General features: G+C 70.5%; 56 protein-coding genes and 1 tRNA gene (2 of these 57 only partly in view). 22 read left to right on the top strand and 35 right to left on the bottom strand.

Annotated elements, in window-relative coordinates; translation table 11 throughout:
- From ku to ACXN5W_RS02385, 3 genes are all read left to right on the top strand, one after another.
- Positions 1-541 carry the 3' portion of a non-homologous end joining protein Ku gene (gene ku / locus ACXN5W_RS02395; RefSeq protein WP_473156453.1) on the top strand. The gene continues 563 nt to the left of window position 1, outside the view, so only the last 541 of its 1104 coding nucleotides appear in the window; the start codon falls outside the window, past its left edge; its stop codon occupies positions 539-541.
- Positions 542-744: 203 nt separating this feature from the next.
- Positions 745-1446: a GrpB family protein gene (locus ACXN5W_RS02390; protein WP_473156452.1), complete on the top strand. Its 702-nt coding sequence runs from the start codon at positions 745-747 to the stop codon at positions 1444-1446.
- Entirely contained in the window at positions 1334-2434 is a 1101-nt protein-coding gene (locus ACXN5W_RS02385; protein ID WP_473156451.1) for a GNAT family N-acetyltransferase, read from the top strand. Before ACXN5W_RS02390 ends, ACXN5W_RS02385 begins: the two co-directional genes overlap by 113 nt.
- A 70-nt stretch (positions 2435-2504) precedes the next feature.
- On the opposite strand, the gene ACXN5W_RS02380 is transcribed toward ACXN5W_RS02385, so the two are convergent.
- On the bottom strand, positions 2505-2744 hold the full coding sequence (locus ACXN5W_RS02380; protein WP_473156450.1) for an SCO4848 family membrane protein: 240 nt from the start codon (positions 2742-2744) through the stop codon (positions 2505-2507).
- A 69-nt stretch (positions 2745-2813) separates the two neighbouring features.
- On the opposite strand from ACXN5W_RS02380, the gene ACXN5W_RS02375 reads away from it, so the two are divergent.
- The 6 genes from ACXN5W_RS02375 to ACXN5W_RS02350 all read left to right on the top strand — a co-directional run bounded on the left by ACXN5W_RS02375 (position 2814) and on the right by ACXN5W_RS02350 (position 7319).
- A complete protein-coding gene (locus tag ACXN5W_RS02375) occupies positions 2814-3140 on the top strand; it encodes an ArsR/SmtB family transcription factor (RefSeq protein WP_473156449.1) in 327 nt (108 codons plus the stop codon).
- Positions 3133-3600, top strand: coding sequence for an SRPBCC domain-containing protein (locus ACXN5W_RS02370; RefSeq protein WP_473156448.1), 468 nt, complete (start codon positions 3133-3135; stop codon positions 3598-3600). Before ACXN5W_RS02375 ends, ACXN5W_RS02370 begins: the two co-directional genes overlap by 8 nt.
- Positions 3601-3756: 156 nt before the next feature.
- Positions 3757-4407, top strand: a complete 651-nt coding sequence (locus ACXN5W_RS02365) for an HAD family hydrolase (RefSeq protein WP_473156447.1) — start codon at positions 3757-3759, stop codon at positions 4405-4407.
- Between the two features lie 342 nt (positions 4408-4749).
- Complete coding sequence (locus ACXN5W_RS02360; RefSeq protein WP_473156446.1) at positions 4750-5109, top strand: hypothetical protein; 360 nt, start codon at positions 4750-4752, stop codon at positions 5107-5109.
- Positions 5096-6190, top strand: a complete 1095-nt coding sequence (locus ACXN5W_RS02355; protein WP_473156445.1) for a T3SS (YopN, CesT) and YbjN peptide-binding chaperone 1 — start codon at positions 5096-5098, stop codon at positions 6188-6190. Before ACXN5W_RS02360 ends, ACXN5W_RS02355 begins: the two co-directional genes overlap by 14 nt.
- Positions 6191-6287: 97 nt before the next feature.
- Positions 6288-7319 carry an NADPH:quinone reductase gene (locus tag ACXN5W_RS02350; RefSeq protein ID WP_473156444.1) on the top strand — a complete coding sequence of 344 codons (1032 nt, stop codon included), beginning with the start codon at positions 6288-6290 and terminating at the stop codon, positions 7317-7319.
- Between the two features lie 14 nt (positions 7320-7333).
- On the opposite strand, the gene ACXN5W_RS02345 is transcribed toward ACXN5W_RS02350, so the two are convergent.
- Together ACXN5W_RS02345 and ACXN5W_RS02340 are read right to left on the bottom strand one after the other, a co-directional pair.
- Complete coding sequence (locus ACXN5W_RS02345) at positions 7334-8545, bottom strand: low temperature requirement protein A (protein ID WP_473156443.1); 1212 nt, start codon at positions 8543-8545, stop codon at positions 7334-7336.
- Positions 8546-8727: 182 nt separating this feature from the next.
- The gene (locus ACXN5W_RS02340; RefSeq protein WP_473156442.1) at positions 8728-10371 is read right to left on the bottom strand and encodes a fatty acid--CoA ligase; all 1644 of its coding nucleotides are present in this window, start codon (positions 10369-10371) and stop codon (positions 8728-8730) included.
- A gap of 150 nt (positions 10372-10521) precedes the next feature.
- On the opposite strand from ACXN5W_RS02340, the gene ACXN5W_RS02335 reads away from it, so the two are divergent.
- Positions 10522-11019 carry an NUDIX domain-containing protein gene (locus ACXN5W_RS02335; RefSeq protein WP_473156441.1) on the top strand — a complete coding sequence of 166 codons (498 nt, stop codon included), beginning with the start codon at positions 10522-10524 and terminating at the stop codon, positions 11017-11019.
- Positions 11020-11057: 38 nt separating this feature from the next.
- Here the strand turns inward: ACXN5W_RS02335 and ACXN5W_RS02330 are convergent, their stop codons facing one another.
- Positions 11058-12734: an MDR family MFS transporter gene (locus ACXN5W_RS02330; RefSeq protein WP_473156440.1), complete on the bottom strand. Its 1677-nt coding sequence runs from the start codon at positions 12732-12734 to the stop codon at positions 11058-11060.
- A 121-nt stretch (positions 12735-12855) separates the two neighbouring features.
- Between ACXN5W_RS02330 and ACXN5W_RS02325 the strand changes: the two genes are divergently transcribed.
- A complete protein-coding gene (locus ACXN5W_RS02325; RefSeq protein ID WP_473156439.1) occupies positions 12856-14148 on the top strand; it encodes an MFS transporter in 1293 nt (430 codons plus the stop codon).
- Positions 14149-14326: 178 nt separating this feature from the next.
- On the opposite strand, the gene ACXN5W_RS02320 is transcribed toward ACXN5W_RS02325, so the two are convergent.
- Positions 14327-14875, bottom strand: a complete 549-nt coding sequence (locus tag ACXN5W_RS02320) for a type 1 glutamine amidotransferase domain-containing protein (RefSeq protein WP_473156438.1) — start codon at positions 14873-14875, stop codon at positions 14327-14329.
- 263 nt (positions 14876-15138) lie between these two features.
- On the opposite strand from ACXN5W_RS02320, the gene rfaE2 reads away from it, so the two are divergent.
- Positions 15139-16884, top strand: a complete 1746-nt coding sequence (gene rfaE2 / locus ACXN5W_RS02315; RefSeq protein WP_473156437.1) for a D-glycero-beta-D-manno-heptose 1-phosphate adenylyltransferase — start codon at positions 15139-15141, stop codon at positions 16882-16884.
- Entirely contained in the window at positions 16881-17735 is an 855-nt protein-coding gene (locus tag ACXN5W_RS02310; protein WP_473156436.1) for a glycosyltransferase family 2 protein, read from the top strand. Before rfaE2 ends, ACXN5W_RS02310 begins: the two co-directional genes overlap by 4 nt.
- A gap of 69 nt (positions 17736-17804) precedes the next feature.
- Here the strand turns inward: ACXN5W_RS02310 and ACXN5W_RS02305 are convergent, their stop codons facing one another.
- The 3 genes from ACXN5W_RS02305 to ACXN5W_RS02295 form a co-directional block, all read right to left on the bottom strand.
- On the bottom strand, positions 17805-18923 hold the full coding sequence (locus tag ACXN5W_RS02305; RefSeq protein WP_473156508.1) for a glycosyltransferase family 9 protein: 1119 nt from the start codon (positions 18921-18923) through the stop codon (positions 17805-17807).
- Between the two features lie 168 nt (positions 18924-19091).
- Positions 19092-19640: an Hsp20/alpha crystallin family protein gene (locus tag ACXN5W_RS02300; RefSeq protein ID WP_473156435.1), complete on the bottom strand. Its 549-nt coding sequence runs from the start codon at positions 19638-19640 to the stop codon at positions 19092-19094.
- Positions 19637-20155 (bottom strand): DUF2231 domain-containing protein, encoded by a 519-nt coding sequence (locus ACXN5W_RS02295; RefSeq protein WP_473156434.1) that lies wholly within the window; start codon positions 20153-20155, stop codon positions 19637-19639. The genes ACXN5W_RS02300 and ACXN5W_RS02295 overlap by 4 nt, the downstream gene beginning before the upstream one ends.
- A gap of 274 nt (positions 20156-20429) precedes the next feature.
- Between ACXN5W_RS02295 and ACXN5W_RS02290 the strand changes: the two genes are divergently transcribed.
- From ACXN5W_RS02290 to ACXN5W_RS02280, 3 genes are all read left to right on the top strand, one after another.
- Positions 20430-20594 (top strand): hypothetical protein, encoded by a 165-nt coding sequence (locus ACXN5W_RS02290; protein ID WP_473156433.1) that lies wholly within the window; start codon positions 20430-20432, stop codon positions 20592-20594.
- Positions 20595-20731: 137 nt separating this feature from the next.
- Complete coding sequence (locus tag ACXN5W_RS02285; protein WP_473156432.1) at positions 20732-21091, top strand: VOC family protein; 360 nt, start codon at positions 20732-20734, stop codon at positions 21089-21091.
- Positions 21092-21201: 110 nt separating this feature from the next.
- A complete protein-coding gene (locus ACXN5W_RS02280) occupies positions 21202-21960 on the top strand; it encodes an aminoglycoside adenylyltransferase family protein (protein ID WP_473156431.1) in 759 nt (252 codons plus the stop codon).
- A 15-nt stretch (positions 21961-21975) separates the two neighbouring features.
- Here ACXN5W_RS02280 and ACXN5W_RS02275 read toward each other — a convergent pair whose 3' ends face one another.
- From ACXN5W_RS02275 to ACXN5W_RS02225, 11 genes are all read right to left on the bottom strand, one after another.
- A complete protein-coding gene (locus tag ACXN5W_RS02275) occupies positions 21976-22755 on the bottom strand; it encodes a carboxymuconolactone decarboxylase family protein (RefSeq protein WP_473156430.1) in 780 nt (259 codons plus the stop codon).
- Positions 22756-22792: 37 nt separating this feature from the next.
- Positions 22793-23296, bottom strand: a complete 504-nt coding sequence (locus ACXN5W_RS02270) for a CinA family protein (RefSeq protein ID WP_473156429.1) — start codon at positions 23294-23296, stop codon at positions 22793-22795.
- Positions 23293-23925 (bottom strand): helix-turn-helix transcriptional regulator, encoded by a 633-nt coding sequence (locus ACXN5W_RS02265; protein WP_473156428.1) that lies wholly within the window; start codon positions 23923-23925, stop codon positions 23293-23295. Before ACXN5W_RS02265 ends, ACXN5W_RS02270 begins: the two co-directional genes overlap by 4 nt.
- Positions 23926-24250: 325 nt before the next feature.
- Complete coding sequence (locus ACXN5W_RS02260; protein WP_473156427.1) at positions 24251-24844, bottom strand: LuxR C-terminal-related transcriptional regulator; 594 nt, start codon at positions 24842-24844, stop codon at positions 24251-24253.
- 347 nt (positions 24845-25191) lie between these two features.
- A complete protein-coding gene (locus tag ACXN5W_RS02255; protein ID WP_473156426.1) occupies positions 25192-25902 on the bottom strand; it encodes an AAA family ATPase in 711 nt (236 codons plus the stop codon).
- 27 nt (positions 25903-25929) lie between these two features.
- Positions 25930-26952 (bottom strand): AvrD family protein, encoded by a 1023-nt coding sequence (locus ACXN5W_RS02250; protein WP_473156425.1) that lies wholly within the window; start codon positions 26950-26952, stop codon positions 25930-25932.
- On the bottom strand, positions 26949-27236 hold the full coding sequence (locus ACXN5W_RS02245; protein ID WP_473156424.1) for an acyl carrier protein: 288 nt from the start codon (positions 27234-27236) through the stop codon (positions 26949-26951). Before ACXN5W_RS02245 ends, ACXN5W_RS02250 begins: the two co-directional genes overlap by 4 nt.
- Complete coding sequence (locus tag ACXN5W_RS02240; protein ID WP_473156423.1) at positions 27230-27970, bottom strand: SDR family NAD(P)-dependent oxidoreductase; 741 nt, start codon at positions 27968-27970, stop codon at positions 27230-27232. The genes ACXN5W_RS02245 and ACXN5W_RS02240 overlap by 7 nt, the downstream gene beginning before the upstream one ends.
- Positions 27967-29313 carry a class I adenylate-forming enzyme family protein gene (locus tag ACXN5W_RS02235; protein ID WP_473156422.1) on the bottom strand — a complete coding sequence of 449 codons (1347 nt, stop codon included), beginning with the start codon at positions 29311-29313 and terminating at the stop codon, positions 27967-27969. The genes ACXN5W_RS02240 and ACXN5W_RS02235 overlap by 4 nt, the downstream gene beginning before the upstream one ends.
- Before the next feature lie 213 nt (positions 29314-29526).
- Positions 29527-30501: an aldo/keto reductase gene (locus ACXN5W_RS02230; RefSeq protein WP_473156421.1), complete on the bottom strand. Its 975-nt coding sequence runs from the start codon at positions 30499-30501 to the stop codon at positions 29527-29529.
- A 43-nt stretch (positions 30502-30544) separates the two neighbouring features.
- A complete protein-coding gene (locus ACXN5W_RS02225; protein WP_473156420.1) occupies positions 30545-32212 on the bottom strand; it encodes a vanadium-dependent haloperoxidase in 1668 nt (555 codons plus the stop codon).
- 173 nt (positions 32213-32385) lie between these two features.
- Here ACXN5W_RS02225 and ACXN5W_RS02220 point away from each other — a divergent pair, with 173 nt between their 5' ends.
- A complete protein-coding gene (locus tag ACXN5W_RS02220) occupies positions 32386-32991 on the top strand; it encodes a TetR/AcrR family transcriptional regulator (RefSeq protein WP_473156419.1) in 606 nt (201 codons plus the stop codon).
- 152 nt (positions 32992-33143) lie between these two features.
- Here the strand turns inward: ACXN5W_RS02220 and ACXN5W_RS02215 are convergent, their stop codons facing one another.
- From ACXN5W_RS02215 to ACXN5W_RS02205, 3 genes are read right to left on the bottom strand one after another with little or no spacing between them, the layout of a single operon-like run.
- Positions 33144-33470 (bottom strand): YciI family protein, encoded by a 327-nt coding sequence (locus ACXN5W_RS02215; protein ID WP_473156418.1) that lies wholly within the window; start codon positions 33468-33470, stop codon positions 33144-33146.
- 4 nt (positions 33471-33474) lie between these two features.
- Entirely contained in the window at positions 33475-34788 is a 1314-nt protein-coding gene (gene rfbH / locus ACXN5W_RS02210) for a lipopolysaccharide biosynthesis protein RfbH (protein WP_473156417.1), read from the bottom strand.
- A gap of 26 nt (positions 34789-34814) precedes the next feature.
- Positions 34815-35906, bottom strand: a complete 1092-nt coding sequence (locus ACXN5W_RS02205; protein ID WP_473156416.1) for a nucleotide disphospho-sugar-binding domain-containing protein — start codon at positions 35904-35906, stop codon at positions 34815-34817.
- A 281-nt stretch (positions 35907-36187) separates the two neighbouring features.
- Here ACXN5W_RS02205 and ACXN5W_RS02200 point away from each other — a divergent pair, with 281 nt between their 5' ends.
- Entirely contained in the window at positions 36188-36646 is a 459-nt protein-coding gene (locus tag ACXN5W_RS02200; RefSeq protein WP_473156415.1) for a hypothetical protein, read from the top strand.
- 102 nt (positions 36647-36748) lie between these two features.
- Here the strand turns inward: ACXN5W_RS02200 and ACXN5W_RS02195 are convergent, their stop codons facing one another.
- Together ACXN5W_RS02195 and rfbA are read right to left on the bottom strand one after the other, a co-directional pair.
- A complete protein-coding gene (locus ACXN5W_RS02195; protein ID WP_473156414.1) occupies positions 36749-37342 on the bottom strand; it encodes a dTDP-4-dehydrorhamnose 3,5-epimerase family protein in 594 nt (197 codons plus the stop codon).
- On the bottom strand, positions 37339-38226 hold the full coding sequence (rfbA, locus tag ACXN5W_RS02190) for a glucose-1-phosphate thymidylyltransferase RfbA (RefSeq protein WP_473156413.1): 888 nt from the start codon (positions 38224-38226) through the stop codon (positions 37339-37341). Before rfbA ends, ACXN5W_RS02195 begins: the two co-directional genes overlap by 4 nt.
- 43 nt (positions 38227-38269) lie before the next feature.
- On the opposite strand from rfbA, the gene rfbB reads away from it, so the two are divergent.
- Entirely contained in the window at positions 38270-39256 is a 987-nt protein-coding gene (rfbB, locus tag ACXN5W_RS02185; RefSeq protein WP_473156412.1) for a dTDP-glucose 4,6-dehydratase, read from the top strand.
- Positions 39257-39452: 196 nt separating this feature from the next.
- Here the strand turns inward: rfbB and ACXN5W_RS02180 are convergent, their stop codons facing one another.
- Both ACXN5W_RS02180 and ACXN5W_RS02175 read right to left on the bottom strand, forming a co-directional pair.
- Positions 39453-40406 (bottom strand): NADP-dependent oxidoreductase, encoded by a 954-nt coding sequence (locus ACXN5W_RS02180; RefSeq protein ID WP_473156411.1) that lies wholly within the window; start codon positions 40404-40406, stop codon positions 39453-39455.
- Positions 40407-41007: 601 nt separating this feature from the next.
- Positions 41008-41081 (bottom strand) — tRNA-Thr (locus ACXN5W_RS02175).
- Positions 41082-41275: 194 nt separating this feature from the next.
- On the opposite strand from ACXN5W_RS02175, the gene ACXN5W_RS02170 reads away from it, so the two are divergent.
- Positions 41276-43114: a metallophosphoesterase family protein gene (locus ACXN5W_RS02170; protein ID WP_473156410.1), complete on the top strand. Its 1839-nt coding sequence runs from the start codon at positions 41276-41278 to the stop codon at positions 43112-43114.
- Between the two features lie 719 nt (positions 43115-43833).
- Here ACXN5W_RS02170 and ACXN5W_RS02165 read toward each other — a convergent pair.
- The 6 genes from ACXN5W_RS02165 to tmk all read right to left on the bottom strand — a co-directional run bounded on the left by ACXN5W_RS02165 (position 43834) and on the right by tmk (position 49859).
- The gene (locus ACXN5W_RS02165; protein ID WP_473156409.1) at positions 43834-44673 is read right to left on the bottom strand and encodes a PSP1 domain-containing protein; all 840 of its coding nucleotides are present in this window, start codon (positions 44671-44673) and stop codon (positions 43834-43836) included.
- 332 nt (positions 44674-45005) lie between these two features.
- Positions 45006-45668: a hypothetical protein gene (locus ACXN5W_RS02160; protein WP_473156408.1), complete on the bottom strand. Its 663-nt coding sequence runs from the start codon at positions 45666-45668 to the stop codon at positions 45006-45008.
- Complete coding sequence (locus ACXN5W_RS02155) at positions 45668-45976, bottom strand: hypothetical protein (protein ID WP_473156407.1); 309 nt, start codon at positions 45974-45976, stop codon at positions 45668-45670. The genes ACXN5W_RS02160 and ACXN5W_RS02155 overlap by 1 nt, the downstream gene beginning before the upstream one ends.
- Positions 45977-46303 (bottom strand): YbaB/EbfC family nucleoid-associated protein, encoded by a 327-nt coding sequence (locus ACXN5W_RS02150; protein WP_473156406.1) that lies wholly within the window; start codon positions 46301-46303, stop codon positions 45977-45979. It lies immediately after the preceding gene.
- 140 nt (positions 46304-46443) lie between these two features.
- On the bottom strand, positions 46444-47748 hold the full coding sequence (locus ACXN5W_RS02145) for a DNA polymerase III subunit delta' (protein ID WP_473156405.1): 1305 nt from the start codon (positions 47746-47748) through the stop codon (positions 46444-46446).
- Positions 47748-49859 (bottom strand): dTMP kinase, encoded by a 2112-nt coding sequence (tmk, locus tag ACXN5W_RS02140; protein WP_473156507.1) that lies wholly within the window; start codon positions 49857-49859, stop codon positions 47748-47750. Before tmk ends, ACXN5W_RS02145 begins: the two co-directional genes overlap by 1 nt.
- A gap of 326 nt (positions 49860-50185) precedes the next feature.
- Here tmk and ACXN5W_RS02135 point away from each other — a divergent pair, with 326 nt between their 5' ends.
- Positions 50186-51436, top strand: coding sequence for an amino acid deaminase/aldolase (locus ACXN5W_RS02135; protein WP_473156404.1), 1251 nt, complete (start codon positions 50186-50188; stop codon positions 51434-51436).
- A 78-nt stretch (positions 51437-51514) separates the two neighbouring features.
- Here ACXN5W_RS02135 and ACXN5W_RS02130 read toward each other — a convergent pair whose 3' ends face one another.
- Together ACXN5W_RS02130 and ACXN5W_RS02125 are read right to left on the bottom strand one after the other, a co-directional pair.
- Positions 51515-52261 (bottom strand): L,D-transpeptidase family protein, encoded by a 747-nt coding sequence (locus ACXN5W_RS02130; RefSeq protein ID WP_473156403.1) that lies wholly within the window; start codon positions 52259-52261, stop codon positions 51515-51517.
- 53 nt (positions 52262-52314) lie between these two features.
- Positions 52315-53019 carry a TetR/AcrR family transcriptional regulator gene (locus tag ACXN5W_RS02125; RefSeq protein ID WP_473156402.1) on the bottom strand — a complete coding sequence of 235 codons (705 nt, stop codon included), beginning with the start codon at positions 53017-53019 and terminating at the stop codon, positions 52315-52317.
- Between the two features lie 167 nt (positions 53020-53186).
- On the opposite strand from ACXN5W_RS02125, the gene ACXN5W_RS02120 reads away from it, so the two are divergent.
- A complete protein-coding gene (locus ACXN5W_RS02120) occupies positions 53187-54515 on the top strand; it encodes a D-arabinono-1,4-lactone oxidase (protein ID WP_473156401.1) in 1329 nt (442 codons plus the stop codon).
- Positions 54516-54579: 64 nt separating this feature from the next.
- Here the strand turns inward: ACXN5W_RS02120 and topA are convergent, their stop codons facing one another.
- On the bottom strand, positions 54580-55837 hold the final stretch of the coding sequence (gene topA / locus ACXN5W_RS02115) for a type I DNA topoisomerase (protein WP_473156400.1). The gene runs 1646 nt beyond the window's last position; the window shows 1258 of its 2904 coding nt (coding positions 1647-2904); its start codon lies beyond the right edge, outside the window; it ends in the stop codon at positions 54580-54582.

Genomic DNA, 55837 nt, shown 5'->3' with positions numbered 1-55837 from the left:
GGCCATGGCCAGCTCGCTGATCGACTCGATGGCCGCCGACTTCCAGCCGGACGCCTTCACCGACGATTACCGGGCGGCGCTCCAGGAGGTCATCGACGCCAAGGTCGAGGGCCGGGAGATCGTGGCGCCCGAGGAGGAGGAAGCCGCGCCGGCCGCCGCCGTGGATCTGATGGCCGCGCTGCGCGCCTCGGTGGACCGGGCCCGCGCCGCACGCGGCGAGTCGGCCGGCGGCGGGAGCGGCAGGGCCGGCGGGAGCGGTGACGGCGGACGGGCCGGTGGCGGTGGCGGTGGCGGTGGCGAGCCGACCCCGATCACCTCGGCCCGCTCCGCCAAGAAGGCGACGTCCACGGAAAAGAAGGCTGCCCCGGCGAAGAAGACGGCGAAGAAGGCATCCGACGCTCAGAAGGCCACCGGGCAGAAAGCGACGGCCGCCAAGAAGGCCACCGGCGCGAAGAAGGCCGCCAGCGCGAAGCCGACCGCCAGCGCGAAGTCGACCGCCAGAAAGCAGCCGGCGAAGAAGGCCCCCCGCAAGTCCGCCTGAGGTGCAAGGAAGGGCCCCTTGTTATCGCTTTACGTAGCGGAAGGGCCCCTTGTTAACGCCCCGATCGCTCCCTCGGGACCGCCCGCTGACACCGGATCGCCCGCTGGCACCGGGTCGCCCGCTGGCATCGGGTCGCCCGCTGGCATCGGGGCTGGTGGGTGCCTCGGTTGCCACGCCGGCTGTGCCGTGACAGGGTCGGCCGCGTGACCAATGCCGACGAACGGGTCGAACTGGTGCCGTACGACGAGCGGTGGCCGGGCCGGTTCACCGCCGAGGCGACCATCATTGCGGCGGCGATCGGGCCGTGGATCACCGGCGGAATCCACCACGTCGGCAGCACCGCCGTTCCGGGACTTGCGGCCAAACCCGTGATCGACATTCAGGTGGGCGTGGCCGACCTCGATGGGGCCCGTCCGTGCATCGAGATCCTGGGAGCGCTCGGCTACTGCTACGCACCGCACCGCGCGGACATCATGCACTGGTTCTGCAAGCCGGATCCCCGCCGCCGTACGCATCATCTGCATCTCGTGCCCACCGGCTCCGCCCGGTTCACCGACGTCCTGGCCTTCCGCGACCTGCTGCGCGCCGATCAGTCCGCCCGCTCGACCTATCTGGGCCGTAAGCGGGAACTGGCGGCGGCACACCCGAACGACCGGGAGGCGTACACGGCGGGCAAGGCCGACCTGGTCTCCGCGCTGACGCGGACGGCGCATGCTCGGGGCCGCGCCCGTCAACAAGGGGCCCTTCCTCTACGTAAAGCGATAACAAGGGGCCCTTCCTTACACTCGCGCCATGACGATCTCTCTCAGTCCGATGAGCCAGGACGAGCTGGACCGGCGGATGCAGGCGCTCGTCGAGCATTACGCCCGGGCCAACGCGGAGGCGCGGGGCATCACCCTCGATGAGGCGATGGCCGATTCCGAGCAGCAGACCCGGGACATCCTGCCGGACGGAATCGCGACGCCGGGGATGCTGCTGCTGACCGGTCGCAACGCTGATGGCGAGGAGGTCGGTTGGCTCTGGCTGGGAATGCCCGGCAATGCCGCCGGCGGACCCGACCGGGCCTGGGTCTACAACATCGAGGTCGATGCCGACCAGCGGGGGAAGGGGTACGGCCGCGGCCTCATGTTGGCGGCCGAGCGGGAGTTGGCCGGCCGTGGGGTGGGCGCGCTGGGGCTGAACGTCTTCGGGCACAACACCACTGCCATGCGGCTGTACGCCAGCCTCGGCTTCGAGATCACGGCCCTGCAACTCGCGAAGCCGCTCCCCCACCGCACTCGGGACAGCATCGGGCCGGACGGTCGCACCCGGATCGCCGGCAGCGCCGCCCCGGAGCCGAGCCGCGTCCCGGTGTCGGGCATCGCCCCGGAGCCGAGCCGCGCGCCCGAGGCAGGCCCCGAGGCGGACCAGGGCGCGGGCCAGGCGGTGTCGCTGGTGCCGATGACGCAGGAGGAACTGGATCGACGGTTGCCGGTCTATCTGACGGAGCAGTCCCAGGCCCAGGCGACCAGCCGGGGCGTACCCCTGGAGCTGGCCCGGGCCCGGGCCGAGGAGGGGGTGGCCGACGGGTTGCCGGATGGCGTGCGCAGCTCCGGTTCGTTGCTCCGGACGGTGCGCGCCGAGGACGGCGCCGAGGTCGGCTGGGTGTGGGTTCGACTGCCCGGCGGCGCCAGCGGTTCGGCCCGGGCCACCCTGAGCAGCCTCCGGATCGACCCTGACCGCCGGGGTCGCGGGTACGGCCGGGCCGCCGTGCGGGCCGTCGAACGGGAGCTGGTCGGCCGGGAGGTGCCCGAGCTGGGGATGCACGTCTTCGGCGCCGACACCGCCGCCCGGCGGCTGTTCGCCAGTCTCGGGTACGCGGTGACCGGCCAGCAGATGGTCAAGCCCATCTAGACAGCCCAACCGCGACGGGTGTTAAGCGGGGGCCCTTGCTATACGAAAAGCGATAACAAGGTGCCCTTCCTTACCTCAAGGCCAGCCAGGCGCGGATTCCGAGCACCCCGGCGGTGGTTCCGATCACGAGCGAGGCGCCGATCAGCAGGACGTGTACCCAGAGAAAGCTGGTGGGGTTGCCGTGCCCGACCACCCCTTCCGACCAGGCGCGGGTGTCGTCCCAGATCGCCACCGCGAAGCGCGGCCAGATCACCCAGGTCCAGACTCCGACGCCGACCAGGAACAGGGACCAACCCCGCGACAGCACCATGACCAGCGAGTATGCCAGGCGCTCGGGTAGCCGTTGACAGGCAACCAGATGGTTGCATATTGTCGAGCGGTGGATGACGACGACGGGGTCTTCCGGGCGCTCGCCGACCCGACCCGTCGCCGGCTTCTCGACAGCCTGCACGGCCGGAACGGCCAGACGCTGAGTGAACTCTGCGCCCAAGTGGGAACGACCCGTCAGGCGGTGAGCAAGCACCTGGCCGTACTGGAGGCGGCCCGACTCGTCGTCACGCTGCGCCGTGGTCGCGAGAAGCGGCACTACCTGAATCCCGCCCCCATCGTGGATCTCGCGGGGCGGTGGATCGGCAAGTACGAGAGCCGGCGGCTGTTCGCGCTGGCCGAACTCAAACGCGAACTGGAGGAGGAGTCTCATGACTGAGGCTGCGTTCGTCTACGAGACCGACATCGCCACGACGCCGCAGCGGCTCTGGACCGCGCTCACCAACGGCAGTCTGACCCGCGCGTACTGGTTCGACCGGCGGATCGAGTCCGACTGGCTGGTCGGCTCGGCCGTCACATTCTACGACGGTGAGAGCGACCGGATCACCGATACCGGGGTGGTACTGGAGAGCGATCCACCGCGCCGCCTGGTCTACAGCTTCCGGTACGAGGATGGCCCGGTCACCGAACTGGACCGTCCGTACACCCGGGTCACCTTCGAGATCGAGCCGCTGGACAGCGGCAAGGTCCGGCTGCGCCTCGTACACGATCAACTCTCCAGCCCGGACGACGTGGCAGGCTGGGAGGCCGGATGGACGCCGATCCTGGCCAACCTCCAGGCGTTCCTGGAGGGCGCCAAGTTGCCGGCCACCGCACCGCCCACCCCGGCCTCCGCCTGAACCACGCTGCCTGGACCGCGCCGGTCGGGTCCTCCGGCTGGGCCGCGGCGACCAGGGCCAGCCGCCGCCGAAACGCGCGCGACCCGGCCGGCCGCCCGCTGAGCCGCAGCGACCCGGGCCGATGGCCGGGCGCCGGCGTCCGGCAGGATGGGGTACGTGGCTGACGCGGTGATCTTCGACCTGGACGGCGTGATTGTGGACTCCGAACCCGTCTGGGAGGAGGTGCGTCGCGCGTACGTCGATCGACATGGCGGGCGTTGGCAGCCCGACAGCCAGCGCCGGCTGATGGGGATGAGCACCGGGGAGTGGGCCACCTACCTGAGCGCCGAGCTGGGCGTCGACCGCAGCCCCGAGCAGGTCGCGACCGAGGTGGTCGACGAGATGGCCGACCGGTACGCCGCGCACGTGCCGCTGCTGCCGGGGGCGGTGGAGACGGTTCGCCGGCTCGCCGCCCGGTGGCCGCTGGGGCTGGCCAGTTCGTCCCCGCCCCGGCTCATCGAGGTCGCGCTGGCCGCCGCCGGGGTGACCGAGGCGTTCCGGACGACCCTGTCGACCGAACGGGTGGCGCGGGGCAAGCCGGCGCCGGACGTCTACCTGACGGTCGCCGAGCGGCTGGGCGTCGACCCGGCCGGGTGTGTCGCGATCGAGGACTCCAGCAACGGGGTGCGCTCGGCGGCCGACGCGGGCATGCGGGTGATCGCCGTACCGCACGGCGCGTACCCGCTCGACCCGGACGCGGCGGAGCGGGCCGCGCTCACCATCGGTCGGATCGGCGACCTGACCGAGGACGCCGTCGCGGCGCTGTGACCGGACCCGCCGCCGATCCACGGACCGGCCCACTGGCTTGCCGCTAACCGCCACATCGGGCGATGCCGGCTGTGATCTGATCCTGAAAAAGAGAGCCGAAGCGTCAAGCCAGCGGGAGTACGACCGACAGCGGACCGGTCCATCGACGATGGACCAGGAGGGCAGATCGGGATGATCCGGCCGCACCGGACCGGCCGGGCGACCGCCACCCGGTCTGGACCTGGTCACCGCTTGCCGGCCGGAGCTACCGTCCAGACATGACCCACCGGCACCTGACCAGGCCGACCGCCGCCGCCATGGCCACGCCGGTCGGTACGCGCACCCGGTCAGTACAGTGGAGACGTGTCTCTATGGGTAGCCGCGTTGTGGGGGTTCGTCGGCAGCGCGGTGGCCGAGGCGCTCAATCTCTACGGGATGATGCGCCCGACCACCGAGTCCAAGGGACGCTGGCAGTGGCCCTGGCGCGATCCCCACGACCGGCCCATCCTGCTGTTCGCGGTGGCGTTACGGACCGCGGCCGGCACCGGTCTCGCCGCCGCGACGGCGGCCGGAGACCTGGCCACCACGCCGTTCGCGGCGTTCGGCTTCGGGGTGACCGCACCGCTCGTGATCGCCAAGCTCTTCGACCAGGTCCGGGTCCTCGACTCATCGTCCACTGCCGACTCGAGACGGCCGGGAGGTAACGACGATGACGGGGCATGACGGATTCCTCACCCGGTTGGCCTCGGCGCTGGCCGCGCATCCCGCCGCCACCGCGGCGTCGGCGCCGCTGCCCACCCGGACCCGGCTGGCCGCCGCGCTCGCGGCACGACCCGTCAGCCGAGTCGGTGGCCCCGTCGGGCCGACCGCGTCGAACGGCTCCCGCCGGTCCGGCTACCGTCCGATCGACCTGGGCGAGAAGCTCGCCGAGCGGGTCCGCTGGGTGGTCGCGGAGATCCTCGGGACCACCGCCGACCAGCTCCGGGTGGACTCCGACGGCGACCTCGCCATCCGCGCCGGTTCCGCGATGATTTTCGTACGTACGCAGGAGGATCCGCCGCTGGTGGACGTCTTCTCCCCGCTGCTGTCCGGGGTCCAGCCCACCGAGACGCTCTACCGCCGGTTGGCGGACCTGACCAGTGGCATGATGATCGGCCGGGTGTACTGCACCGGCGACACGGTGTGGGCGTCCATCCCGGTGTTCGGCCAGGAGTTCCAACCGACCCACCTGCTGGTCGCGATCCGGGCGATGGTCGAGCTGGCGGACGACCTGGACGACCAGTTGCGGCACGAGTTCGGCGGCAGCCGGTTCTTCGGTGCCGAGTCGACCGGCATAACCTCCGTTCCGGATCCCACCGGCTACCTGCGGGACCTCGCCGACTCCGGCCAGACGCTGGCCGGCAGCATCCTGGTGGACCTGCTGGCCGATCGGGGGCGTACCGACGAACTGCGGATCCGCGCCCAGCGTGGCGACTGGCACGCGGCTTCCCGGCTCGCCGCGCTGCTACGTGACCAGGGTCTGACGGACGAGGCCGAGCAGTACTGGCGGATCGCCGCCGACCAGGGCGAGCCGGTCGCCCGGATCGAGCTGGCGACCCTGCTGGTCGGCCAGGAACGGACGACCGAGGCGATCGAGTTGCTGCGCGGGTCCGCCGACGACGACTGGCGCTCGGTGGGGCTGCTGCTGGGCCTGCTCACCGAGCAGGGCCGGATCGAGGAGGCGGTGGAGCTGCTCCGGGCCCGCGCGCGACGCGCCTCCGGCGGGACTCCGCCGGACCGGCCCGCTCCGCGCGGCCGAGCCTGATCGAAGGCGGCACGCGGGCGGCTAAAAGCGGCTCTGGAGGGTAGACCAGGCACATGGCAGGACGCACGGCCATGAGTCAGCGGGAGGAGCCGTCCGCATGAAGGCGATCGTCTACCGCCGTACCGGTGATCCCGAGGTGCTCGAGCTGGTCGACCGGCCGGCGCCCGAACCGCAGCCGGGCGAGGTCCTGGTCCGGGTCGCGGTCTCCGGCGTGAATCCGACCGACTGGAAGGTCCGCCGGGGGGACGGCTCCGGGGCTGCGCCGGCGGGCGGCTGGCAGATACCGGGCCAGGACGGCGCGGGCGTGGTCGAGTCGGTGGGTACCGGCGTCGACGCCGAGTGGATCGGCGAACGGGTGTGGATCTGGGAGGCTGCCTGGCAGCGCCCCTGGGGCACCGCCGCCGAGTACACGGTCGTACCGGTCCGGCAGGTCCAGCGACTCGGACCTGCCGCCTTCGAACTGGGGGCCAGCCTGGGCATTCCGTTCCTGACGGCGCACCGCTGCCTGACGGTCGGCGAGACCATGCCGCGTCGCCTGCACGCCGGGGCACTCGCCGACCGGACGGTGCTGGTCCAGGGTGGCGCGGGCGCGGTGGGCAACGCGGCGATCCAACTCGCCCGTTGGTCGGACGCCACGGTCATCGCCACGGTCAGCAGCCCCGAGAAGGCCCAACTCGCCGTGTCGGCCGGCGCCACGCACGTGGTGAACTACCGGGAGCAGGACGTCGCGGACGAGGTCCGGAAAATCGCCCCGCGCGGCGTCGACACTGTGGTCGAGGTGTCGGCGGCCCGGAACGCCGCGGTCGACGCGCAGGTCCTCGCCCCGTACGGCGCCGTGGCGATGTACGCCGACGACGGCGGCTCCGAGGTCACCCTGCCGATCCGGCCGAACATGGCGCCGAACACCCGCTGGCAGTTCGTACTGGTCTACACCCTGCCCGGCCCGGCCAAGGCGCACGCCGTGGCGGACGTGGCCGCCGCGGCCATCGACGGGGCCATCCGGGTGGGCGCCGACGCCGGACTGCCGTTGCACCACCGCCCGCTCGCCGAGGCCGCGGCCGCGCACCGGGCGGTCGAGGAGGCGACGGTCGGGAAGGTCCTGCTGACCACCGCCGCCGAGGCCGGCTGAGACTGGCCACGTGATCAGGCCGGCGGCGCGGGCGGCTCCAGCGGCTTGCCCCAGGCCCGCCGGAGGTCGGCGACGGCCACTCCCGCCAGCACGAGCCCGGCGGCGGTCAACGCCCCCACCGGGGGCGTCCAGAGCAGGGCCGGGATGAGCAGCACCAGCGCCACGATGGCGACCAGCCGGGACGGGGAGACCCGGGCGAAGACCTCGTGTTCGAAACGGGATCGACCGACCATGAACAGCGCGGGACCGCCGAGGATCACGATCAGCCACACCGGCGGGGTGTGCCCGGTGGGATGCGCGATCACCAGTTCGTAACCGATCGCGCTGGTGACCACCCCGGCCACCATGATCAGGTGCGAGTCGGCGGCGGTGCGGCCGAAACTCGCAGGCTTCCGGGCCTGGCTGACCGCCTGGCCGAGGATCTGACCGGCGCGGTAGAAGTAGATCCGCCAGATCAGGATCGCGCTGCCCAGGGCGACCATGAACGCGACACTGGCGGGGTGCGAGGCCGACCGGGCGGTGAAGGTGAGCCCGTCGACCAGGACGGCCTCGCCGAGCGCGACCAGGAAGAACTGCTGGTACCGCTCCGCCAGGTGCTCGGCGGCGATGTTCAACCTGGAGGTGGTGGACCGGCCGAGGCCGGGCACCGGCCACCCGGTGCGGACGGCCAGGTACTCGGTGCCCAGCGCGACCGTCCAGAACAGCCACCGCGCCCAGCCCTGGGCCAGGACGAAGCCGAGGATCCAGGGCACCGCGGTGACGCAGTACGTGATCAACATGCGCAGCTTCAGGCGCTGCCGGTCGGTGCCGCGCAGCGCGAACGCGAGCAGGAGCGGGCGACTGATCTGGGCGGTCAGGTACGCGATCACGAATGCCTCCCCGCCGCTGCTGAACGCCCGGGGTAGCCCGACGCCCATCACCATGGCCGACCACAGCGCGATGATCACGATGACCTGGACGACCGGTTGGTACGGGTCGTACCGGCTGGTGGCCCAGGCGGTGCCCTGCCAGACCGCCCAGAGGGCGAGCAGCAGGAACGCGGTCTTGGCGCCGCCCGCCACGATCGTCCGGGGGTTGTTGATCCCCGGGTCGGTGGTGAGATCCTCGACGGCTCGGGCCACCACGCGGGTCAGCGTGAAGACGAACACCAGGTCGAAGAACAACTCCAGGAACGAGGCCCGCCGGGTGGCCTCGCCCTTGTGCAGCAGTCGCGCTTCCCGGTCCATCGACCCGCCGTTTCCGCGGGTGCCTCACCCGCTCAGGCAGTCCTAACCCAGATCGCGACCCCGCGCGGGCAGTACCCGGCAAATTGCCGGACCGGCCAGCCGCCGTGTTATGTCAGTTGACGAACGGGAAGTTAACTAGGGGCCCTTGCTATACAAAAAGCGATAACAAGGTGCCCTTCCTTTCAGCCGAGCTGGGTGACCGGCAATTCGCCGTCGGCGTAGCGGGCCCGGACCCGTTTCTTGTCGAACTTGCCGACCGAGGTCTTCGGCACCGCCTCGATGAACGCCCACCGTTCGGGGACCTGCCAGCGGGCCACCCGGGCGCCGAGAAACGCCTGTAGTTCCTCGGCCGTGGCGGTGGCGCCCTCGCGCAGCACGACGGTGGCCAGCGGCCGTTCCTCCCACCTGTCGTCCGGCACCCCCACCACGCACGCCTCCAGCACGGTCGGGTGCGCCATCAGGGCGTTCTCCAGCTCCACCGAGGAGATCCACTCGCCGCCCGATTTGATCACGTCCTTGGACCGGTCGGTGAGCCGGAGAAAACCGTCGGGGGAGAGCGTGCCGACGTCACCCGTACGCAGCCAGCCGTCGTGGAAGCGAGCCGGATCCGGACCGTCGTCCCCGACGTACCGGGCGGTCACCCACGGGCCCCGGACCTCCAGCTCGCCCACGGCCTCGCCGTCGGCGGGCATCGGCTCGCCGTCCGGACCGACGATCCGGGCCCGGACGCCGGCCGGCACCCGGCCCTGGCTGTACCGGTACGACCAGGCCGCGTCGCCGGTCGCCCCGGCCGGCGGCCGGGCCACCGAGCCCAGCGGCGACATCTCGGTCATCCCCCAGGCGTGTACGACGTCGATCCCGTGCTGATCTTCGAAGGCGTGCATCAGCGCGGGTGGGCAGGCCGAACCGCCCACGATGACCTCCCGCAGCGACGAGGTGTCGGTGGGATTCGCGTCCAGGTACGCGAGCAGGTCGGTCCAAATCGTCGGGACCGCGCCGGCCAGGGTGGGCCGCTCGGCGGCGATCATCTCGGCGATCGGGGCGCCCTGGAGGAACCGGTCCGGCATGATCAGCGAAGCCCCGGAGATGAAGGCCGCGTACGGGATGCCCCAGCTCATGGCGTGGAACATCGGCACGATCGCCAACTCCCGGGTGGTGGCGCCCAGGCCGAAACTCTCCGGCATGCAGACCTGCAACGAGTGCAGGTAGATGCTGCGGTGCGAGTACGCCACCCCCTTGGGGTCTCCGGTGGTGCCGGAGGTGTAGCAGAGCGCGGCGGCGTCCCGCTCGTCCAACTCGGGCCAGTCGTACCGGTCCGGCTTGTCGCGCAGCAGGTCGGCCCAGGCGTGTACGGCGACCCGTCCGGCGCCGGCGGCCAGCAGCGGGGCCGGGTCACCGCCGCCGACCACGATCAGGTGCTCGACGGTACGCAGCAGCGGCAGCACCTTGGCCAGCGCCGGGATGAGCGTGCTGTCGACCAGCAGCACCCGGTCCCGCGCGTGGTTGGCGATCCAGGCCACCTGCTCGGGAAAGAGCCGGATGTTCAGCGTGTGCAGCACCGCGCCCATGCTGGGCACCGCGAAGTACGCCACCAGATGCTCGTTGTTGTTCCACATGAACGTGCCGACCCGCTGGTCGCCGGTGACCCCCAGGTCGTCGCGCAGCGCGTGCGCGAGCCGGGCCGCGTCGGCACCCACTTCGGCGTACGACATCCGCCGGGGTTCGGCACCGGTCCAGGTGACCACCTCGGACCGGCCATGCACCGTGCTGCCGTGGTCGAGAATCCGGGAGACCAGCAGGGGTGCGTCCATCATCGTGCTGCGCATGGCCACAAACGTAGTGGCGTGGCTCACACTCCGAAACCCGTAGCCGGCTCGTTTTCGGTGCTCCCGGCTCCGCTCAGCTCCGCCGGTCGTCGGGCCGCGAGTTCCGCCGGTCGTCGGGCCGGGGACGATGATCGATTCTAGGGTGGGGGCATGGGATACCTCTCCTGGACCGAGTCGTACGTCGGCCAGCTACGCGCCCTCGCCGGCGACCAGACCACGCTGCTGTTCGTGGGGGCCCGGGCCGTCGTCCGGGACGACAGCGGGCGCGTGCTGCTGATCGAGCGCTCCGACAACGGGCACTGGGCCATGCCGGCGGGCGCGATGGAACTCGGCGAGTCGATCTCCGACTGCGCGATCCGGGAGGTACGCGAGGAAAGCGGCCTGCGGGCGGCCGCGGTGACCCCGTTCGCCATGTACACCGGCCCGGACCGTACGAACACCAACATGTTCGGCCACACGTACCAGGTGTTCACGGTGGCCTTCCGGGTCGACGAGTGGTCCGGCCAACTGGTGGTGCCGACCGAGGAGACCACCGACGCCCGGTTCTACCGGCCCGCCGACTTCCCCGAGCCGCTCTCGGCCTCGGTGACCGAGACCCTCGCCGACCTGGTGGCGTTCGAACGTACCGGCCACCTCGTCATGAAGTAACCCACCCGCTTCCCGCTTTGACCAGGCGGGTGGGGCGGTCAGATCATGGTCTGGGACTGGGCCTCCATCTCGGTGGCGGCGTCGGCCTTCGACTGTCGCTCCAGCGGCTGGCCACCGGGTGCGGGAGCCGGGCCACCGGCCGGGCCGACCCCACCGGTGGCACCGCGGGGACCGGCGCCCCGCAGATCCCGGTCCGGCAGGGCCAGCGTCACGGCCACCGCGACGATCGCGACCAGACCGGCGACCAGGAACACGGTGTGCAGCGAGTCGACGAAAGCCGTCTGGATCGCCGCCCGGACCGGCGCCGGCAGGGCCAGGATCCGGGACGGTTCGTTGATGGAGATGCCGGTCCCGCCGGCCGCCGCCACCCGGGACTGCTGGTCCGGCGGCAGTTGGGCGATCGCCACCGGCAGTCGCTGGGCGAGCTGGCCGGTCAGCCCGTTCGACAGCACCGCGCCGAGGATGGCCACCCCGAACGAGCCGCCGAGCGACCGGAAGAACGTGGCAGCGGACGTACCGGCACCGAGGTCCCGCATCTCGACGGCGTTCTGCACGGCCAGGATCAGCGACTGCATGCACAGGCCCAGCCCGACGCCGATCACCACCATGTAGACGAAGGCCACCACGAGCGGCGTGTCGACCTGAAGCCCGGTGAACAGCAGCATCCCGGCGACCAGGGTGACCGAACCGGCCACCGGGAACCACTTGTACCGACCCACCCGGCTCATCGCCCGGCCGGACAGCACCGAGGTCACGATGATGCCGGCCATCATCGGCAGCATCAGCAGACCACTGTCGGTCGGCGTGGCGCCCTTCACGATCTGGAGATAGAGCGGGATAAAGATGATCGAACCGAACATCACCAGGCCGAGCACGAAGCCCGCCGCGTTGGCCAGCGCGAATGTCGGCCGGCGGAACAGCCGTAGCGGCAGGATCGGTTCGTCGACCCGGCGCTCCTGGGCCAGGAAGAGCACCGACAGCACACCGCCGGCCACGAACAACCCGATGATCGTCGCCGAACCCCAGGCGTACTGGTTCCCGCCCCAGCTCAGCGCGAGCAGCAGGGAACTCACCCCGGCCACCAGCAGCAGCGCACCCAGCCAGTCGATCGCGTGCTGGCGCCGGGTGAACGGGATCAGCCGCAGCACCCGGAAACAGACCACCAGCGCCACCACGCCCAGCGGCACGTTCAGATAGAAGATCCACCGCCAGTCGTGCTCGGCGAAGTAACCGCCGACCAGCGGGCCGGCCACCGAGGAGAGCCCGAACACCGCGCCGAACAGACCCTGGTACCGGCCACGCTCGCGGGGCGGCACCACGTCCGAGATGATCGTGAAGGCCAGCGTCATCAGGCCGCCCGCGCCCAGCCCCTGGATGCCCCGCGTGATGATCAGCTGGGACATGTTCTGGGACAGGCCGGCCAGCAGCGAGCCGACCAGGAAGGTGCCGATGGAGAACAGGAACACCGGCCGGCGGCCGTACAGGTCGGCCATCTTGCCGTACAGCGGTGTGGAGGCGGTCGAGGCCAGAAGGTACGCGGTGACCACCCACGAGTAGTGGTTGATGCCGCCGAGCTGGCCCACGATCGTCGGCAACGCCGTACCCACGATGGTCTGGTCGAGCGCGGCCAGGAGCATCCCGGTCATCAGGCCGCTCATCAGCAGCAGGATCTGGCCGTGCGGCAGCGCGGGACGGGTGCTGGAGGCGGAGGTCATGGTCCGTTCTCCCCGGACCGATCGGAAACATGCCTGGCACCGGGCCCGAGCCGGACCTGATCACCCCCGAATGGGGCGATATCCGCTCGACAGCGGGCGTCCGCTGGGACAGCATCCGCACGTGCAGCTCAGTCTTCTCCGCCGGCTGGCGATCGACCTCACCCCGCTGCGTACCTCGCGGGACTTCCGGCTGGTCTTCACCGCCACCGGCATATCCGGTCTGGGATCCCTCGTCACGTACGTCACGATTCCGTACCAGGTGTTCCGGCTGACCGAGGACCCGCTGCTGGTCGGCCTGCTCGGGGTGTGTGAGCTGGTCCCGCTGCTGTTCATGGCGTTCGTCGGTGGCGTGCTGGCCGACTACCTGGACCGGCGACGACTGGTCCTCGGCGGGGAGATCGGGTTCACGCTGCTGTGCGGCGTACTCCTGGTCAACGCCCTGACCGACCGGCCACATCTCTGGCTGCTCTACCTGGTGGCGGCCCTGACCGCGGCGCTCGACGGGGTGCAGCGGCCAGCCCTGGAGGCGATCACCCCCCGGGTGGTCACCCCCGAGGAGATCCCGGCTGCCGGCGCGCTCAACTCGATGCGGATGAACATCGTCTCGCTGGCCGGCCCGGCGCTGGCCGGCGTGCTGATCGCCACCGTCGACCTGGCCTGGGTGTACGCGCTGGACCTGGCCACCTTCGCCGTCTCGCTCACCCTGCTGGGGCTGGTCCGCGCGATGCCGCCACCCACCGCCACCGACCGACCGTCGCTGCGGTCGGTGGCGACCGGCCTGAGGTACGCCCGCAGCCGGCCCGAACTGCTCGGGACGTACCTGGTGGACGTGAACGCGATGTTCTTCGGCATGCCGCAGGCGCTCTACCCGTTCCTGGCGGACCGGCTGGGCGGACCGGGGGTACTGGGCCTGCTCTACGCGGCCCCGGCCGCCGGAGCCATGCTGGCGGCGTTGACCTCGGGCTGGGCTCGGCACATCAACCGGCACGGGCTGATGGTGGTGCTGGCCGCCGGCGCCTGGGGGTTGGCCATCGTCGGTTTCGGCCTGGCCGACGCGCTGTGGCTGGCCGTACCGCTGCTCGCCCTGGCCGGTGCGGCCGACGGGATCTCGGGAATCTTCCGCGGCATCATCTGGAACCAGACCATCCCCGATCACCTCCGGGGGCGGTTGGCCGGCATCGAGATGCTGTCGTACTCCACGGGACCGCTGCTCGGCCAGCTCCGCTCGGGCCTCACCGCGAGGTGGACCGGCATCTCCGGCTCGATCGTCTCCGGTGGCGTCCTCTGCGTGATCGGCACCGTGGCGCTGGCCGCCGCACTACCGACCTTCGTCCGCTACGACGGCCGGGAGGGCCGGGCCCGCAAGGAGGCCGAGGAGGCAACATGGACCGCCTCAACAGCCCCGACCGTCTAATTCCCGCCCGGCCAATGCCCCAACCCCACCACCCCACCCACCCCACCCCACCGCCCCACCGCCCCGCCAGCCCGGGGTTGATCATGAAGTTAGCGGCCCGGATGATCTCCAAACCGCCCGCTAACTTCATGATCAACGCGAGGCCGTCAGCGGACGCGGTCAACGGAGGGTGTCAGTGTCAGTGTTTGCCTTCGGCGAACTCTTCGACGATCTTCTTGCAGAACGCCGGCAGGTCGTCCGGCTTGCGGCTGCTGACCAGCCCGTTGTCGGTGTAGACCTGCTCGTCGACCCAGGTGGCCCCGGCGTTGGCCAGGTCGGTCCGTAGGCTGGGCCAGGAGGTCAGGGTGCGACCCTCCACCACGCCAGCCTCGATCAGGGTCCACGGTCCGTGGCAGATCACCCCGACCGGCTTGCCCGCGTCGAAGAAGGCGCGGACGAACCGCGTCACGTCCGGGTCGGTCCGCAGCGCGTCCGGGTTGGCGACCCCACCGGGCAGCACCAGCGCGTCGTACCGGTCCGGGTCCGCGTCGGCCACCGCGGTGTCCACGTCGTACTTCTGGCTCTTGTCCAGGTGGTTGAACGCCTGGATCGACCCCGTCTGCAGGGAGACCAGTTCGGCCGCCGCCCCCGCGTTCTCCACCGCCTCGCGCGGTTGGGTGTATTCCACCTCCTCCACGCCGTCGGTGGCCAGGAATGCGACGCGCTTGCCCTGCAAGATGGTTGCCATCGGTAATCTCCTTCCGGGAGGCTCTGCCCGAATTCCTTCCCGGCCGCACGATCCCCAAACGAACCACCGCCGTGGCCGGCGCCACCGGACCCGTCGCCGTGGCTGACATCGCCTGATCCATCGCCAGCCACCGTCCTGGCGGGCGCCACCGGATCCGTCGCCGTGGCTGACATCGCCAGCCACCGCCCTGGCCGGCGCCACCGGGACTGCCGGTCGCGGGATCGCCGCGTTTGACCCGCTGCTCGCCGGGGATCCGGCCGGGTATGCCGACAGGAGCAGATGAGCAGCACCGCATGGTCGCGGTGGTCAACGGCTGGGTCGGCCGGGGTGTCCTGGTGGTCGGCGACGCCATGCTCGACGAGTGGCGGTTCGCCGACTCGCACCGGCTCTGCCGGGAAGCACCAGCCCCGGTGCTGACCCTCCGCCATCGGCTGGTCGCGGCCGGCGGCGCCGCCAACACGGCGGTCAACCTGGCCGCACTGGGTGGTCGCGCCTCGCTGGTCGCACCGGTGGGTGGCGACGTGGCCGGCGACGAGCTGCACGACTGCCTGGACCGGGCCGGCGTCCAGGACCGGACCGTCTCGGCGCCCGGCCGGCCCACGCCGGTCAAGCGCCGTCTGCTGGCCGGCAACCAGATTCTGGTACGGGAGGACGAGGGCGACGCCGACGACCGGCTCACCGACGAGGTGGTGGGACGCCTGCTCGACTCACTGGGCCGGGCCACGGCCGAACTGCGGGCCGAGACGCGGGGCGATCCCACGCTGGTGATCTGCGATTACGGTCTGGGTGCGCTGCCCGACCCGGTTCGCGCCTGGCTGGTCCGGCATCGGGAGCTGTTCGCCACCGTGGCGCTCGACGCGCACGACCTGACCGACTGGCGCGGGCTCGCCCCGACGGTTGTCACCCCGAGTTTCGCGGAAGCGACCCGGCTGCTCGACACCGCGCCCCAAGCGCTCGACAACGCGCCCCGGCCGCTCGATGACGCAACCCGGCCGCTCGACGGAGCGATTCTCCACCCAGCCACTGAACCAGTCGCCGGGGTCGAGGTGGCGCTGACCGGGGACGAGTTGGGCGTCGACGATCACGAGGTGGTGGCCGCCGGTCCGGACCTCGGGACCGACCGGGCCGCCGTGGCCCGGTCGCGCCTCGCCGAGCTGCGCGAGCGTACCGGCGCGGACGTGGTGGCGGTGACCCTGGACGTCGACGGTGCGGTGGTGGGCGGTGCGGACGGCCGGTCCCGGCGTAGCCACGCCACGCCGGTGCCGCCCAGCCACACGGTGGGGGCCGGCGACGCCTACCTGGCGGCCATGACCCTCGCGCTGGCCGCCGGTGCACCGTTGCACACCGCCGCGCAGTTGGCCCAGCTGGCCGCCACCAGCACGGTTTCGGACACCGGCACCTGTGTCTGCGTACGCGATGACCTGCTGGCGGCTCTCGGCTGCGCTCCGGACGGGGTACATGATGGACAGTGGCCGAGTCCCGTCGATCCGGACGGCCTGGCCGCGCTGGTCGAGCGGTACCGGCTCGCGGGCCGGACGATCGTCTTCACCAACGGGTGCTTCGACGTCCTGCACCGTGGACATGTGCGCTATCTCGACCAGGCCCGGGCCCTCGGTGATGTGTTGATCGTCGCGGTGAACTCGGATGACAGCGTCCGGCGGCTGAAGGGACCGGACCGGCCGGTGAACCCGATCGAGGACCGGGTGGCCGTACTCGTCGCACTGTCCGCGGTCGACCATGTGGTGGTCTTCGAGGAGGACTCGCCGGGATCGCTCATCGAGCTGGTCCGCCCCGACGTGTACGTCAAGGGCGGCGACTATCCGCCCGAGCTGGTCCCGGAGGCACCGCTGGTACACGATCTGGGCGGCGAGGTGCGCACCCTCGGGTACGTCCCGGACCGGTCCACTTCCAAGATCATTGACCGGATCCGCGCACATGCGTTAACAAGGGACCCCTCCTATACCGAAAGCGATAACAAGGGGCCCTTCCTTTCAGGTGGGCGGCGGTGAGTCGACCGCTTGATCCGGGCGACGCGGTCGAGTTCCGGACCGACCGGCTGCTGGACGTGTTGGTACCGACCCGGAACCGGCCGGCCGAGTTGGGCGTCACGCTGTCCGGGCTGGCGGCCCAGCAGGAACCGGTCGGGTTCGGGGTGGTGGTGAGCGACCAGTCCGACGGCGAGCCGGCCTGGGCCGATCCGGCCACCGCCACCATGACGCGGGTGTTGCGGCACCGGGGGCACCCGGTACTGCTGACCCGCCGGCTGCCGCGTCGGGGGTTGGCCGAGCACCGGGCCTACCTGTTGGCGCAGTCCCGAGCCCGGTACGTCCTCCACCTCGACGACGACGTGTGGCTGGAGCCGGACGCCGTGGACCGGATGGTGACCGCGATCGAGGATCTGGGCTGCGGGTTCGTGGGCAACGCGGTACACGGGTTGTCGTACGCCACGGACGTGCGGCCGGAGACCCACCGCCACTACGTGGAGTGGTCCGGGCCGCCGGTGCCGGAGCGGGTTCGACCGGGCACACCGGAGTGGGACCGGTCCCGCATCCATCCGGCGGCCAACCTGCTGCACCTGACCGAGCGGCTGCGGCTGGCGCCGGGCGAGTGGCGCGCGTACAAGGTGTCCTGGATCGGTGGCTGCGTGCTCTACGACCGGGCCAAGCTGGTCGCGGCCGGCGGCTTCGACTTCTGGGACCGGGTCGGTCTGCGGCACCAGGGCGAGGACGTGGCGGCCCAGCTCGCCGTGTTGGAACGCTTCGGTGGTGCCGGCATCCTGCCCAGCGGCGCGTACCACCTGGAGACGCCAACCACGGTCACGGAACGGGACGTCGAGGCCTGGCAGGTCCTGCTCGGCTGAAAGGAAGGGCCCCTGTTATCGCTTTCTGTATAGCAGGGTGCCCCTGTTAACGCCCCGAGAGGTGAAGACTCAGCCGCCCATCAGATCGGCCACCGCGGCCAGCACCTCCGGCACCGGTACGTCGGCGACGAAGGACTCCCGGTGCGCGCAGCCATCACCCGGCCGATCCGGGTAGATGTCCCGACTGCAGTCGGCGCCGCAGACCGGGCAGTGCAGGGTCCACGAGATGATCGGCCGGTGTCGGGCCCGCAGCGGCGTCGCGCAGTTGATCAGGTTGCCCACCCAGAAGATGCCCACGGTCGGCGTGCCGACTGCGGCGGCGACATGTATCGGCCCGGTGTCGTTGGAGACCACGACGGCGCAGCCGGCGAGGAACCCGAGCAGGCCACCGAGGGACAGCGCGCCGCTGAGATCCCGCACCGGGCGCCGGGCCGCCGCCACCACCCGGCCGGTCAGCTCCCGCTCTCCCGCCGAACCGGTCACGAACACGTCGTACCCGTCGGAAACCAGCCGGTCCGCGACGGCGGCGAAGCGGTCGGCGGGCCAGCGGCGACGCGAATCGGTGGCCCCGGGGTGCAGCGCGACCCGCGGGCGTCCGGTGGGACCGGTCACCGCCAGTGCCTCGGCCCGATCGGCGTCCGTCACCGCCAACCGGGGCGTCCAGGTGACCGGCTCCGCGCCCACCAACCCGACCACCTCCAGGTGGCGCGCGACCTCGGGCTGGTAGATCACGTACCGTAACCAGCGATCCAACGGCGGCGCGGCCTCGGCCCGTAGCCCGACCGTGAGCCGGGCCCCGAGGCCGGAAACCAGTGGATTCGAGTTCGCGCCCCCACCGTGCAGCTGGACCGCGAGGTCGATCGGATCTCGGCGGGCCGCCGCCCGGAACGCCTCGGTCGACGTCTCGGGCTCGTCCGGACCGGCCGACCGGATCCCCGGGGCGGGCGGGACCACCAGCACCCGGTCCACCGGGCCGGGTCGGTCGCCGGCGAACAACCGGGCGTGCCAGGGTGCACCGAGCAGGACCAGCTCCGCTTCCGGGTACGCCGCCCGGAGCGCCTCCAGCGCGGGCAGCACGAAGATGAAGTCGCCCAGGGCGTTCGCCCGGAGCACGGCGATGCGCCGGACACCCGGCACCCGATCCGACGCCCCGGCACCGCTACCGGCACCAACGGAGACCGAACCCAGTCGGCCAGCGCCGTCCGGCACCGAACCCAGTCGGCCAGCGCCGTCCGGCACCGAACCCAGTCGGCCAGCGCCGTCCGGCACCGAACCCAGTCGACCAGCGCCGTCGGACGCCGAACCCAATCGGCCGGCAATGTCCGGTGCTGGTGAGGCCGTCGTACCGTCCATCCGTCAGCTGGGCTGGCGCAGGGTCGTATCGGTGACGTCCCGGTGGTGCAGCTCCCGGTCGACGGCCGGATCGACGGACCCGCCCGCGGTACGTGGTGGTCGCCCACCCGGGGGGTGTCCGGCCCGGCCGACGGTGATCGTCCGGCGGCGGCTCCGGCCGGCCCTGGGCAGGTGGATCGTCAGTAGCCCGTGGTCCATCACCGCGTCGATCCGGTCGGCGTCGGTTTGGCTGGGCAGGGTGATCCGATGCTCGAAGCAGCGCACCTGGGAGCCGGTCCCGGGCATTCCGAGGTCGCTGTTGACCTCCTCCTCGGATCGGGCCCGGATGCACAGGTCCCGATCGTCCAGTTCCACCGCGACCTCTTCGGGTGCGACGCCGGGCAGCCGGGCGAGCACCTGCCAGCCGTCCTCGGCCTCCACCAGCTCGATGTCCGGGGTGCCGCCACCGGAGCCGACCAGCGCCGTACCGACCAACCGCCCCAGCTCGGCGCGCAGTGCCTGGAGCTCGGCGAGCGGGTCCCACCCCCGGTCGGCGCGGCGTGGTTGGCTCACAGCGCGTCTCCCATCTGGCCGAGTTTGCTGTTGGGCGGGCCGGCCTGGCGCAGCGAGCTGGGCGTGTTCAGGGTGGCGTCCGGGTCGACCCCGACGCCCAGCCGGTCGACCAGTTCGCCGCCGAACCAGGCGCCGACGGTCGCCCCCGCCAACGCCACCACCTCGATGGCGAGCAGGCCGCCGCCCGCGCCGCGCTCGACCGCCGACGTCCGGACCGCCCAGACCCCGGCGAAGAGCACGAGAACCCCGGCGTTCACCAGGGCGTGCATGATCCCGACGCGCTTGGCCCGGGTGCCGGCCGGGATGGCCAGCAGGTCGAACAGACCGGCCACGGCCGCGAGGATGCCCACCACGAGCCCGACGACGATGTTCCAGTACGCCACCTCGCCGAGCACCCACGGACCGCCAAGCGCGTCCACCACGTCGAACCCGACGCCGGTGACGAACAGGGCCACCGGGAACATCACCAGCATCGGATGCAGGGGATGTCCGAGGACCTTCAGTCGGCTCTCCATGTCGCCTCCCGTGCGACGCGGGACGGGCGGCCCGCCGCGACGCTCTCCGGCGGATTTCGGTGGTACGGGGTTGACAGCGTCAGCCGTCCGCCGAGCGGGGGCAAAGCCGCCACGGTCCCCGCACCCACCGATATCTTCCCGGATTTATCACCTCTTTGCGGCGACTCGCCCGTTTAGCCGTCCCCCGGACGGGAAGCCGAGCGATCCGCCACCCAGACCCGCGCTGAACCATCCCGCCCGGGTCGGCACCTCGACAGGCATGGACGGAGGAAACGTGATCACAGTCAAGAAGATCTTCACCTGGCTCTTCGTGGGCTTCTTGATCTTCTTCATGGCCTTCCGCCCGGACGGGGCGGCGAACACGGTACGTGGCATCGGCGGTGGGCTGATGGCGATCGCGCAGGGCCTGGGCGACTTCCTGACCAGCCTCTCGGCCTGACGACACGCGGGTCCGCATGGGTCGCCGGGCCGGCGGGCCTCCACCCCCGCGGACAGGTGGCCGGGCTCGCGCCCGCTCCCGGGACCCGGTCGAGCCCGTGCCGAGCGGTCGGGCCGGCTTCGCGGCAGGATGTCGGGATGATCGGTCGACTGGAGAAGACGGTGCTCGACTGCCCTGACCCGCGCGCCCTCGGGGCGTTCTACGCGGAGATTCTGGGCATGCGCGTCAACGAGGACAGCGACGAATGGGTGGTCATCGGGGTCGAGCCGGGCGCCCGGCAACTCGCCTTCCAGCGGGCCACGGAGTGGGTACCACCCCGATGGCCCGACCCGCAGCGCCCGCAGCAACTCCACCTGGACATCCGGGTATCCGACGTGGACGAGGCAGAACGTCGGGTGATCGCGCTCGGCGCCCGGCGGTTGCCGGCGGAACGCGAGAGCGGGTTCCGGGTGTTCGCCGACCCGGTCGGTCACCCGTTCTGTCTGGTGTACGGCTGAGGTACGACCTGTCGCGGTGCCCCGGCCTCCGCCGACCCGATCGCACCTTCGGGCCGGCGGAGGCCGGGAATCTGGATGCGTTCCGGCGGCCGAGGGCCGAGACTCACCGGATGGACCAGCTTCAGCGGGTCGTGGGGCTCGTCGATCGGGTGTTGGGCCCGGTGGCCATCGGGACCTACCTGCACGGATCGGCCCTGCTCGGCGGGCTCAGACCGGCCAGTGACGTGGACGTTCTGGTCGTCTGCCGCCGGAGCCTGACCGACCAGGAGCGGCATGCGCTTCTCGGCGGGCTGCTCCCGATCTCCGGCTCCCGGAACGGCGTCCGGCCAGTCGAGCTGACCGTGGTCGTCCAGTCCGAGGTCCGTCCGTGGCGGTTCCCGCCGCTTGGGGATTTCCTGTACGGCGAGTGGCTGCGGGAGGAGTTCGAGAGCGATGGTCCGCCGCGGCCGGAACCGTCGGCGGACCTTGCCCTGTTGATCACGATGGTGCTGGCGGGAGATCATCCGCTGGCCGGACCACCACCGGCCCGGGTCCTTGCGCCCGTCCCCTGGGCCGACGTGGTCCAGGCGAGCGTCGAGGGCATCCCCGGCCTGGTCGGCGACCTGGGCAACGACACCCGCAACGTCCTGCTGACCCTGGCACGGGTCTGGACCACCCTCGCGACCGGCGAGATCAGGTCGAAGGACGCCGCCGCCGACTGGGCGTTGGCCCGGCTTCCGCCGGAGCACCGCCCCGTCCTGCGGTACGCCAGGGAGCTGTACCTGAACCGCCGGTACTCCGAGGAGAACTGGACCGGGGACCTACGGGCGCGGCTGCGTCCGCACGTGGACCTGGTGCTTGCCGAGATCGACCGGTTGCGGCAGCGGTGACCTGCGTCGGTGCCGTCAGTCCGGCCGCGACCCGCCGGCCGGGGCCAGCGTGATGCCGCGCTCGGCGAAGACCTCCCCGATGGCCGCGATCGTGTTGATGGCGGCGGGGAAGCCCGCGTACACCCCGAGCTGGATGGCCGTCTCCACGGCCTCCGCAGGCTCACCCCCGGCGTCCAGCAACCCCCGCACCGACGCCGTCAGCCGGGGCCGGACGGTGCCCAGCGTCCCGCAGCCGGCGATGCCGACGATCCCGCGGGCCCGCCCCGGCAGACCGCCGTCGGCGGAGATGCCGGCGTCCAGGAGGTAGCGGCTGAGGTCGGGGGCGGCCTCCCGGATCCCGGCGAGCAGCGTTCCGACCGCCGGATCCCGCTCCTCCTCGCGGACGGCGGGCCGGTCGACCCCGGTGAACCCGTCGACCCCGAGGACGTCCCGGGCGACCCGGATCGCGCCGATCGCGGTCGACACGCCGGCTGGCACCGTGGCCTCGACGACGGCCGCCAGGGCTTCGAACGGTGGGCACCCGACGTTGAGCGCGCCGCGCAGGTGGAAGGCCAGCTGCGGCCCCGCGTTGCCGAGTGCCGCCAGGACCGCGATCGTGACGAGTTGCCGGGTGCGCAGGTCCAGTCCGGGCCGGTCGTAGACGTCGCCGTAGGCGAACTCGACGGTGTACCGACCGAGATCGGGTGCGATCGGGGCGAGGGCGTCGAGGATGGCCGGGCGCTCGGACCCGGCCACCTTGATGAGCAGCCGCATCCCGCGTTCGTATCGGGTGCGCTGATCGACCTGTGCGGTCATCGTGGGTGTCTTTCTTCCTCTGACTGGTTGAACGGCGTCACGGACGGGCGTCACGCAGGGTCGCGGCGAACAGGCTCAGCAGGCCGGTGGTGAAGGCCGACATGTTCGCCGCGCGCTCGGCGGAGCCGGTTTCCAGGATCTCCGTACGGGTCACCGGGCCGCTGACGGCCAGCGCGGTGTACCCGGCGGGGTGTCCGTAGGGGCTGATCGCGGGGCCGGCGGCGCCACCCTCACCGATTCCCCAGTCGGCGCCGACCTTGTCGCGGAACAACTCGGCGAGGCGCAGGACGAGTTCGGGGGTGGAACCGCCGTAGGGCTTGTGTTCGGCCTCACCCATCCCGATCAGCGCCTCCCGGACCGGGTAGCTGTACAGCACTCCACCACCCACCACGAACCGGGATGCGCCCGGGTAGGTGAGCAGGCACGCGGCCACCAGTCCGCCGGTGCTGCTCTCCGCGATGGCGACGGTCTCCTCGCGGGCGATCAACAAGTCAGCGATTTCCGAGACCAGCTGTGCCTGGTCGGCGGAAAGGAACGTCATCGTGCTACCTCTTTGTGGCTGAGCGCGGGTACGGGGGTACGGTCCCGCAGCAGCTTGGCGACCGCGAGAGTCCGGTTCGGGCAGTCGAGCTTGGCCATGACGTTGGCCACCAGTCGCTTCGCGCCGTGCTCGGAGATGCTGAGTCGGCGGGCGATCTGCTTGTTGGTCAGCCCGTCGACGAGCAGTTGGGCGGTCTGCTCCTCCCGGGGCGTCATTCGGGGCAGCGCGGTCGGCGCGATCCGCTGCTGGTGCATGGTGAGCAGCTTCGAGGCCAACCGGTGAGGCATCGAGTACTCGCCGCGTTCCGCCCGCCGCACGACGTCCCGCAGGGTGCGGGTGTCCAGGCCGGCGAGGGGCAGCAGGGCACTGCTGCGGCCGGCGAGTTCGCCGAGTCGGTGCAGTTCCCCGTCACCCACCAGGGTCAGAATCCGGACCGATGGACTCATCGAGGTCAGCAGCGCGATGTCCCCGTCGCTCAACTCACCCAGCACGACGATGAGGACCATCGAGCTAACGGATGTCGCGAAGACCGCCGCCTGCTCGACGCAATCGACGAGTCGGGGCGGCCCGATGCCGTCAATCGACGCGAGCATGCGCCCCAGACCAGCCCGCCGCAGTTGGTTGCGCATTGCCACAACGATATGAGTGGAAGAGTCCATGCCTGGAGAAGCCATACGCGCCTGATCCCGCCTTCCGGCTACCGAAACGGCCATGTCACCAAACTCAATGAACTGCGACAAATTAGATACAATACGGGCGCCCCCGGCCATTGACCCGGCCGGCCTCACCGCAGTCATCGGTCCGCCACCGTGACCAAACTTATCCCGAGGAACCGCTCTTAACAATTCCTGAAGGGTAAACTGGTTATAACGATGCGATAACCGTAAGGTTACCAAACAGTTTAGCTGATTCACCAAAAATGCATTTACTGTCGCCCCGTGACGTCGGGCCTGGTCAGCCTCGACTTTCCGAGGTTTGCAGCATTCCTACCTGAATCGCCTTGGCAACCACGACTGTACGGGAAGGGCAGTCCAACTTGGCCATCAGATTAGCGACCAAACGCTTCGCTCCGTGCTCGGAAATTTCGAGCCTACGAGCAATCTGCTTGTTACTCAGGCCTTCGGCGAGCAAATGCAGTGCCTGCTGTTCCCGGGACGTCACCCGAATCGGATAGGGGGCGGACTGGGCCGGTCGCCCCATGGATGCCAGCAGGTTGGCGGCGAGTCTCGACGGAATGATGACTTCGCCGCTCGCGGTACGCGCCAGCGCGTCGACGAGCGTCTCGCCGCTTAATTCCTCGGTGTTGAGAAACCCGCACCCCTGGATGCGGGCCAGGCTGGGCAGCCGGGCGGGATCGTCGCCCTCGAGCAGGACCAGCACTTTCACCCCGGCCGCCGCGGCGTCCGACACCAGGCGCTCCGCGCCGTTCAACACGTCCTGCAACGCGACGATCAACACCGCCGAGGGATCCAGCTCCGCCAGCACGACGGCCCGCTCGACGCACGGTTCGTCGTGCAGCCGGATGCCCGGACCGAAGGGTTGCAGCATGTGCTCGATCCCGAGTCGCTGTAACCCGTCTGTCACAGTGACGACGACATTGACCCCGCTGAGGGGAGGTGTTTGCCCCCGACCAGGAAAAGAAGGTGTCTCACTCGATGACGATGCCTCACTCATGACCGGCCCCCCCGGCGCCCTTGTCCCCCAGACGGGCGGTCTCAGCGAACCACCCGCCGATCGACGACTGCCGGGCACAGCTTACGCGCCCCGAACGACAGTGGAAGTTCCGGTATAATGATCTTAGGCCATTTATAACGATCACGCCGACTAGCCGCCCCGGGTTCCGGGGCGGCTAGTCGTGTCGATCGGTTTCCCGATCCGCTTACGGTCCGTACATCTCAGACGGCTACGCTACGCGCGCGCTCCTGCTCAAGACGCAGGTCAAGGGCCGCATAATCGGCGTTGGCCCGTTCGATGGCCTCACTGCGATCGATCACAGTCGGTAGCTCGAACGTCTGGACAATCTGGTCGAGGCGCTCCTCGAACGACCCGCCGATCACGACCACCGGGATCCTGAGTTCCTCCAACGTGGTGAGCAGCATCTCATCGATCGTAGTGCGAAACTTCTCGTTCATCGGACGGTGCCCATCGTCGGTGATGGGCAGTTCATGCCGCAAGTGGACAAAGGCGTCGTAGGTGTTTTTAACATGCTGTTTGAACGCGAAGCCGAACTGGGCCACGACCTGCTCGAAGAAGGCCATCTCGGCCGGGTCCACGGCCGGAACGTTCACGCCGTCCGCGGTGGCGTTCGGATTCATCCCATGCATTACCCGCGCCGCGCCGTACAGCCATTCCTGAAGGGAGGAGCCGTCCGACAGAAAGCTGTCCCCCAGCAGCGCCTCGTGGACCGCCCGCCCGACGTGCCGGCGCATCATCAATTGCAGGAACTCGGCGGGGGTCACCTCGGCCAGGGCCTTACCCGGAAGCGCCTCGGGCATGATTTCCCGAATCGCCTTGGCCAGCGTACGGGGGATGCCGGTGTAGTGGGACAGGGCCATGACCGACCGGGTCTTACCGGACGAATAGGTTCCCGATACAGCGAGCTTCATCTATGTTTCTCCTGACGGTGGCGGTGCTCAGACCGTGGCGAGGTGGCCGGTCGGCAGTTCGTGCGCGAAGGAGGAGCGGAACGACACGCCGGCGCAGGAGCCGGCCACGGTGACGTCACGCCACTGACCGCCTCGCAGCTCGACGAGGTGCTTGTCGGTGATGGCCGCCTGGACGCCGGTCGCCTCGGTGATCGGCCGCAGCGGCCGGTCGGCCTGCAAGGTGGTCTTCAGCATCCACAGCGTGTTGCTGTCCTGCCGGCGCACCGCGTCGAGTTCGTACATCATGATCTGCGTCAGTTGCAGGTTGACGACGAAGCAGTCGAGCAGCGACCAGCTCGGCTGGTACTCCCCCTCGATGCCCTCGGTGGGCGGGCGGGTGCTGAGCTGTTCCAGGGCGACCCGGGCGGTGGCGCGAAGCTCCGCCATGTCGACCTGGACATCCTCGATCCAGTGCTGCTGACCCTGGAATCCCTCGCCGTAGTAGCGGTCTCCCGGATCCCCGAGGACCGCCTCGAGCCGGGGGTAACGCTCGTTCCGGGTGTCGTACCGGGCCACCGGATGGACGATCTCGTAACGGGCGCGCATGGCGCCGATCCGACTCTCGTAGGTGGACACGGCCGTGCCGTCGGCGGTGGCCGCGTAGCTGGAGAGCAGCTTCGCCGTGCCCTGGAGCCCGGTCAGATCCTCCTGCGGCACGTTGCCCGAGCGCAGGGTCACCTTGCGGATCCAGGACCGCCGCCGCATGCCCCGGTCGCCACCGAACCCCTGAATGAGGTGGGCCTCGCTGAGCTGAGCGCCGAGCACCAGCATGTCCATCGTGCTCAGGTGCGGTCGCAGGTCGGCATCCGCCTTGCGCGACCAGTCAACGGGATACGCGACATCGATCAGTGCGGTCGTACCACCCGGCTCGGCACCGCCGACCGCGACCTGTACGTCGCGAACGTCGTACATGGCCCGGCGGTAACCGCTGCCGAAGAACCGACCGTGCGGCGAGCCCAGGTAGTCATCGATGGATTCGAAGCGGAGCAACGCTCCGGTGCTCGTGGTCATGCCTTGGCTCCCGCCCCCGCCGGGACCGCGGCGACCCGCTCGTACGCGGCCACGAGGTCGTCCACGGTGCGGAGGTCCGCGATGGCGGCCACGCCCGCGACGAAGGGGTCGCCACCGACCACCTTCTCCAGCTGGATGACCAGGCGGGCCAGCAGGAGCGAGTTGAGAGCGATGTCATGCAGCTGCGCCGAGCCCTGCACGCCGTCGATCTCCTCGTCCTCCTCCAACAGGAGCGCCTTGATCTCGGCGAGGACCGCGGCCCGAACCTCAGTGACTCCTAGCATGAGATGCCTCCATCGACAACAAGCGTCTGACCGGTGATGAATGAGGACTGGGACGAGCACAGGAAGATGACGGCCTCGACGATCTCGGCCACCGAGGCGAGCCGGCCGAGCGGGGTACGCCGGGTGATGCGTTCCCGGTTCCGCTCGGTGACGTCGGCGGTCATGGCGGTGTCGAAGAAGCCGGGCACCACCGAGTTGACCCGGATGCCGAATGGACCGAGCTCGCGGGCCAGGCTCCGGCCGAACCCGTCGAGTCCGGCCTTCGCTCCGGCGTAGGCCGCGACACCGCGGTAGCCACGGATGGCGTTGATGGACGAGATGTTCACGATCGCGCCGCCCCCGGACTGGCTCATCGCGCGGGCCGCCGCCTGCGCGAGGACCATCGGAGCCACCAGGTTCGCCGAGACCAGCTCCTCGATGCGCGAGGTGGCCAGCGTGAGCAGCAGTTCCTGGTGCAGCACGCCGGCGTTGTTCACCAGGATGTCGACACGACCCAGCCGGTCGGTGGTCTCGCTGACCACCCGGCGCATGGCAGCGGTGTCCCGCAGATCCGCGGCGGACCACCACAGGTCGTCGCCGTACTTCTCCCGAAGTTCCTCCAGCTCCGGCGTCGCGGACCGGCTGAAGGTGGCCACCCGGGTGCCCTCCGAGAGCAGCCGCTCGACCACGGCCAGGCCCAGCCCGCGGCTGCCACCGCTGATCAGGGCCACGGAGGTGGCGTCGGTCCCGGTCATCCCGCGACCCGGATCTTCTTGAAGCGGTCGGAGTGCTGGTCGGCGTTGGAGATCTCGATGAGCTGCGGCACCTTGTACCGCTCCAACCGGCTGCGGCAGTACGCGCGTACCCGGCTGCGGGCGACCTGCGGGTCCTCCTCCTCGGCCAGCTTGACCACCGCCTTGACGACCATGCCGGTCACCGGGCTGGTGTGTCCGCTCACCGTGGCCTCGGCGACGTTGGGGACCTCGAGCAGGACGTTCTCCACCTCGATGGGGTAGACCTTCTCGCCGCCGACGTTGATGATCTCGGAGCGCCGACCGAGGATGTGTACGTACTCCCCGTCGACCTCGACCACGTCCTGGGTGTTGAAGTACCCCTCCTCGTCGAAGGGCGCGGGCGCGTTGAGGTAGCCCAGCATGGCCATGTCGGACCGGACCCACAGGACGCTATTGACGATCTTGTAGGAGAATCCGGCGCTGGTGCCGAGCTTGACCCAGAGCGTGCCGTCCTCCCGGGACCGGGTCGGCACGATCCCGACCTCGGAGAGCCCGTACGTCTGCTTGAGCCGGACCTCCGGCAGCGCCGCCGCGAGACGCTGGAGGGTCTGCAACGGCATCGGCTCGGTGCCGTAGGTGACGAGGCGCAGCGACGAGGTGTCGTAGCGGTCCAGCACGCCGGAGATGAGCACCATGTTGAGGAAGGTCGGCGTCGTCGGCAGGACCTCCACCCGGTGCTCGGCGATGGTGGCGAACACCGTGTCGGGGGTGCGTTCGGCCAGCGTCACCACGGCACCACCCTGGCTGAGGGTGTGGAACAGGGTGTTGATGCCGCCGATGTGGTCGAGGTTCAGGAACGACAGGATCCGTTGTGGCCGCTTCGGCTCGCCGTACCGGGCGAGGACCTTGCCGAAGTCGAGCACGGACGCCTTGCTCCGGCCCGTGGTGCCCGAGCTGAACAGGACCAGGCCCGGCCGTTCGTCGCGACGCAGCCGGTCGTACAGCTCGTGCTCGGCACGGCGGCCGGTCCGGTCGCAGGTCCGCGCGCCGGTCGAGGTCACCGTGATGACGGTCTCGACCTGGGCCACGTCGAGGAACTCCGCACGCTTCGCGTCCGGAAGTGGGGTCAGCGGTACGGCTACCGCACCGCGATCGATGAGAGCGAGCAGACCCGCGCAGGTGTGCAGCGACGACGAACCCTCCAGGGTCACCACGTCACCGGGGCGGACCTGGTGCTCGGTCAGGTACGCGCGCCAGTCCTCCACCGCGTCGAGCAGCTCCGCGTAGTTGTAGGACCGCCCGTTGAATACGACGGCATCCGCCGTGCCGAAGCGTTTCAGTCGGTCCACGAATGACGAATCCACTGCGTACCTCCCTGTGGTCATTCGAAATTGTGGTACCCCCGCGAGCAGAACGCTACAAGCGGTCACACATTCGCCACAATGACTTTTCCGGGCTATTACTGGGACTCCGACAGGGGTAGTCGAATTGCTACCCCAGGGACTGCCGGAAAATCGCACGGCGAATGGGCGGATCGCCATTTCACTGGCGATCCGCCCATTCTTTCCGTGGTTCTGTCAGCCGTTGACGAAGGCCATCATCGGCGCTGGCCAGCGGGTACCCGCCGCCTCGAAGTCGGCCTCAAGCAGCTTGAGGTCGTCCTCGGTCAGGGTCAGGTCCAGGGCCTTGACGTTCTCATCGATCCGCTCAGGCCGGGTCGTGCCCGGAATCGGAACCGATCCCTCGACGGCCTGCAACACCCATGCCAGAGCGACCTGCGCCGCCGTGGCATTGTGCCGACCGGCCACCGTCTTGACCCGCTCCACCATTTCCCAGTTGTGACCAAAATTGTCACCCTGGAATCGGGGGGCAAGGCGGCGGAAATCGTTCTCCGCCAGGTCCTGCACCGAATTGATCGACCCGGTGAGGAAGCCCCGTCCGAGCGGCGCGTACGGCGTGAAGCCGATCCCCAGCTCCTGGATGGCCGGGACGATCTCCGCCTCCACCTCGCGGCTCCACAGGGAGTGCTCGGGCTGGATCGCGGTGATCGGGTGCACCTGGTGGGCCCGCCGGATGGTGTCCGCGGCGGCCTCGCTGAGTCCGAGGTACCGCACCTTGCCGGCGGTGACCAACTCGGCCATCGCCCCGACCGTCTCCTCGATCGGCACCTGCGGGTCAACCCGGTGCTGGTAGTACAGATCGATGTAGTCGGTCCCCAGCCGCTGCAGGGACGCGTCCACGGCCTCGCGTACGTGCTCAGGCCGCCCGTCCGGCACCCGTGGGGGCGTCTCCCAGGAGTAGGTGCCGAACTTCGTGGCCAACTGCACCTCGTCGCGGCGACCCGCCAGCGCCTTGCCGAGCAGCACCTCGTTCGTCTTCGGACCGTAGTGGTCCGAGCTGTCGAAGAAGGTGATGCCCCGGTCCAACGCCCGGTGCACGGTGGCGATCGCCCGGTCCTCGTCGATGGACCCGTACCCGAAGGTCAGGCCCATGCAGCCGAGGCCCAGGGCAGAGACCTCCATGCCCTGCGTGCCCAGCACCTGTCGACGCACTGTGTTCTCCTTTGTGCTCTTCTGCCGATCGACCGACGCGCGGTCAGATCGTCACGGTGGTCCCATCGAAACGGGTGATGGTGAAAGCGCTCTTCTCGAGGTAGACCGCCCGCTGCTCGCGCAGCAGGTCGAGGGCGATCTCCTCACCGAACCGGAACGCGGCGGTGTTGTCCGAGCGGTAGTGGACCCCGGCGTAGGAGCGACCCGCACCGATGTTGCCGGCCAGCTTGTTCAGCTCGCCACCGACGGTCAGCTGACCCTTGTCCGGACCCTCGTAGGGCACCAGCGTGGTCCCGTCCGGCCCGGGAACGACCGGGTCCGGCAGGACGTACGACTCGTTGAACCATGCCTTGAGGACCGTGACGCAGGCGCCGGCCACCGTGGAGTGTCCACTCTGGTAGGAGGGGCTCATCGGCGAGCCCTCCGGGAACGACTGGGTGAGCAGGTACGACCCGTACCGCGACTTGTTCCGCTCCAGCACCGGCGAGTGCAGCAGCTCGTTGTTGATCAGGCCGGGGTAACGGCCGGGCGAACGGTTCAGATGCACCTCGACCCGACCGGCCAGTTCCTCGGGCCGGATCCGACGATGCACGTTGAACTGCTGGAACTCGGTGTGCTTGATGGCCCGGATCGCCACGTCGGCGAGCAGGCTCGCCAGGTGCGGCGAGCCGAACGAGTTGAAGCCCATCTGGTTGACCGACCGGAAGTACGGGTTTCCGGCGTCCTGCAACGACGCGGGGTAGGCCGGGGAACCGAGCATGGTCAGCGCGGCGAACAGGTACGCCTGGTAGAGCACGTCGAAGTGCGTGTAGTGGGCCATGTCACGGCCGTTGAACAGGTAACGCTGGTGCGAGAAGTCGCGCACCGTCGGCGCGTTCACCCCGTTCTGCGAGGCGAGCCAGTCGGCGAACGTTCCGAGGTAGTCGACGCCCGGCGCGACCGTGTCGTGCAGCTGCTGGATCCGCGAGGTCCCGAACTGCACCGGCATCAGCATGAACTGGGAGATGAACGGGCCGGCCTGGGTGCCGGGCAGACCCGGGCGGAACAGCGTGCCCGGGGTGACCCGGCCCCCGCTGCGCGGCCCCTGGTAACCGGTGTACCGCGACAGGTCGGCGGCGGCCTCGGCGGCCAGCGGCGAGCTCTCGTACTCCGTGAACGGCACGTCGCGCAGCAGGGCCTGCCAGTAGAGCTCGGCCAGCTCGGCCGCGGTCTCGGCGCTGGACGCCGCCGGCGCCGGGGGTACCACCAGGCCGAACGTGTCGGCGCCCATGAGTTCGAAGGCGAGGGCGCCCTGTGGCCCGAGCTGCTTGCGTCCGCCGGCCGCGCCCATGGGCACCGCGTCGAACTTCGCCGGGTCACCGCTGGCGATGGCCCGCAGCAGGGCGTCGTGGGCCGCGTGGTCCACCTCACCCAGCTCGTTGTGCGGCAGTCCCTTGGTGTACGTCGCCAGGTAGGGGTGGGTCTGCTCGTCGCCGTTGTTCGGGTGGGCGGGGAAGTGCTGGGGGTAGTCCCGCTGCGCGGCTGCCAGCCGCAGCGCCCGGCCAGCGGCGGAGCGTAGATTGGGATCCGCGTACGCCCGGGGCGACAGGCTGGCGGTTGTGGGGCCCTCGGCAGCCTCGGCTGCCTGCGGAAGGCCGGCCAGCGCGGTGGTGGCTACCGCGCCACCGCCGACGGCGGCGGCCTTGAGCAGGGACCTTCTGGTGGGGAACAAGAGCTATCACTCCTAGGTTGGTCGGCTCCGGAGATCCGACGCCATCGGCGCGCCCGCCTTGTGCGGACGCGGCTGTTCGCCCCTCGACGCACGATCTCCATCTCCAACGTTGCAGTTAGCATAGAGACGGCCTTCGGCTACGTCAACGAAAGGGTTGGAGTTACAGTCGGGGGGTGGCCTGGGACATTGAGGAAACTCGTCGGCGGCTGAAGGCAGCCGCGACCGAGGAGTTCGCCCAGCACGGGCTGGCCGGTACGACCATGGACGGGATCGCCCGCCGGGCGGGGATCAACAAGCAGCGGCTCTACCACTACTTCGGTGACAAGGACGCCCTCTTCGAGATCGTTCTCCGAGAGGAACTGGCCCGCATCGCCAAGGCCGTACCACTCTCCTCCGTGCGGGACCGGGACATCGGCGAGTTCGCCGGCCTGGTCTTCGACTATCACCTGGAGCACCCGCACCTGGTGCGGTTGCTGCACTGGGAGGGCCTCAGCTACTCCGGCCACGTCGCCGACCACGAGGCGCGGGCCCGCTACTACCGCGAGAAGGTCGAATCCTTCGCGACCGGACAGGCCAGCGGCCAGCTCGCCGAGGACATCGAAACGGCACATCTGGTTTTCATGGTCATTGCTCTGGCGGCCTGGTGGTTCAGCGCTCCCCAGGTGATCGCGATGCTCACCGGACGCCCGGCGGACAGTCCGGAGGAGCGGGCCAAGCAGCGCCACTCACTGGTCACCGCGGCCCGCCGACTGGCGGCGCCGGTGCCGCCAGTCGGCTGACCTTCCGCCACACCGACGCCGGCGGAGGGGCATCCCCCGACCGACCCGACCGTGCCACCGACCTCGTCACACGGCCGGTGGCACGGTCCTGACCACTCCGAAGGGGCTGCCGGCCCGGTCGCGCCGACGGGTTTCCCCGCCGACGCGACCGGCTATGCCGCTGGCGTACTCAGGTCCAGCCGTACCCGGCCGTTCGCTGACGGCCGGAAGGCGTGTACCTGGACGTCCCGCCAGACCCCACCGGTGCGGAACGGATCCTCGGAGAAGAACTCGGCGACCGTTTCCGGACCGTCGGCGCTCACGACGAACAGGCTGCCCACGGCGACATCACCGGCGGCGTCGAGCAGCGGGCCGTAGGACAACAACGTGAACGGCGCGGTCCGGATCCTGCGTGAGTGGCTCTCCAGCAGCCGCTGGCGCGCCGCCTGGACGCTGGGTGCGTCCAGGCAGTGCACCACGACGATCCGATCTTCGGTCACCTGGTCACGCCATCGCCGGCGAGGTGGCGAACGAACGGATGCTCTCGGCCAGGTAGTCGACCATCTCGCCGGTCAGCCGCGGGTGGACGCCCACCCAGAACGACCGCTCGGTGATGATGTCGCTGTTGGTCAGCTCACCACTGACCCGGAACTCGGCGCCCTGGTAGGCCGGGTGCCGCACCAGGTTGCCGCCGAACAGCTGCCGGGTGGCGATGCGCCGCGACTCCAGGAAGGCCACGATGTCCCGCCGCTCGAACGGCGCGTCGGGCTGGATCGTGAGCACGAAGCCGAACCAGCTCGGGTCGCTGTCCTTGGTGGCCTCCGGAAGCAGCAGGTGCGGCGTGCCCTCAAGAGCCGTCCGCAGGTGCTGCCAGTTGCGGCGCCGGGCCTCGCTGAGCCGGGGCAGCTTGGCGAGCTGGGTCAGACCCAACGCGGCCTGCAGATCCGTCGCCTTCAGGTTGTAACCGATGTGGGAATACGTGTACTTGTGGTCGTATCCGGGTGGCAGGGTCCCCATGGTCCACTCGAACCGCCGCCGGCAGGTGTCGTCCTCGCCCGGAAGGCACCAGCAGTCGCGTCCCCAGTCCCGGACGGACTCGATCACCCGGGCGAGCCGGACGCTGTTGGTCGTCACAGCGCCGCCCTCGCCCATCGTGATGTGGTGCGCGGGGTAGAAGCTGCAGGTCGACACGTCGCCGAAGGTGCCGGTCAACCGGCCACGGTACGTCGAGTCGAGCCCGTCGCAGTTGTCCTCGACGAACCAGAGCCCGTGGGCTGCGGCGATGCTCTTGATCTCCTCGGCGGCGTACGGGTTGCCGAGGGTGTGCGCCAGCACGATGGCCTTCGTCTTCGGCGTGATCGCCGCCTCGACGCGCTCCGGGGTGGTGTTGTAGGTGCCCAGTTCCACGTCCACGAAGACCGGCACCATGCCGTTCTGCAGGATCGGGTTGACCGTGGTCGGGAACCCGGCCGCCACCGTCACCACCTCGTCGCCCTTGCGCAGGCGCCGATCGCCCAGCTGGGGCGAGGTCAGGGCGGTCACGGCGAGCAGGTTCGCCGAGGACCCCGAGTTGGTCAGGTGTGCCTTGCGCAGTCCCAGCGTCCGGGCGAACTCGCGCTCGAACCGTGAGCACGCGGCGCCAGCGACGATGCGCAGCTGCAGGGCCGCCTCGACCAGGGCGACCCGGTCGTCCTCGTCGAGCACCGCGCCGCCGGTCAACAGCGGCGTGACGCCGGGGATGAAGCGCTCCTGCACGTCGGCGGTCTGGTGGTACTTGCGGACCGCCTCAAGGATGTCTTGGTGTCCGTCCTCGAACATGAACTCTCCTTCGCTGCCGTACGCCGTCAGGCGTTGGCGGGCAGGGCGGACGGGATGGTGGCGGCCAGGGTGTGGGCGACATCGGACGGCTCGGGCCGTTCGGCCAGCCGGTCCCGCAACCCCGCGGTGATCCGCGCCGGCTCCGGGTCCCGCAGCAGTCGCTCCACCGAGTCCCGCACGCCGTTGACGGTCAGGTCAGCCGGAGCGAACCACTCGCCGGCGCCGACGGCCGCGATCTGCTGGGCGTGCTGGTACTGCACGCACATCTGCGGCAGCACCAACTGCGGCAGCCCGGTGACGATCGCCGCCATGGTGCTGCCGGCACCGCCGTGGTGGATGGCCACGGAGCAGGTCGGCAGGAGCTGGCGCAGCGGAAGGCGACGCTCGACCCGGACGTTGGCCGGAAGGTCGGTCTCGACCGTGAGCCGGTCCGCCGCCGCGACCACGACCTCGACATCGGCGGTGGCGAGGGCCTTGATCACCGTGGCGACCACGTTGTCGTGCTCGCCGAGGATCGGGATGTTGCCCAGGGTCACGCAGACCCGGGGACGGTCGGCCTGGCTCAGCAGCCACGGCTTCAGCTCCGCCGAGCCGTTGTACGCCACGTAGCGCATCGGCAGCGCACCCTCCGGCCCGTGGCTGGCCAGTCCCGGCGGGCAGACGTCGATCCAGCGGGGCGGCCCGACCGGCTCGCCACCGATCCGCCGACGCAGCGGCGCGAGCGCCTCGTTCGCGGCGGCGTCGATCTCCGGCTCGGGCAACAGTCCCCAGCTGTGGAACAGCGAGGGGATCCCCAGGGCCGCGGCCGCGATGGGCGCGGCGTAGTCCCACGACGGGTGCATGATCAGGTCTGCCCGCCACGCCCGCGCCGTCTCGATGATCTGGTCCACGGTCGCCTCGGCCAGTGGAACGTAGAACTCGAGCACGTGCTCGACCAGGGCCTGGGTCGTCTCCGCCTGGTGCGACGGGGCCTGGTCGTCATGGGTGGACTGGATCAGGACGTCGCCGATCGAGATCGCCGGGATGCCGGCGCCAACGGCCACCGGCACCAGCGAGGTGGGCACGGCGGCGAGCACCTCATGGCCCGCATTGCGCAGAGCCCAGGCGAGTGGAACCATTGGAAAAAGGTGCCCATAATTGGGGCAACTGGTCACCAGGACGCGCACGAATACCTCTCCCTGGACCTACACGGATTTTGGAGGAAGGCTCAATGGAGCCGCTTCAAAAGCACCGTAGGCGTGACCGGTGGGCACGGCAACGCCGCGAAACGACCATCCTGAACGGTCCACCAAGCGGTATACGCATTTGGGTAGGCCAGATGGATCGGTTGACGTCTCCAGCGGGCGAGCCCTAGCGTCTCCGCTGTCGAACGAACCGGGTCGAAGCGGAGGAGGACGTAATGCTCGCCCTGCCTGCCGCATTTCTCGTTCTTACTCTCCTGGTGATTAACCGACTCCCCAGAGTGATTAACCGGTTCCAGGGTCACGACCACGGTCTCGTGATCGTTTCCGCATTTCCGCTGCCCCGCGAGGTGATCGACCCGCTGTCGACGCCGCACGTTCCGGCCAGCCTCCCGAGTGGTGTCGACTCCCGCATCCGCGAGGTCGGCCACCGGAGTGCCTCGATCCTTCCCGGATCGACCTCCGCGGCGGTCTTCCCGACCGCGATGCCCGGTACTCGCCCTGGCCGCCCGGTCACCACACAGGCACGCCACGACTTCGCTGGCGTTCTCCACGCCGCCGCCGAGTTTCTTCGCTCTGCTGGCCGCTCGGGAACTCTCGCCGGGCCGGGCACACTCGCCGGACCGGGCACACCGGTTCTCCGGTGGCGGTTCGCGGCCGTCGTCGCCAGCCACTGAACTGGACGGCCAGCTCTGACCAACGGCCAGTTCCAGCCCTGATCTCTGCTCCTCCCCCGAAACTGACTCCGCCACCGGGCCGCACCCCGGTGGCGGAGTCAGTTATGCCCGCAGCTCATCGATGCTCCGGCAATCCTCGTACCGGGGCAGCAGCCCGGCGGCCCGGGCCTCGGCCAGGGTCGGCGCGGCGGCGTCCCGGGGAGACATGACCGGATCCCGGGACGACCAGGGCAGGTCGAGCTCGGGATCGAGTGCGTTCACCACATGCTCACGGGTCGGATCGTACGAGGTCGATGTCAGGTACATCACCGTGGCGTCCGGGGTCAGCGAGCAGAAGGCGTGACCGAGTCCTTCGGCGAGGACCATCACCTGGCGCTGCGTGTCGTCGAGGGTGACCGACTCCCAACGACCGAAGGTCGGCGACCCGACGCGGAGATCCACCACCACATCGAGCACCGACCCGGTGATGCAGGTCACCTGCTTGGCCTGCCCAGGCGGCACCGCCGCGAAGTGGACACCGCGAACCACCCCCTCGATCGAGGTCGACAGGTTCGCCTGGGCGACCCGGAAGGAACTGCCGGTCGCCTCGGCGAGGTCATCCGACTTGTAGAACTCCAGGAACACCCCGCGACTGTCCCGGTGCAGGGCGGGAGTCACCTCGAACGCCCCGGCGATACTCAGCTCGCGGATCTTCATCGAACGGCCACCGGCTTCCGCTCGGTAGCGAGCAGATGCAGCAGGTAGTCGCCGTATCCGCTCTTCACCAGCGGTCCGGCCAACTCCCGCAGCTGGTCATCATCGATCAGCCCGGCACGCCAGGCCGCCTCCTCGATGCAACCGATCTTCAAACCCTGCCGCTCCTCGACGACCCGCACGAACTCGGACGCCTGCACCAGCGAGGTGAAGGTGCCGGTGTCGAGCCAGGCCGTGCCACGGTCCAGTACCGAGACGGTCAACTGGCCCCGTCGCTGGTACTCCTCGTTGATGTCCGTTATCTCCAACTCGTTCCGGGCCGAATACGGCAGCTTGCGCGCGATGTCGACCACCTGGTTGTCGTAGAAGTAGAGGCCAGGCACGGCGTAGTCCGATTTCGGCACGACCGGCTTCTCCTCGATGGAGACAACCTGACCGTCTGCGTCGAACTCGACGACCCCGTACCGCTCGGGGTCGACGACCCGCGCCGCGAGAATGCGGGCGCCGACCGGGTTGAGGTTCTCGGCCAGCCGCGAGCCCAGCCCGCTGCCGTGGAAGATGTTGTCGCCGAGGATCAGTGCGACCGGCTCATCGGCGATGAAGTCGGCCGCGATGAGGAATGCCTCGCCAATGCCGCCGGGTCGGTCCTGCGTACGGTAGCTGAGCCGAATTCCGAGCTGCTCTCCTCCGCCGAGCAGTCGCTGGAAATCATGCTGGCTCTCTGGCGTCGTCAAGATCATGATGTCGTCTATTCCGGCCAAGATCAGGGTACTCAGCGGGTAATAGATCATCGGCTTGTCGAAGACCGGCATCAGCTGTTTGGACATCGCCCGTGTGATTGGCCACAGGCGGGACCCGGTCCCGCCGGCCAGAATAATTCCACGCATTCTTGCAGTGTAATCTTTGGCGGCGGTACTTTAAACTACGACCATGCGAATAATTGTCACAGGTGGTGCCGGCTTCATCGGGTCCTGCTTCACCCGGGATACGCTCGCCGACCGCTATCCCACACTGCGTGACGCGACGGTCACCGTCATCGACAACCTGGCCTATTCTGGCAATCTCGACAACATTCCCATTGGTCATCCGCGGCTTACCTTCGTCCAGGGCGACATCACCGACCAGGACCTGCTCGCGGACGTCGTCCCGGGCCACGACGCCGTGATCCACTTCGCCGCCGAGTCGCATGTGGACAGGTCGATCCGGGACGGCGCGACGTTCGCGGTCAGCAACGTCGTCGGGACGCAGCGCCTGCTCGACGCCGCACGGAACGCGGGAGTTCAACGATTCGTCCACGTCTCCACCGACGAGGTCTACGGATCAATCGACGAGGGCTTCTGGACCGAGGACACGCCCCTCGCGCCGCGATCGCCGTACGCGGCCTCGAAGGCGTCTTCGGATCTGATGGTCCTCGCCGCCCACCGGACCCACGGAATGGACGTGGTGATCACCCGGTGCAGCAACAACTACGGTCCGTACCAGTTCCCCGAGAAGGTCATTCCGCTCTTCGTGACGAACCTGATGCAGGGAAAGAGCGTCCCGCTGTACGGGGACGGCCTGAACGTGCGCGACTGGCTGCACGTCTCGGACCACTGCCGAGGCATCTCGCTCGTTCTCGCCGGAGGTCGTTCGGGAGAGGTGTATCACATTGGTGGCGGCACCGAACTGACCAATCGCGAATTGACCCAACGGCTGCTTGACGCCTGCGGGGCGGACTGGGACATGGTTCGCAGGGTCGAGGACCGGAAGGGGCACGACCGCCGATACGCGATGAACATCGACAAGATCACGAACGAGCTGGGATATGTTCCCCAGGTATCTCTGACCGATGGTCTCGCCGATACCGTCACCTGGTACCGCGACAACCGCGAATGGTGGTTGCCGCTCGGAGCCAAGGTCCTGCAACCGACGGCCTGACAGCCGACCGCCTGCCGGCGTGACCGCCGGCTCGGAGACGACTCGTGGGTGCGGCCACGGGTCCGGCTCCGATTCACCGCCGACGTGGCACCGAGTTCGTCTGCGTCAATGAAAAACGCACCGAAGAGCCATCTCGGCGTCGCCGTACCTCAATGGCAAAGGCCACAAGATACGGCGACGCCCGTGAGCTGAGACGTCAGTCGGCGACGCTCAACACCAATTTTCCGGTGGTCCGACCGGACTGGCTCGCCTCGTGTGCCTTGGCCGCGTCGGCGAGCGGGAAGACATGATCCACGTGTACCCGCAGCGCGCCCTGTTCGACGAGGGCGGTGAGCGCCTCGAGTCCGACCCGATCCGGCTCCACCAGGAACGACTTGACCCGCACCCCGAGCCGCTCGGCAGTCGCCAGCACCTCCTCGCTCGGGTGACCGATCACGGTGATCAGCAGGCCACCCGGACGCAGCGTGCTGAGCAGGGGCAGCGTGTGCGAACCGCCGAGCAGGTCGAGGACCACGTCCTGGTCACGCACGGTCTCGGCGAGGTCCACGGCGGTGTAGTCGACGGGGTGGTCCACCCCGAAGTCACGGATCAGATCGTGCTTCGCCGCCCGTGCCGTGCCGGTGACCTCGGCGCCCAGGTGGTCGGCCAGCTGGCAGGCGAGATGACCGACGCCGCCCGCAGCGGCGGTCACGAGAACGCGCTGACCAGGGCCGACATTGGCGACCTCGACGAGCGTCTGCCAGGCGGTGAGACCGGCGAGCGGCAGCGCGGCGGCCTCCACGAACGACAGGCCGGCCGGCTTGCGGGCGAACTGTCGGGCCGGAGCGGTGGCGTACTCGGCGTAGGCACCGGCGGCACGGGGGAACCAGAGCAGGCCGTACACCTCGTCACCGGGCTCGAAGCGGGTCACCCGGGGGGCCTCGACCACCACCCCGGCCACGTCCCAACCCAGTACGAACGGCGGCGCGCCGAGCGCACCGGACGGGAACATGCCGCTACGGATCTTCCAGTCGACCGGGTTGATGCTGGCGGCGTGCACCTTGACCAGGACCTCGGTGGGAATCGGCACCGGCCGGGGCACCTCGACGAGTTGCAGCACCTCGGGACCGCCGATGGCGGTGGTCTGGGCGACCTTCATGGTTTGGGACACATCTCTCCTCGGTATTCGACGCCGTCCGGGCAGCGCGCCTCCAGCCGAGGACAACGATCACGTCAGTCTCGGCCGGACCACCAGCTACAGCCGCAGCCCGAAACGCAGGGCGCTCGCCACGGCATTTCTCGGGCAGAGCGGATGAGAATCAAACGGCAGGGATCCGACACACCAACAATCCGGTTACCCATCGGTCATGTCGGCGACATACAGCCCATACCCACGATGATTCCCCATGGTGGTGCATGGTATCGATGCTCGTTTACCGGACTCCCCCATGTCAAGCAGAAGACCAGAATGAGGAACACCACATTGGACAGACATTTAAGCACAGAAACAAGTCAGAAACGTATTGACCCGATCCCTGCGTCGACGGGTAGCACAGGCAGGGTGTCCCAAATGCCGACGCCCGGATTTACGCCCGGCAGCGACGACCGGACGCGCGGACCCGTGGGAACGGGATCACCGCACCGAGGTCCCGCAGAGGTTTCCGGGGATGCCCCAGGGCGCACGGGCCCCGACGAAGGGCTCCACCGGATTCCAACCATCACCAGACACTCGGCCCTGACCAGCGTCTCCGCTGATCAGGGCCGGATCTCCGAGCCGCCTGACGGAATCGAACCGTCGACCTACGCATTACGAGTGCGTCGCTCTAGCCGACTGAGCTAAGGCGGCAACAGCGCCCAAGTGTACGGCATCCTCCCGGAGGGGATCGCAGGGGTTTCCGCCCCGCCGGCCCCACCCGCCGATTCCTGGAAGGGCCGACCGGGACCGGGCCGGGCCGGGCGGACTCAGGCCGGGCGGCGTCAGGCCGGGTGGCGTCGGGCAGCGGACAGTGTGCGCCGAACGGCACGACTAGGCTCCCGGCGGTGACCGACGATCACGCCAGCGGCGGCGAAACCGCCCGATCCAGCACCACACCCGGCATTCCAGCCCAGCCGGTGGCGAGCGACCGCGAGCACACCGGGACGGCGGCGGCCGGCCGCGAGCGGTCCGGAGCCGGAACGCCCGGAGGGGCCAGCGATGAGCCACGGCGGCCACGCAGCCTGGATCCGCTGGAGCTGGGCTACACCCGGCGGGCCCGGGTGCCCTGGCTGGCGCCCCTGCTGCTGGTGATCACGGGCCTGCGCACGCTGCTGGCGCTGCTGTTCGGGGCGTACCTGGACAAGCGTGAGCTGCAGGGCTCACTGCCGCACCGGATTCACCGGCAGACCGTCGGCGACGGTGGACTCTGGTTCGACTATGTGGCCGACCTGGGAGACGGCTTCGACGCCACGTACTCCATCGCCTATCTGCTGTCCCGACCGGAACTGCCCGTCGCGGGTCGACCGCTGCCGCGCGGTCAGCTGCTGGTGATGGGCGGCGACCAGGTGTACCCGACGGCCAGCGCCGAGGCGTACGAGGATCGGTGCAAGGGTCCGTACGAGTCGGCGCTGCCGAGACCCGCGCCGGGCCAGCAGATGCCCCAGCTGTTCGCCATCCCCGGCAACCACGACTGGTACGACGGGCTGACCGCGTTCCTGCGGCTGTTCGTCCGGTCCCGGGACGACAACATCGGTGGCTGGTGTACGCCGCAGACCCGCTCCTACTTCGCCATCGAGCTGTCGGCCGGCTGGTGGCTGCTGGCGCTCGACGGGCAGACGGGCTCGTACCTGGACGATCCACAGCTGTCGTACTTCGAGCAGGCGACCCGGCACCTCGGTCCGGAGTCCAAGGTCATCCTGGCCACCCCGGAACCCTCCTGGGTGAAGGCCGTCGACCACCCGCAGGCGTACGACTCGATCGACTACTTCATCCGGAAGCTGATCGACCCGACCGGGGCGCAGGTGCGACTGCTGCTGTCCGGGGACCTGCACCACTACGCCCGCTACTCCGGACCGGATCGGGAGTTCATCACCTGCGGTGGCGGCGGTGCCTACCTCTACCCCACCCACCGGCTGCCGGCGCGGATCCAGGTCCCGCCGCCGGACACCCGCTCCCGCAAGGCCAGCCCCGGCCGGTCGTACGAGCTGGTCGGCCGCTTCCCGGACGCCGCGCGGTCCCGCCGGTACGCCTGGGGCATCTTCGGCCGGCTCCCGCTGCGCAACCCGGGCTTCGGCACCCTGCTGGGCACTCTGCACACGCTGCTCATGCTGGCCATGGCCGGGGCCTTCGCGCACGGCTCGGGCGCCACCGAGCAGCGCCTGTTCAGCGTACCGCTGCTGATCATGCTGCTGGTGACGCTGCTGGGGGCGGCGCTGTTCGCCAAGCCGCCGAGTGTGAGCGGCAAGCGGCACGCCCGGAACTGGATCCTCGGCGTCGCGCACGGCCTGGCCCACGTGGCACTGGCCGCCGCCGGCACCTGGGTCTGGCTGCACCTGCCGTTCTACCAGTGGGAGTGGCCGCTACCGGCGGTCGCCGCCGCGGTGCTCTACGGCCCGGTCGCCGGTTTCGTGGCCGCCGAGCTGGTCGCCACCTACCTGCTGGTGGCCGGCGGCTTCGGGGTGAACCTCAACGAGTTGTTCGCCGCGCAGGGCATCGAGGATTCCAAGGGCTTCCTCCGGCTGCACATCGCCGCCGACGGGACGCTCACCATCTATCCGGTGGCGGTCGACCGGGTCTGCCACGACTGGCGGGCGGATCCCGACGGACCGCCGGAGGCGGCCTGGATCGCCCCCGAAACCCCGATCCCGGTACGCCTCGCGGAACCCCCGATCACCCTGCGCTGACGAACCCGCCGCCCCGACCTGACCCGACCCGGCCCCACCGCCCCAGCGTGAACGGATCGGCGTGAACGGATCGGCGTGAACGGATCGGCGGGGCGGAGCCGGCGGTCGCAGCCTGGCACTGTGGGTAACGATGCCGGCGGACACCACGTCGGTGACGTTCCGTAGGGATTGGCATGGCTCGCCTGCCACCTGCTTCGTCGCTTTGCAATGCTTCCCTCCACGCAACACCCACGCTGAACTGCGATTCGTGCTTGAGAACCGCGTCCGGTGGATACAGTCGCCGATTACTCATCGTTGCTGATGCCTGGGGGGAAGCATTGCAAAGCGAGAAGAAGGCGGACTCGGCAGGATCGGCCGGCGCTCACCCTTGGTGAGCGTCGACGGCCCAGCCTGGCTGTTCGGAACCCAGCGAAGGCTTGTGGATCCGTGCCAGGTCAGTCGAGCGGCCCGATCTCCCTGGCCAGGCGACGAAGCCGCGCCACGCCTGCGCGTTGAAGTTGAGCCCCGCCCTGCCGGTGGACCCATCGTGCGGAAGGCCCCGTCCCGGTCAGCGGCCGCCGCGGGACGGGACGTTCGCGGGACGGGGCCGCGGGACGGGGCGTTCGCGGGACGGGGCGTTCGCAGGACGGGGCGTTCGCAGGACGGGGCGTTCGCGGGACGGGGCGTTCGCGGGACGGGGCGTTCGCAGGACGGGGCGTTCGCGGGTCGGGGCCCGCTGGCTACTCCGGCTGTGCGGTCCGGCTCTCGTAGGCTCGGCGCGATCCGCAGACATCGGAGAAGGAACACTGCTTGATGGCACCGTCGGAGATCTGCCGGACCGTGACCGTCTCGCTCGGTGGGTACCGGGAAATGACCTTGGCGGGCCCGTCGGGCGTCTCGACCCGCTGCCCGGACGCGGGATAGGAGCCGCTGTCGGCGTACAGCGGATGTTCGTACTTCAGGCAGCACATCAGCCGGCCGCAGGCGCCGGAGATGCGTAGCGGGTTGAGCGGCAGGTCCTGGTCCTTGGCCATCCGGATGGTGACCGGCTCGAAGTCGGTCAGGAACGTGGCGCAGCAGAGGTCCCGGCCGCACGGGCCGATGCCACCCTGCACCCGGGCCGAGTCCCGGGCCGACAGCTGCCGCAGCTCGACCCGGCAGCGCAGGGTGGCGCCGAGGTCCCGCACCAGGGACCGGAAGTCGACCCGGTGCGGGGCGGTGAAGTAGATGGTGGTCCGCCCGCCGGTGCCGGCCGGCTCGACGACGTGGTCGACGGCCACCACCTTCATCGGCAGCTCGTGCTCGCGGATCAGGCGCTTGGCGGCCACCTTCGCGTCCGCCTTGCGGCGCCGGATCTGCCCGTCCCGGCGCAGATCGTCATCGGTGGCCAGCCCGGCGAGCCGGGGGAAACCGTCGGTGTCCTCGCTGACCCACTGTGCCGCCCAGACGCACTCGGCGACCTCCGGGCCGTCATCGGTGGGCACCAGCACCCGGTCACCCACCGCCGGGCGCAGGTCTCCCGGGTCGAGGTAGTACAGGCGGCCGTACCGGTTGAAGCTGACCGCGCAGAGCATACCCATCGATCCACCATACTTCCGCTGGTTGGGTCCGCCGGAACTTGTCCCCCTCTGGCCGTCCGCCCGGTCGGACTCGTTCACCCTTCCGGATAAAAGCTGCGCGTACCCGGCGACAAACGGCGGCGATCCGCGTTGAGTGGGCACATAAACCTGCGGGGGGTGCAGGGAAGCCACGGCGTCGCAGCCGGAGCCGCCGAGGGGTACGGCGCTCCTGAGCGCGACGCCGTCGGCTTTACCCGATCCGGTTGCTCGCCCGACCGGGTCCGAGCGCCGCTCCCAGTCCGAGCGCCGTCGAATCCGCGCAGCGCCGCCGCCGAGCTGGACCCATGCCGTGCTCAGTGGCTCACCCGGGTGGTCCCGTCCCACCGGTACGGCCCGGTGGCCGGCGCAGCGACCGGCCGTTCGGTCGGCTCCGGCTGGTAGCGGCACAGCAGATCGTCGCCGTCCGCGATCACCCCGGAAACCGTGGCGAGCACCCGGGCGCCGATCTCGGCGGCGGCCCGCGCCGCCCCATCGGGATCATCCGGCCCGCCGGTGACCACGAGGACGGCCTCGGCGGAGCCGAGCACGTCCGCCAGGGTCCGGGCGAGCCGGGCACGGGACCGCCGGGACCAGTCGGCCAGGGCGGCGGCGAACTCGGCCGTCCGATCCAGCCGGGCCGTCAGCGAATCCCCGTCGCCGGTCACCCGAGCGGCGAGGGCCGCCCGCCGACCGGCGAGAGCGTCGGCGCCGACACCAGCCCAGTCCACCGGGCCCGTCAGCACGGCCACCGTCGGCTCGTACGTCCGGCAGCGCCGCCGCGCCTCCTCCGCCACGGCGTCCAGCGGGCCGGGTCGGACCGCCGCCACGGCCTCGGCTGCGGCGCCGGGCAGCGTGCCGGCGGCGCGCAGCAGGGACCAGATCCGGTGGTCGGCCGGGGCTCCGACGCCGCTGAGCAGCCCGTCCACCCGGTCGAGCAGATCGGTGGCCGGACCCGTGAGCCGGTCGAGGACGTCCATCAGCGTTCCCCGGCGTGCCGTTGTCGGACGGTGTGCTCGGTGTCGGCGTACCCGTGGGCCGCGGCCCGGACCGCCTCGGCGGTCTCGGCCAGGCCATTGGCGGTGTCCACGGCCTCCCGGGCGCGGGCGTCGAGCGCCGCCGTCCAGCGCGCGTGCAGTTGCCGGCCCAACTCGCCGAACCGGCCGGGTGTGCCGGCGGAAAGGGCCGTCGGGGCGAGTTCCGCGGCCGGTGCCAACTCGGCGGCGACCCGGGTCAACCGGGCGGCCTCCGCGTCCAGCCGGCGGGCCAGCGTCTCCAGACTGTCCATTCAGCCCTCCGCCAATGGCCGGTACGCGCCGAAGGTCTCGGCGTGCAACTTGTCCCGGGCCCAGCGCGCGGCGTCGGCGGCGGCCGTGACGGCGGACTGGACCGATCGGGCCACCTCCGCACCGGCGCGGCCCTGCAACCCCGCCGTCATCCGGACATCGGTGATCGTCCCGTCGCCGGTCACCACGACCTCGACCAGTCCGTCCGGGGAGCGGACCGTCACCTCCAGCCGGCGCACCGCCTGATCGAACTCGGCCCGCAGCGACTCGATCCGGCGGTAACGCTCGATCGCCTCCTCGATCCAGGCTTCGTCGATCTCGCGCCCCATCGGCTGGCCCCCCTCCCGCGCCGGCCGCCGGCACCGCCTCACGCATCGTGCCGCGCCCGTCGCGCTACGCCGATGGGAACCGTACCGGTCGTTGCCGCGCCGGGAAACCCCGTACCGGCCGGCCTGTGGATAACCGGAAGTCAGCCGCGCCAGAGGGCGAGCATCATCGACTCGACGGCGATCCGGGGCTTGACGTTGGTCTCGATGGCCGTCCGGCAGGCCAGCACGGCCTCCAGGCGGCGCAGCGTCGCCTCCGAGGTCCAGCGCTCGGCGGCGGTCCGGGCGAGTTCGGTGACGTCCGTGTGGACCGGCGGTACCGGCGCCCGCAGGGTGAGCGCGAGCACGTCGCGGTAGAAGCCGGCCAGATCGACCAGGGCCCGGTCCAGCGCGTCCCGCTGCGCCCGGGTGGCCCGCGACTTCTGCCGCTTCTCCAGCTCCTTGAGCTGCCCGGCGGCGCCCCGAATGGCGCCTGCCGCGCCCCGGCCGGTACCCCCGGCGCCCAGCGCGGTCTCCAGGGCGGCCCGCTCACCCGTGTCGAGGTCCGCCACCGACGCGACGGCCTCCGCCTCGGCCGCCTCGATCAGCGCCGAGGCCGCGTCGAAGCAGGCACCCACCCCGGTCAACCGGCGGGGCACGGCGAGCACGGCGTCCCGGCGCTTGCGCGCCTCGGCGTCCCGGGCCAGCCGACGGGCCCGGCCCACGTGTCCCTGGGCCGCCGCCGCCGCCCAGGCCGCGACCTCGGCCGGTACGCCGTCCCGGTCGGCCAGCACGGTGGCCACGGCCGCGGCGGGTGGTTGGCGCAGCGGGACGACCCGGCAGCGCGACCGGATGGTGACCGAAATGTCGTCCGGGTGGGTCGACGGGGTGCAGAGCAGGAAGACGGTCCGCGGTGGCGGCTCCTCGATGGCCTTGAGCAGTGCGTTTCCGGCCGCCTCGGTGAGCCGGTCGGCGTCCTCGATCACCACCACCTGCCAGCGTCCCCCGGACGGGGTGCTGGCGGCGCGCAGCACCAGGGCACGGATCTCGGTGACCGGGATGGACAGCCCTTCGGGCACCACGAACCGCACGTCCGCGTGCGTACCGGTCAGCGTGGTGTGGCAGCCGGCGCACTCCCCGCAGCCGGTGCCGGTGGCGCACTGGAGAGCCGCCGCCAGGGCGCGGGCGGCCACCGACCGCCCCGAACCCGGGGGACCGGTGAAGATCCAGGCGTGCGTCATGGCCGAGGTGGATCCGGACCCGTCCGGGTGGGCCGGCTGACCAGCCGGGTCGGTCGCCGGGGCCGGGTCGGTCGGCTCGGACCTGGATTCCCGGCCCGCCGGGGCCAGGCCGACCGGTTCGGTCGCCGGTTCCGGGTGCTGGAGCAGGTGTGCCGCCGCGGCGGCCGCCCGGCGCAGCGTCGCGACGGCCTCCTCCTGCCCGACCAGGTCCGCGAAGACGCTCGGCATCAGCGCCGGGATCCCAACTCACTGTCGGTGTCGACGGTGGCCGTCCGGGGCAGGACGGTCAGCTCGGCTAACTCGGCGTCGGATAACTTCGGTTCGACCGAGGTGTCCGGCGGACGCGCCGGATCCGGGTGGATGACCGAATCGGGTGCGGTGAACCGTTCGGCGACCCGCGCCGCGACCGCCCCGGTCACCTCGGCGGCCGGCCGGGAGGCGTCCAGCACCAGATAGCGATGCGGGTCGGCGGCGGCCAGGTCGAGGAACGCCAACCGGACCCGCTCGTGGAAGTCGGTCGACTCGGCCTCCATCCGGTCGGTGTCGCCACCCCGCTCGGTCACCCGGGCCAGGCCGACCGTGGGGTCGACGTCAAGCACCACGACCAGGTCCGGTTTGAGGCCGCCGGTCGCCCAGGAGGAGAGCCAGGAGACCTCTTCGGCGGGCAGGACCCGACCGGCACCCTGGTACGCCAGCGACGAGTCGACGTACCGGTCACTGATCACCACGGCCCCGCGGGCCAGGGCCGGCCGGACCACCGTGGCGACGTGCTGCGCGCGATCCGCCGCGTAGAGCAGCGCCTCCGCGCGGGCCGACAGCGGCGGATCACCGCTGTGGTCGAGCACGAGGCCCCGGATCCGTCGGCCCACCTCGGTGGCTCCCGGCTCGCGGGTGAGCACCACCTCGTGGCCCTGTTCCCGCAGCCGCTCGGCGAGCGCCGCCGCCTGGGTCGACTTGCCGGCCCCGTCACCGCCCTCGAAGACCAGGAAGAACCCGGTGGAGGTGAACGGCTCGGCCGGGGCCAGCGGCCGGCCCCGGATCGAGCCCCAGAGGTCGGCCAGCACCGGTACGCCGGCCTTGTCGTCCATCTGGCGGAACGCGCTGACGCCCGCGAAGATCCCGGCGAGGCCGGCGGCCAGCAGCAGCAGGCGGGTGGACGAGACCGAGATGCCCAGGTCGGCGATGTTGAGCCGGCGTGAGCCACCGAGGCCGACCAGCAGACTGCTCAGCGAGATGGCGAGCATCAGCACCAGTCGGGTGCCGGTCTGCACCACGGCGAAGACCCGGCCCCGGACATCGTCGGCGATCTCACCGCCCAGCAGTGTCGTACCGGCCAGGAACGCCATGCCGGCGCCGGCGCCCACCAGAATCGCCCCGAGGATGGCCATCGACAGGTGGATGGCGACGGCCAGGAACAGCACGGATGCGCTGGCCAGCACGATGCTGACCCCGAACCAGCGCCGCCGGGACATGTCTCTGACGATCATCGGGCCGAGCCCGATGCCGACCGACAGCCCCACGAAGATGGCCCCGAAGAGCAGGGAGAAGGCGGCGTCACCAGCGCTGAGTGACAGGGTGAAGAACTTGGCGGTACCGATCACGATGCCGCCGCCGGCGAAGGCACCGAAGATGCCGAGCACCAGGCCCCGGACCAGCGGGCTGCGGCCGATGAACTTCCAGCCGTCCACGAACTGCCGCAGCACGCTCTCCTCGGCCGGGCCCTTGGCACCGCCGCGGCCGGTGGCGCTGATCTCCTTGATCCCGAACAGCACCACCAGCGCGGTGGCCAGCCGGGACAGCGCGTTGATGTAGAGCGCGATCTGTGCGGGCTGGGCCCAGCCGGGCATCTGCCCGCCCGCCAGTCCCCGGACGCTGACGTCGAGCACCGAGAGGCTGACCGCCGCGAGCACCGGGGTGAGGCCGTACGTGGTGATCAGGGTGAGCTGGTTTGCCGTCTCCAACCGGGATCGCGGGATCAGGTTGGGAACCGCGGCCTCCTTGGCCGGGATCCAGATCAGCGTGATCGACTCGATCAGGAAGGTGGCGCCCGCCGCCCAGCCGACGACGAGGCCGCCGTTCAGGCCCGAGAGAGCAACCAGCGGAATCGACGCGAACAGGACAAATCTCAGGAGGTCACAGATGACCATCGTGTAGCGCCGGTCGAACCGGTCGGCCAGCACCCCGGCGACCGGGCCGAGCACCAGCGCCGGCAGCAGTCGGACCGCGATCACCGAGCCGAACGCGGCGCCCTTCGCGGCGCTCCCGCTGACCTGCGCCTCGGCGAACAGCGAGGTTGCCAGCAGGCCCAGCCAGTCGCCGAACGAGGCGACACCGAGCACGATCCACAACCGGCGGAACGGGCGGCGACGGAGCACCGAGCGCAACGCCGAGAGGCCGGAGCGGTCGACTGCGGCCTGCGGCGGTACGGAGGGACCGGCCAGCGTGTCGTCGCCGTCCGGTCTGCCGTTGTTGGTGTCGATGGCCGTACCTCCGCGTGCCGGCCCATCGCTGGGCGCCCCCGACCTGTCACTCTAGCCGCGCCGAGGTCCGGCACGGCCCCGACATTCCCCTGATCCGTCAGGGTAGGCGGCGGCGGAACGACCGTTCCAACCGGGCCAGAAATGAAGGTGTTTCACATTGACCGTTTTCCGGTTAGCGTGCTGACGTGACCCCTCGACCCGCCAAGCCCGGGGACCACCCCGAACAGCCCGCCGACCAGCGCGACCGGTTGGATCGGGCAACCATCTCGTGCGACCCACCGCTGGCGGTGGTGGACCGGGCCGCGTTCGACGCCAACGCCACCGACCTGGTCCAGCGCGCGGCCGGCAAGCCGCTGCGGGTGGCCAGCAAGTCGGTCCGGTGCCGCGCTCTGCTCGCCCGGGTGCTCGACCGGCCGGGCTGGCACGGCGTGTTGTCGTACACCCTGCCCGAGGCGATCTGGCTGGTGGAGAGCGGGACGACCCGGGACGCCGTGGTGGCCTACCCCAGCGCGGACCGGGCCGCGCTGGCCCGGCTCGCCGCCGACGAGGGGCTGGCCGAGGCCGTGACGCTCATGGTCGACGGCCCCGAACAGCTGGCCCTGATCGACGCGGTCACCCCACCGGACCGCCGGCCCCCACTGCGGCTCTGTATCGATCTGGACGCCTCGTGGCGCCCGCTGGGCGGTGGACCCGGCGGGCGGCTGCACATCGGGGTCCAACGCTCGCCGGTACGCACCCCGGAGGCCGCCGGTGCGTTCGCCGCCCGGATCGCGAACCGGCCGGGCTTCCGACTGGTGGGCGTCATGTCGTACGAGGCGCAGATCGCCGGTCTCGGTGACGCCCCACCGGGCCAGGCCGTGCGGGGCCGGCTGATCCGGGCGATGCAGCGACGGTCGTACCCGGAACTGCTGGCCCGCCGGGCGACGGCGATCGCCCGGGTACGCGAGCACGCCGACCTGGAGTTCGTGAACGCCGGCGGCACCGGCAGCGTGGCGTTGACCAGCGCGGACCCGGCGGTCACCGAGATCACGGCCGGCTCCGGGCTGTACGGGCCGACCCTGTTCGACGGCTACCGGGCGTGGCGACCACGCCCGGCCGCGTTCTTCGCGCTGCCCGTGGTCCGGCGACCCGGCGCCGGCGTCGCGACCGTGCTCGGCGGCGGCTGGATCGCCTCCGGACCGGCCGAGTCGAGTCGGCTGCCGACGCCCTGGCTGCCGGCCGGGCTGCGACTCACCGGCACCGAGGGCGCGGGCGAGGTGCAGACCCCGGTCCTCGGCGCGGCGGCCGACGGGCTGGCGGTGGGCGACCGGGTCTGGTTCCGGCACGCCAAGGCCGGCGAGCTGGCCGAGCACGTCAACGAGCTGCACCTGGTGGACGGCGACCGGATCGTCGACACGGTGCCCACGTACCGGGGCGAGGGCCGGGTCTTCCTCTGACCGGGCCGCCGCCGCGCCGGCGGGTCAGTACCGGCCGGCGGGTCAGTACCGGTGGCCGGCCGCCGCCGGGACGGCGGGTCAGTACCGGCCGAGGTTGGCCGTCGGGCACAGCAGCACCCGCGGGGCGGCCGCCGGGTCCAGCCAGGTCAGCACCCGGACCAGGTCGGCGTGGCCGAGACTCACACAGCCGGCCGTCGGGCCGGGAGCGGTGCCGGACTGGTGCAGGAAGATGCCGCTGCCCCTGCCGGGCACGGCCGGCACGTTGTAGTTCAGCACCGCGAAGTGGGTGTACTGCGGTGAGATCCTCCACAGCGCCTCGCTGGCCCCGCCCGGGTTCGCGCCGTGCTGGAAGGTGTTGTAGCCGGGCGACGCCGGGTTCTCGTTCCACCAGTCGTCGGTTCGCAGCACGTGGTACGGGTAGCGCACCCCCGGGTTGGCCGCGATGCCGTACATGGTGGCGCCGACCGGGTAGAGCCCGGTGGGGGTGGTCGGCACGCCCTCGGTGTGGTTGTCGCTGAACCCCCGCGAGCCGATCCGGCACGGCACCTGCGCCATCGGTCGGCGCCAGGCGCCGTCGACGACCTCATAGGCGGCCAGCTCGGCGTACGTCGTGGCATAGCTCGACCCGGTCACCGTGAGCACCTGGCGGGTTCCCGCCGGCAGGGTCCGGAGCCGCCCCGGCGACCACGACAGCCGCTGCACCGGACGGTTGCCCGGCCGCGGGTCACCCGGGCCCACCACGACGCCCGCGGCGGCTGGTCGGGTGCCGCCGAACGCGACGGCGGCACCGGCCAGGGTGCCCAACAGCAGGTTTCTCCGGCGCATCGGCTCATTGTGCCGGCCGGGCGGCGGCACCGACATCCGTCGCCCGGGCAGCCCTAGGACGCCGGGCTGGCGGCCGGCTGCGCCTTCGCGCCGGCAGCGGGCTGAGCCGTCCCATCGACGGCCTTCTCACCGGCGTCGACCTGCGCGTGCAGGTACTCCCGGATCAGGGACTTGGCCTCGACCAGGACCCGCTCGTCGCCCTCGGGAACCCGGCGGAAGGCCAGCTTGATCAGCGCGTCGGCCGCCTCCACCGCGATCTCCAGGGCGAACCGCAGCCGGGCCACGTCGCGGATCCCGAAGCGCTCGGCGAGGACCTGGGTGAGCTGTTCCGCGATCACCCCGTTGTTGTCCCGGTCCTCGTCGAGCAGGTGGACGTCGACGATGTCGCCGAAGTGGAGGGTACGGAAGCCGGGGACCTGACGATGCATGCTGATGTACTCGTCGATGCCGGCGTCCACCCCGTCCCACCAGTCCTTGAGGTCCTCCCCGGTGAGCCGGTCGGCCAGCCGCTGGAGGTACGCCTCCAGGTTGCGCAGCGTCAGCGCCTGGACGATCGCCCGCTTGTCCGGGAAGAACTGGTAGACGGAGCCGATCGCCACCCCGGCCCGTTCGGCCAGCAAGGTGGTGGTGAGTCCCTCGTAACCCACCTCGTCGACGAGCTCGGCGCAGGCGTCGAGCATCCGTTGGACCCGGGCGACACTGCGGCCCTGTACCGGTACCCGGCGCAGCGGACCGGTCGTGGCGGTTGACGTAGACACTCGTCGCCACACCCTTTCGACGGGAAGTTTGCCCAGTGAACCGCGCGCGGTCACCGTAGCGAGTTCGAAACGTTACCCGGCTTAACGAGCAAGTCCCGCTCGCGGTATTTACCTGCAGGTAGGGATGCTGATATGAGTGATTCTCACATCGACCGTCGGGAGGGCGCATGCCGGGAACCGCATCGCCGCCGGCCACCGGCACGGCCACCTCATGGTCGAACTGGGCCGGCAACCAGAGCGCCAGCGGCATCGTCCGGCGGCCCGCCGACATCCCGGGAGTGCTCGACGCCGTACGCGCCGCCCGAGCCGAGGGACGACGACTTAAGGTTATCGGCAGTGGCCACTCGTTCACCGCCATCGCCCGCCCCGACGGTGACCGGCTGGACCTGGCCGGGCTGCCCGGCACGGTCCGGGTGGACCCGGACCGGCGACTCGCCACCATCCCGGCGGGGCTGACCCTGCGTGCCCTCAACGACCTGCTCGCCCGGCACGGGCTGGCGCTGCCGAACCTCGGTGACATCGACGCGCAGACGGTGGCCGGAGCGCTGGCCACCGGCACCCACGGCACCGGCGCCGGGTACGGCTGCCTGTCCACCTTCGTCGACTCGCTCACCCTGGTGACCGGCACCGGTGAGCTGCTGACCTGTTCGGACACCGAGCACCCCGAGGTCTTCGCCGCCGCCCGGGTCGGGTTGGGCGCGCTCGGCGTGCTGGTCGAGGTGACCCTGCGCTGCGTGGACGCCTTCGTGCTGCGCGCCGACGAACGGCCCGCCGCGCTGGCCGACGTGCTGGCCGGCCTGCCCGAGCTGGTGTCCGGCAACGACCACGCCGAGTTCTACTGGTTCCCGTACACCGACCGGGTCCAGGTGAAGACGAACAACCGGGTCGCCGCCGACGACGCGCCGCTGCCCCGGCTGCGTGGCTGGCTGGACGACGAGTTCCTGTCCAACACGGTCTTCGCCGGCGCCTGCCGGCTCGGCCGTCGGCTCCCCCGGCTGGTGCCGACGATCAGCTCGGTGTCCGCCCGCGCCCTCACCGCCCGTAGCTACACCGGCCGGTCCGACCGGGTCTTCTGCACCCCGCGCCGGGTCCGCTTCGTGGAGATGGAGTACGGCCTGCCCCGCGAGGCGCTGCCGGAGGCGCTGGCGGCGCTGCGCCGGATCGTGGACGGGCTCCCGTTCCGGGTGCTGTTCCCGGTGGAGATCCGGTTCACCGCCCCGGACGACATCTGGCTGTCCCACGGCTACGGCCGGGAGTCGGCGTACCTGGCCATCCACCAGTACGTCGGGGTGCCGTACGAGCCGTACTTCCGGGCCTTCGAGCAGGTTGCCACGGACCTGGCCGGTCGACCGCACTGGGGCAAGCTGCACTACCGCGACGCGACCAGCCTGCGCCCGGCGTACCCCCGGTTCGACGACTTCCGGGCCGCGCGCGACCGGCTGGACCCGGACCGGGTGTTCGGCAACTCCCACCTGGAGCGGGTGCTCGGACCCTGACCGGTGAGTTCCGGCAGGCCCGGAGGCCGTCCCTGAGACAACGCCCGGGTGACCCCGGACAAGATCACTCGACCGTCCGGGTCGCCTTCGTGGCCTTCGCGGCGGTCGCCTTCTTGGCGGTGGTCGCCTTCTTGGCGGCGGTCGCCTTGCTCGCCGCGCTGGTCGCCTTGGTGGCGGTCGCCTTCTTGGCAGCCGTCGTCTTCTTCGCGGTCGCCGCCTTGGCGGTCGTGGTCTTCTTCGCCGCCGCCTTCTTGGCCGGAGCCTTCTTGGCGGCCTTCTTCGGCGCCGGTCCCTTGGCCCGCTTCTCGGCGAGCATCTCCGACGCCTCCTCCAGGGTCAACGCCTCGGGCGTCTGACCGCGCCGCAGCGAGGCGTTCGTCTCGCCGTCGGTGACGTACGGACCGAAGCGGCCATCCTTGATCACCAGCGGCTTCTCGGTGGCCGGGTCGGCGCCCATCTCCCGCAGCGGCGGCGCGGCGGCCCGACGCTGCCGGGCCTTGGGCGCCGCCAGCAGCGCCAACGCCTCGTCCAGGGTGACCGTGAACAGCTTGTCCTCGCCGTCCAGCGAACGGAAGTCGTCCCCCCGCTTGACGTACGGGCCGTACCGGCCGTTGGCCGCCAGGATCTCGTTACCGTCGGGATCCCGACCGACCAGCCGGGGCAGGGTCAGCAGGCGCAGGGCGTCGGTCAGGGTCAACGAATCCGGCGACTGGGTGCGCAGCAACGAGGCGTTGCGGTCGCCGGTCGAGACGTACGGGCCGAACCGGCCGGACTTGAGCAGGATCGGTTCCCCGGTCTCCGGGTGCTCGCCGAGCTTCCGCTCCCCACCACCGCCCAGGAACAGCTCGTTGACCTTCTCCGGGGTCAGCTCGTCGGGGGCGATCCCGTCCGGGAGGGTCACCCGGTCCTCGGGCGCACCGCTCTCGCCGTCGGCCGTACCACCGTCGGCCGTGGCGACATCGCTGCCCGCGGTCGACGCGGTCACCGTCCCGGTCGGGATCCGTTGCAGGTACGGCCCGTAGCGGCCGACCCGGACCACCACCTCGCGGCCGGTGTCGTCGGTGAACAGCGGGATGGAGTTGACGCTGCGGGCGTCGATCTCGCTGAGATTGTCGGTGACCATCTTCTTCAGGCCACCGGACCGGGCGATCTCGGCGTCACCGGCCCCGCCCCGGGAGTCGCCGAAGTAGAACGCCGTGAGGAAGTCCACGGACGCGTGGTCGCCCCCGGCGATCTCGTCCAGCTCGTTCTCCATGCTGGCCGTGAAGTTGTAGTCGATCAGTCGGGGATAGTGCCGCTCCAGCAGCCCGACCACGGCGAAC

The sequence above is a fragment of the Plantactinospora sp. A48 genome, assembly GCF_055793945.1.
The sequence above is the reverse complement of the archived record's forward strand: the minus strand, read 5'-3'. Positions and strand labels throughout refer to the sequence as shown.

Excerpts from the sequence above, each read along its gene's own strand:
- ACXN5W_RS02130 (WP_473156403.1), bottom strand. The coding sequence starts at position 52,261 with ATGCGCCGGAGAAACCTGCTGTTGGGCACCCTGGCCGGTGCCGCCGTC.
- ACXN5W_RS02155 (WP_473156407.1), bottom strand. The coding sequence starts at position 45,976 with ATGGACAGTCTGGAGACGCTGGCCCGCCGGCTGGACGCGGAGGCCGCC.
- ACXN5W_RS02250 (WP_473156425.1), bottom strand. The coding sequence starts at position 26,952 with ATGACCACGAGCACCGGAGCGTTGCTCCGCTTCGAATCCATCGATGAC.
- ACXN5W_RS02240 (WP_473156423.1), bottom strand. The coding sequence starts at position 27,970 with ATGACCGGGACCGACGCCACCTCCGTGGCCCTGATCAGCGGTGGCAGC.
- ACXN5W_RS02330 (WP_473156440.1), bottom strand. The coding sequence starts at position 12,734 with ATGACCTCCGCCTCCAGCACCCGTCCCGCGCTGCCGCACGGCCAGATC.
- ACXN5W_RS02320 (WP_473156438.1), bottom strand. The coding sequence starts at position 14,875 with ATGGCAACCATCTTGCAGGGCAAGCGCGTCGCATTCCTGGCCACCGAC.
- ACXN5W_RS02370 (WP_473156448.1), top strand. The coding sequence starts at position 3,133 with ATGACTGAGGCTGCGTTCGTCTACGAGACCGACATCGCCACGACGCCG.
- rfbB (WP_473156412.1), top strand. The coding sequence starts at position 38,270 with ATGCGAATAATTGTCACAGGTGGTGCCGGCTTCATCGGGTCCTGCTTC.
- ACXN5W_RS02120 (WP_473156401.1), top strand. The coding sequence starts at position 53,187 with ATGCCGGGAACCGCATCGCCGCCGGCCACCGGCACGGCCACCTCATGG.
- ACXN5W_RS02385 (WP_473156451.1), top strand. The coding sequence starts at position 1,334 with ATGACGATCTCTCTCAGTCCGATGAGCCAGGACGAGCTGGACCGGCGG.
- ACXN5W_RS02350 (WP_473156444.1), top strand. The coding sequence starts at position 6,288 with ATGAAGGCGATCGTCTACCGCCGTACCGGTGATCCCGAGGTGCTCGAG.
- ACXN5W_RS02275 (WP_473156430.1), bottom strand. The coding sequence starts at position 22,755 with ATGACCGCACAGGTCGATCAGCGCACCCGATACGAACGCGGGATGCGG.
- rfaE2 (WP_473156437.1), top strand. The coding sequence starts at position 15,139 with ATGCCGACAGGAGCAGATGAGCAGCACCGCATGGTCGCGGTGGTCAAC.
- ACXN5W_RS02355 (WP_473156445.1), top strand. The coding sequence starts at position 5,096 with ATGACGGGGCATGACGGATTCCTCACCCGGTTGGCCTCGGCGCTGGCC.
- rfbA (WP_473156413.1), bottom strand. The coding sequence starts at position 38,226 with ATGCGTGGAATTATTCTGGCCGGCGGGACCGGGTCCCGCCTGTGGCCA.
- rfbH (WP_473156417.1), bottom strand. The coding sequence starts at position 34,788 with ATGTTCGAGGACGGACACCAAGACATCCTTGAGGCGGTCCGCAAGTAC.
- ACXN5W_RS02255 (WP_473156426.1), bottom strand. The coding sequence starts at position 25,902 with ATGAAGCTCGCTGTATCGGGAACCTATTCGTCCGGTAAGACCCGGTCG.
- ACXN5W_RS02160 (WP_473156408.1), bottom strand. The coding sequence starts at position 45,668 with ATGGACGTCCTCGACCGGCTCACGGGTCCGGCCACCGATCTGCTCGAC.
- ACXN5W_RS02340 (WP_473156442.1), bottom strand. The coding sequence starts at position 10,371 with ATGCGCAGCACGATGATGGACGCACCCCTGCTGGTCTCCCGGATTCTC.
- ACXN5W_RS02205 (WP_473156416.1), bottom strand. The coding sequence starts at position 35,906 with ATGGTTCCACTCGCCTGGGCTCTGCGCAATGCGGGCCATGAGGTGCTC.
- ACXN5W_RS02270 (WP_473156429.1), bottom strand. The coding sequence starts at position 23,296 with ATGACGTTCCTTTCCGCCGACCAGGCACAGCTGGTCTCGGAAATCGCT.
- ACXN5W_RS02380 (WP_473156450.1), bottom strand. The coding sequence starts at position 2,744 with ATGGTGCTGTCGCGGGGTTGGTCCCTGTTCCTGGTCGGCGTCGGAGTC.
- ACXN5W_RS02295 (WP_473156434.1), bottom strand. The coding sequence starts at position 20,155 with ATGGAGAGCCGACTGAAGGTCCTCGGACATCCCCTGCATCCGATGCTG.
- ACXN5W_RS02200 (WP_473156415.1), top strand. The coding sequence starts at position 36,188 with ATGCTCGCCCTGCCTGCCGCATTTCTCGTTCTTACTCTCCTGGTGATT.
- ACXN5W_RS02245 (WP_473156424.1), bottom strand. The coding sequence starts at position 27,236 with ATGCTAGGAGTCACTGAGGTTCGGGCCGCGGTCCTCGCCGAGATCAAG.
- ACXN5W_RS02285 (WP_473156432.1), top strand. The coding sequence starts at position 20,732 with ATGATCGGTCGACTGGAGAAGACGGTGCTCGACTGCCCTGACCCGCGC.
- ACXN5W_RS02265 (WP_473156428.1), bottom strand. The coding sequence starts at position 23,925 with ATGCGCAACCAACTGCGGCGGGCTGGTCTGGGGCGCATGCTCGCGTCG.
- ACXN5W_RS02195 (WP_473156414.1), bottom strand. The coding sequence starts at position 37,342 with ATGAAGATCCGCGAGCTGAGTATCGCCGGGGCGTTCGAGGTGACTCCC.
- ACXN5W_RS02150 (WP_473156406.1), bottom strand. The coding sequence starts at position 46,303 with ATGGGGCGCGAGATCGACGAAGCCTGGATCGAGGAGGCGATCGAGCGT.
- ACXN5W_RS02260 (WP_473156427.1), bottom strand. The coding sequence starts at position 24,844 with ATGCTGCAACCCTTCGGTCCGGGCATCCGGCTGCACGACGAACCGTGC.
- ACXN5W_RS02145 (WP_473156405.1), bottom strand. The coding sequence starts at position 47,748 with ATGCCGAGCGTCTTCGCGGACCTGGTCGGGCAGGAGGAGGCCGTCGCG.
- ACXN5W_RS02165 (WP_473156409.1), bottom strand. The coding sequence starts at position 44,673 with ATGGGTATGCTCTGCGCGGTCAGCTTCAACCGGTACGGCCGCCTGTAC.
- ACXN5W_RS02280 (WP_473156431.1), top strand. The coding sequence starts at position 21,202 with ATGGACCAGCTTCAGCGGGTCGTGGGGCTCGTCGATCGGGTGTTGGGC.
- ACXN5W_RS02335 (WP_473156441.1), top strand. The coding sequence starts at position 10,522 with ATGGGATACCTCTCCTGGACCGAGTCGTACGTCGGCCAGCTACGCGCC.
- ACXN5W_RS02345 (WP_473156443.1), bottom strand. The coding sequence starts at position 8,545 with ATGGACCGGGAAGCGCGACTGCTGCACAAGGGCGAGGCCACCCGGCGG.